At 40.1% G+C, this 57671-nt stretch carries 39 protein-coding genes and 1 CRISPR repeat array (1 of these 40 running past the window's edge); of the genes, 25 read left to right on the forward strand and 14 right to left on the reverse strand.

Annotated features, from left to right (window positions below; all coding sequences use genetic code 11):
• Nucleotides 1–61: 61 nt before the first annotated feature.
• Nucleotides 62–1708: a substrate-binding domain-containing protein gene (locus ACKTT2_RS19870; protein ID WP_407890066.1), complete on the reverse strand. Its 1647-nt coding sequence runs from the start codon at nt 1706–1708 to the stop codon at nt 62–64.
• 1036 nt (nt 1709–2744) lie between these two features.
• On the opposite strand from ACKTT2_RS19870, the gene ACKTT2_RS19875 reads away from it, so the two are divergent.
• Entirely contained in the window at nt 2745–3263 is a 519-nt protein-coding gene (locus tag ACKTT2_RS19875; RefSeq protein WP_407890068.1) for a LemA family protein, read from the forward strand.
• Between the two features lie 76 nt (nt 3264–3339).
• Entirely contained in the window at nt 3340–5022 is a 1683-nt protein-coding gene (locus ACKTT2_RS19880; RefSeq protein WP_407890070.1) for a DUF3137 domain-containing protein, read from the forward strand.
• Nucleotides 5023–5092: 70 nt separating this feature from the next.
• Here the strand turns inward: ACKTT2_RS19880 and ACKTT2_RS19885 are convergent, their stop codons facing one another.
• Nucleotides 5093–5632, reverse strand: a complete 540-nt coding sequence (locus tag ACKTT2_RS19885; protein ID WP_407890072.1) for a hypothetical protein — start codon at nt 5630–5632, stop codon at nt 5093–5095.
• Between ACKTT2_RS19885 and ACKTT2_RS19890 the strand changes: the two genes are divergently transcribed.
• Nucleotides 5603–6499, forward strand: coding sequence for an ATP-binding response regulator (locus ACKTT2_RS19890; protein ID WP_407890073.1), 897 nt, complete (start codon nt 5603–5605; stop codon nt 6497–6499). The genes ACKTT2_RS19885 and ACKTT2_RS19890 overlap by 30 nt on opposite strands.
• A 252-nt stretch (nt 6500–6751) precedes the next feature.
• Here ACKTT2_RS19890 and ligA read toward each other — a convergent pair whose 3' ends face one another.
• Nucleotides 6752–8827 carry an NAD-dependent DNA ligase LigA gene (gene ligA, locus ACKTT2_RS19895; protein ID WP_407890075.1) on the reverse strand — a complete coding sequence of 692 codons (2076 nt, stop codon included), beginning with the start codon at nt 8825–8827 and terminating at the stop codon, nt 6752–6754.
• An 821-nt stretch (nt 8828–9648) separates the two neighbouring features.
• Between ligA and ACKTT2_RS19900 the strand changes: the two genes are divergently transcribed.
• Entirely contained in the window at nt 9649–10698 is a 1050-nt protein-coding gene (locus tag ACKTT2_RS19900; protein WP_407890077.1) for a trypsin-like serine protease, read from the forward strand.
• 93 nt (nt 10699–10791) lie between these two features.
• Here the strand turns inward: ACKTT2_RS19900 and ACKTT2_RS19905 are convergent, their stop codons facing one another.
• Both ACKTT2_RS19905 and ACKTT2_RS19910 read right to left on the reverse strand, forming a co-directional pair.
• Nucleotides 10792–12159: a hybrid sensor histidine kinase/response regulator gene (locus ACKTT2_RS19905; protein WP_407890079.1), complete on the reverse strand. Its 1368-nt coding sequence runs from the start codon at nt 12157–12159 to the stop codon at nt 10792–10794.
• Nucleotides 12160–12644: 485 nt separating this feature from the next.
• Entirely contained in the window at nt 12645–14801 is a 2157-nt protein-coding gene (locus tag ACKTT2_RS19910; RefSeq protein WP_407890081.1) for a sensor histidine kinase, read from the reverse strand.
• A 433-nt stretch (nt 14802–15234) separates the two neighbouring features.
• Here ACKTT2_RS19910 and ACKTT2_RS19915 point away from each other — a divergent pair, with 433 nt between their 5' ends.
• The 9 genes from ACKTT2_RS19915 (at nt 15235) to ACKTT2_RS19955 (ending at nt 22629) form a co-directional block, all read left to right on the forward strand.
• The gene (locus tag ACKTT2_RS19915; RefSeq protein ID WP_407890083.1) at nt 15235–15438 is read left to right on the forward strand and encodes a hypothetical protein; all 204 of its coding nucleotides are present in this window, start codon (nt 15235–15237) and stop codon (nt 15436–15438) included.
• Between the two features lie 279 nt (nt 15439–15717).
• Nucleotides 15718–16959, forward strand: a complete 1242-nt coding sequence (locus tag ACKTT2_RS19920; protein ID WP_407890136.1) for a GNAT family N-acetyltransferase — start codon at nt 15718–15720, stop codon at nt 16957–16959.
• Nucleotides 16960–17011: 52 nt separating this feature from the next.
• The gene (ruvX, locus tag ACKTT2_RS19925) at nt 17012–17500 is read left to right on the forward strand and encodes a Holliday junction resolvase RuvX (RefSeq protein WP_407890137.1); all 489 of its coding nucleotides are present in this window, start codon (nt 17012–17014) and stop codon (nt 17498–17500) included.
• A gap of 124 nt (nt 17501–17624) precedes the next feature.
• Entirely contained in the window at nt 17625–18194 is a 570-nt protein-coding gene (locus ACKTT2_RS19930) for a DUF3727 domain-containing protein (RefSeq protein WP_407890085.1), read from the forward strand.
• 199 nt (nt 18195–18393) lie between these two features.
• Nucleotides 18394–18939 (forward strand): YqeG family HAD IIIA-type phosphatase, encoded by a 546-nt coding sequence (locus ACKTT2_RS19935; protein ID WP_407890086.1) that lies wholly within the window; start codon nt 18394–18396, stop codon nt 18937–18939.
• Nucleotides 18940–19175: 236 nt separating this feature from the next.
• A complete protein-coding gene (proB, locus tag ACKTT2_RS19940; protein ID WP_407890088.1) occupies nt 19176–20285 on the forward strand; it encodes a glutamate 5-kinase in 1110 nt (369 codons plus the stop codon).
• A 107-nt stretch (nt 20286–20392) separates the two neighbouring features.
• Nucleotides 20393–20830: a nucleotide-binding protein gene (locus ACKTT2_RS19945; protein WP_407890089.1), complete on the forward strand. Its 438-nt coding sequence runs from the start codon at nt 20393–20395 to the stop codon at nt 20828–20830.
• A 43-nt stretch (nt 20831–20873) separates the two neighbouring features.
• Nucleotides 20874–21497 (forward strand): Uma2 family endonuclease, encoded by a 624-nt coding sequence (locus tag ACKTT2_RS19950; RefSeq protein ID WP_407890091.1) that lies wholly within the window; start codon nt 20874–20876, stop codon nt 21495–21497.
• A gap of 280 nt (nt 21498–21777) precedes the next feature.
• Nucleotides 21778–22629 (forward strand): HEAT repeat domain-containing protein, encoded by an 852-nt coding sequence (locus ACKTT2_RS19955; RefSeq protein ID WP_407890093.1) that lies wholly within the window; start codon nt 21778–21780, stop codon nt 22627–22629.
• A gap of 59 nt (nt 22630–22688) precedes the next feature.
• Here the strand turns inward: ACKTT2_RS19955 and ACKTT2_RS19960 are convergent, their stop codons facing one another.
• The 4 genes from ACKTT2_RS19960 to ACKTT2_RS19975 form a co-directional block, all read right to left on the reverse strand.
• Nucleotides 22689–23366: a Uma2 family endonuclease gene (locus tag ACKTT2_RS19960; RefSeq protein ID WP_407890094.1), complete on the reverse strand. Its 678-nt coding sequence runs from the start codon at nt 23364–23366 to the stop codon at nt 22689–22691.
• A 62-nt stretch (nt 23367–23428) separates the two neighbouring features.
• The gene (locus ACKTT2_RS19965) at nt 23429–27220 is read right to left on the reverse strand and encodes an ATP-binding protein (protein ID WP_407890095.1); all 3792 of its coding nucleotides are present in this window, start codon (nt 27218–27220) and stop codon (nt 23429–23431) included.
• A 339-nt stretch (nt 27221–27559) separates the two neighbouring features.
• Nucleotides 27560–31243, reverse strand: coding sequence for a trifunctional serine/threonine-protein kinase/ATP-binding protein/sensor histidine kinase (locus tag ACKTT2_RS19970; protein ID WP_407890096.1), 3684 nt, complete (start codon nt 31241–31243; stop codon nt 27560–27562).
• A gap of 327 nt (nt 31244–31570) precedes the next feature.
• Nucleotides 31571–32434, reverse strand: a complete 864-nt coding sequence (locus tag ACKTT2_RS19975; protein ID WP_407890097.1) for a transposase family protein — start codon at nt 32432–32434, stop codon at nt 31571–31573.
• 506 nt (nt 32435–32940) lie between these two features.
• Between ACKTT2_RS19975 and ACKTT2_RS19980 the strand changes: the two genes are divergently transcribed.
• The 3 genes from ACKTT2_RS19980 (at nt 32941) to ACKTT2_RS19990 (ending at nt 35724) form a co-directional block, all read left to right on the forward strand.
• Nucleotides 32941–33444 (forward strand): helix-turn-helix domain-containing protein, encoded by a 504-nt coding sequence (locus ACKTT2_RS19980; protein ID WP_407890099.1) that lies wholly within the window; start codon nt 32941–32943, stop codon nt 33442–33444.
• Between the two features lie 2 nt (nt 33445–33446).
• Nucleotides 33447–33956: an IS630 family transposase gene (locus tag ACKTT2_RS19985; RefSeq protein WP_500691390.1), complete on the forward strand. Its 510-nt coding sequence runs from the start codon at nt 33447–33449 to the stop codon at nt 33954–33956.
• Between the two features lie 142 nt (nt 33957–34098).
• A CRISPR array of direct repeats spans nt 34099–34712; the repeat unit is 37 nt; unit sequence GTTGCAATTTCACTTACTCCCTAATAGGGATTGAAAC.
• Nucleotides 34713–35187: 475 nt separating this feature from the next.
• A complete protein-coding gene (locus ACKTT2_RS19990; protein WP_407890101.1) occupies nt 35188–35724 on the forward strand; it encodes a universal stress protein in 537 nt (178 codons plus the stop codon).
• Between the two features lie 267 nt (nt 35725–35991).
• Here ACKTT2_RS19990 and ACKTT2_RS19995 read toward each other — a convergent pair whose 3' ends face one another.
• Complete coding sequence (locus ACKTT2_RS19995; protein ID WP_407890102.1) at nt 35992–36816, reverse strand: uroporphyrinogen-III synthase; 825 nt, start codon at nt 36814–36816, stop codon at nt 35992–35994.
• Between the two features lie 251 nt (nt 36817–37067).
• Here ACKTT2_RS19995 and ACKTT2_RS20000 point away from each other — a divergent pair, with 251 nt between their 5' ends.
• Together ACKTT2_RS20000 and ACKTT2_RS20005 are read left to right on the forward strand one after the other, a co-directional pair.
• Entirely contained in the window at nt 37068–38483 is a 1416-nt protein-coding gene (locus tag ACKTT2_RS20000) for a 1-acyl-sn-glycerol-3-phosphate acyltransferase (protein WP_407890104.1), read from the forward strand.
• A 434-nt stretch (nt 38484–38917) separates the two neighbouring features.
• Complete coding sequence (locus ACKTT2_RS20005) at nt 38918–43609, forward strand: nSTAND1 domain-containing NTPase (protein WP_407890106.1); 4692 nt, start codon at nt 38918–38920, stop codon at nt 43607–43609.
• A gap of 12 nt (nt 43610–43621) precedes the next feature.
• On the opposite strand, the gene ACKTT2_RS20010 is transcribed toward ACKTT2_RS20005, so the two are convergent.
• Both ACKTT2_RS20010 and ACKTT2_RS20015 read right to left on the reverse strand, forming a co-directional pair.
• Nucleotides 43622–44701 (reverse strand): DUF1822 family protein, encoded by a 1080-nt coding sequence (locus ACKTT2_RS20010; protein ID WP_407890107.1) that lies wholly within the window; start codon nt 44699–44701, stop codon nt 43622–43624.
• A gap of 103 nt (nt 44702–44804) precedes the next feature.
• On the reverse strand, nt 44805–46301 hold the full coding sequence (locus tag ACKTT2_RS20015) for a hypothetical protein (RefSeq protein WP_407890109.1): 1497 nt from the start codon (nt 46299–46301) through the stop codon (nt 44805–44807).
• 719 nt (nt 46302–47020) lie between these two features.
• Here ACKTT2_RS20015 and ACKTT2_RS20020 point away from each other — a divergent pair.
• From ACKTT2_RS20020 to ACKTT2_RS20035, 4 genes are all read left to right on the forward strand, one after another.
• A complete protein-coding gene (locus tag ACKTT2_RS20020) occupies nt 47021–47554 on the forward strand; it encodes a helix-turn-helix domain-containing protein (protein ID WP_407890112.1) in 534 nt (177 codons plus the stop codon).
• Between the two features lie 413 nt (nt 47555–47967).
• Nucleotides 47968–48492 carry a hypothetical protein gene (locus ACKTT2_RS20025; RefSeq protein ID WP_407890114.1) on the forward strand — a complete coding sequence of 175 codons (525 nt, stop codon included), beginning with the start codon at nt 47968–47970 and terminating at the stop codon, nt 48490–48492.
• Between the two features lie 197 nt (nt 48493–48689).
• A complete protein-coding gene (locus ACKTT2_RS20030) occupies nt 48690–49229 on the forward strand; it encodes a hypothetical protein (protein WP_407890116.1) in 540 nt (179 codons plus the stop codon).
• Nucleotides 49230–49458: 229 nt separating this feature from the next.
• Nucleotides 49459–49899, forward strand: a complete 441-nt coding sequence (locus ACKTT2_RS20035; protein ID WP_407890118.1) for a hypothetical protein — start codon at nt 49459–49461, stop codon at nt 49897–49899.
• A gap of 603 nt (nt 49900–50502) precedes the next feature.
• On the opposite strand, the gene ACKTT2_RS20040 is transcribed toward ACKTT2_RS20035, so the two are convergent.
• Both ACKTT2_RS20040 and ACKTT2_RS20045 read right to left on the reverse strand, forming a co-directional pair.
• Complete coding sequence (locus ACKTT2_RS20040; protein ID WP_407890120.1) at nt 50503–51618, reverse strand: HigA family addiction module antitoxin; 1116 nt, start codon at nt 51616–51618, stop codon at nt 50503–50505.
• Nucleotides 51611–51937, reverse strand: a complete 327-nt coding sequence (locus ACKTT2_RS20045; RefSeq protein WP_407890122.1) for a type II toxin-antitoxin system RelE/ParE family toxin — start codon at nt 51935–51937, stop codon at nt 51611–51613. The genes ACKTT2_RS20040 and ACKTT2_RS20045 overlap by 8 nt, the downstream gene beginning before the upstream one ends.
• A gap of 183 nt (nt 51938–52120) precedes the next feature.
• On the opposite strand from ACKTT2_RS20045, the gene ACKTT2_RS20050 reads away from it, so the two are divergent.
• The 3 genes in view from ACKTT2_RS20050 to ACKTT2_RS20060 are tightly spaced (each overlapping or abutting the next) and all read left to right on the forward strand, a layout consistent with a single transcriptional unit that may run on beyond the window.
• Nucleotides 52121–53446 (forward strand): restriction endonuclease-related protein, encoded by a 1326-nt coding sequence (locus ACKTT2_RS20050; RefSeq protein WP_407890124.1) that lies wholly within the window; start codon nt 52121–52123, stop codon nt 53444–53446.
• Nucleotides 53439–56951: a pPIWI_RE_Z domain-containing protein gene (locus ACKTT2_RS20055; RefSeq protein ID WP_407890126.1), complete on the forward strand. Its 3513-nt coding sequence runs from the start codon at nt 53439–53441 to the stop codon at nt 56949–56951. Before ACKTT2_RS20050 ends, ACKTT2_RS20055 begins: the two co-directional genes overlap by 8 nt.
• Nucleotides 56938–57671 carry the start of a pPIWI_RE module domain-containing protein gene (locus tag ACKTT2_RS20060; protein WP_407890128.1) on the forward strand. 2062 nt of this gene lie beyond the right edge of the window, so only the first 734 of its 2796 coding nucleotides appear in the window; its start codon is at nt 56938–56940; its stop codon lies off the right edge, out of view. Before ACKTT2_RS20055 ends, ACKTT2_RS20060 begins: the two co-directional genes overlap by 14 nt.

A 57671-nucleotide genomic window follows, 5' to 3' on the forward strand; every position in this document is an offset into this window, starting at 1 on the left:
CTGGTGAGTCCAGCGCTGCAGGCGGGTCTCCCGCCGTAGGCGACTGGCGAACCCGTAAGGGTCACTGGTCACTGATTACTGATTCATCCGCAGAATTTGATACCATTGCAGCAATCTCTGAGAATTTAGGATACAAAGGAGTCACAACTGCCACTGGTGCTTCCCAATCTAAATCTAATGCTTTGTCATCCTCTAGTAGATCTTCATTTGGACTTGCTGGCTCAGTTTTAGTGCGCTCGGAGACACGAATATCTTCATCGTCAACAACTTTGGTACTATCAGAAACACGAACATCTCCATCACGAACAACCTCTGTTGATGGTTGCACGTTCTCTGCTGTAACTGCTTCCGATTCCTGCCACTCAACAGGTGTAGACGAAGTAGTGCCTTGAGTAGATTCTTCTTGTTCGTCAGTAGCTAGTTCATCCCAAACATCCGGCAAAGGAGGGTACACAGCCTTTTGTAATGAAGGTTGTTTTTGGAGTGAATTAGGAGACACCATTGGTATCGCTCGCAAATCCCGATCTTGCCGCGATCGTCTTTTATAGGAACGCCATAAAATTAATCCACCTAAACTAAGAGGTATCATTAACCAAAACAGAGAAGCTGTTTCTTGCGTATTTTCACGATTATCGGTAGGAGGTACAAACGCTCGATGACTGGGAGAAATCGATTCTGAAGTATCCTTCGGGGTAACAGCATTTGTGGACGGTTGTGTAGGTGTCGCCTCGGTGTTTGGTGAAAGATTGGGGTTATTCGTGACTGAAGTTAGGTTTGAGAGACTTGTGTTTTTGATAACCATTGCTTCTAAGCTTTGGTTAACAGTTACAATTCCACTATTCCTAGCATCTTCTATAACTTGCTTTCCTTCAGGCGTTTTGGCAAAAGCGAGAAAACGACTTGCAGGGGAGCTAGGGTTTTTCTTGTAAACGTAGACTAAAGGCAGTGAAAAAGGATACTTCGAGTCTGTTGGTAAAGTCCCGTGTATTGGCACAACTCGTACTCCGGGCAGTTGCGATACCCAATCTGCTTTGATATAACTAATACCATCTATCCCTAATTGCTTCACCAGTTCTGAAGTATCCTCTTCAGCTATCTCGATTGTGTTGGAACTTCTAGTAAAGCCCCTCGATCTAAAGATTGAATATCCGCTTAGAGCTTGGCGTATCTCGCTTGATTCAGGGCGATCGATAAAACGAATTTTACCTGAAGTGCGACCCAAGCGAGACCAGTTAGTCATTCTTCCGCGAATAATTCTGGCAAACTGCTTAATTGTCAGACTACCCTTAAAAGGATTATTTTTCCCTACGACAACGGCAATTTTGTCGCGCCGCAAGCGAACTAATTCCAATCCTTGCGCTTTTTCATCAGGTGTCAAACCGCGCCCAATTGCAGCTATATCAATATTTCCTGCTTCCAGCGCTTGGAGTGCAGCCTCCATTCCACTAGCAGCCACCTCTACTTCTGTACCAGAAACCCGTTTTTCAAAACCTTGTTTCAATTTTTGATTAATTGCTAACATTCCATCCGAACCATCAATCCGTACCTTAAGATCGCTCAGAGTTTCTGGAAGGGGGGAAGATAAAGCTTCAGAAGATTGCGCCCGTACAAAGTTCGACACGAAAAGAGTTGTTACTGGGGTAAGAATTAATGCCAGCAGTAAAGATAAACCAATTGTCGAACTATCTTTTTTTTCTTTTTGCCACATATGCCCCATCTTAAGGTAGCGGAATTCAAAGATATACCAGTCTTAAATACGATTTTCCGGATAAGATGCATTAAATAGACATCTCCAGAAATTAATTATGTATTACCCAAAAGTCTTGGTAGGGGCGCGGCGGCTTTGCGCCCTTACATCTTTTTCGGAGATATCTATTATACAACCCTGTCAATGTTTTTTCTCGGTAGGAGATTTACTCACTGTAAATCTTAACCCTAGTTCACTTTACACTCTCAAAGCCATAGAAATTGAATACTTATTTTTTCTTAATTGTTTTTTAGAAAATTTTTATAAATTCATACATAAAAATCATCAATAATTCGTGCGAATTTAAGTATTGTAGTATTGTAGAGTGGGCATTGCCCACCACCAAGTCTTTTGTGCGGCATAGCCCTACTTACAGTACCTAACATTGTTTATAAATGATTTAGGATTGCTATATACCAATTAATATCTAGGTTAAAATAAATTATTCTAACTATAAAACCTCCGGTTATAAGCCAGAGGAATTGGGTTTTGTCTTATGCTGTGGGTCTTTTTACAAGACCTTATCTGTTATAAACAATATTCTTTTTCTAAGCCCAATAGTTGCCAAATTGCCGAATTAACAGCGAATAGTGAATCTCTAAACTGAATGATTACCGAGCGCTGCTCCATTTTCTTACCAAAACAAAACCCTAGATTTATAATCTAGGGCATCTGGTGTTGCAAAAATGATGTGCATGACGATTTTCTTGTATTAATCTATCCTTGAAGTTCTATAGAAAATCGCCAAGTTGGCAAAAAAACTTATCTTCATCAAAACTTTAAATCCATTCGTTAATAGTTCTAATTTATTAAAATTTTTTTAAACCTAGTTACTCTTCCGTATTTTTTCTATTATAAAAATATTTTTTGCTGATAAAATATAAGGTGAAGAAACATAAATAATTTATAAAAAGTTTTATGTACATAAGGCATTATCCATCATATTAATATTCTCACTATAAATATCAAAAAAATTATAGTTAACAAATAAAACAATATGTCAAAAATGTTATTAGTTGGATTTTTTTTAACATTTTTACTAATATCTAGTATTGTTGTTTTGCTCTATAACAGACTAGTGTTTAGAAAAAATCAGGTTAAGAAAGCTTTTAGCAGTATTTATGTACTGTTGAAAAAAAGAAGCGATTTGATTCCTAAGTTAATAGTAATAGTTAAAAGTTATATGAAATACGAGCATGAAACTTTAACTGAAATTGCTAGTTCAAGATTGAAAGCAGCATCGAAACAAGTAATAGTAAATAATAAAATTGAATTAGAAAATCAGGTATCAAGAGCAATCAACAATATTTTGCTTGAGATCGAGGCATATCCAGATTTGAAAGCAAACTACCATTTTATCCGCTTGCAGGAATCTTTAAATGAGGTTGAAGAGCAGATATCAGCCGCAAGGCGTTTTTATAATAGTGCTGTTACTGACTACAATAATTCGTTAGAAATGTTTCCCACCAACTTAATAGCTTTATTTATAAATTATCGTAAAAAAGAGTACTTATAGCTATAGATTGAGAAAGATGCAATGTAGAATTTTGAATTTTTTTAATCTGTAAATAACTTTTTATCAAAGTATAGATATGTCAGAAGATATTCAATTACTAACACGCGGATATGAAGCATTAAAACTCAAACAATATGCAGAAGCAGTTTACGTCTTAGAGCAATTTTGCCAAAAGGTTGAACTAGAAACTCAACACTATTTTCAAGCCCAAAGATGTTTGGTGAAAGCCTATCTAGGTAACGGACAGTTAGAGAGTGCGATCGCATTATGCCAGCAAATGGCAAATAGCGAGCATAAGACAACACAAATTTGGGGACAACAATTTCTAACTACTTTACAGTTAAATAATCAAAAAGTAATATCAAAAGTATTTGAAAAATCAACTTCTCCGAGCGAAGATACATCTCAAGAAGAATCTTCTCTGGTATCCGAGAACCATATAGAAGCACGATTCAAATTAAGAAGCTTAACTGAATTTAAAAGATTTTGTCAGGAAAACTTATTAAATGATTTACGATTCTTTGAAGACAAGAGGATACAAGTTTTCAACTCGATCGCTATTGGAGGAGTTATCTTTTTAGGTACTCTATTTTGTTTTGTACTATTTTTTCCTGTTATATTGTCACATTTAAATTCACTAGAGTATTGGCTAGATATTAATATTTATAAATTGCAATTATCAATACCTACTGTATTTATCATACTTTTTTTTAATTATTTAGTTGTTTTATTTTTTGTTTGTTGGATTTGGATTGCTTTTTATAGCTCTGCAATGGAAACATATGGTAGTGGTTTTAAATCTCAAATCATTGAGAAAATTTTTAATTTTGTGAATATAAACAAAACTTTAGAATATTCCAATATTATACCAATTACAGAAATTGAACAAACAAAAGCTGCTTTGATACAAAGTCAAATTTTCCAAACTTTTATAAAACCTAATCAACTTTTAGAAAATAATCGTATCTTCGGTCACATTGATGAAACATTGATTTGTTTTTCAGAGATTTATGCTGAATTAGAAGTGAATCACTCCTGGACTAAATACATAGATATTAATTACTTTTTTGGTTTAAATGAAGAAAATCTAATAGTTATGGATTCATTAGAGTCTATAATTATATCTTGTGCGAGATTAATGTTATTTTTGATAATTTTTATTCCATTCACAATATATATATTATTTTTAGTATTAAGACTATTAAAAACTAGCTTATTTATAATAAATACAACCTTCCAAGGAAAAAAAATAGATTATAAACGTTTTGAAAAAGAAGTGTTAATCAATGAATTGTCTCGAAAAAAGATATTCACTGGTATATTTTTTAGAGCTGAGTTTAATAAAAGAATTAAAGGAAAGACAATTGTTTTACCAAATAAATTAAGCTCAAATCTTAAAACTTTAAACTTAGGGACAAGCGAGTTGATTAATCTAGAGGATTCTGAATTTTCTAAGCTGTTTACAGTTTATGGAGATGACCAAGTTGAAGCAAGATACATTCTATCAACAAACTTGATGGCAAAGTTAGTCAAGTTTCGGCAGAAAGCACAAAAGAACATTTATGTTTCTTTTGTTGAAAATACTATTTATATTGCTATAGAGTATCCCGAAGATATTTTTGAACCCAAGTTATTTCATAGTATGTTCAACTTTACTCCTTTGAAAGGATACTTCGAAAATATACAATTAATGTTAGGAATTGTTGAAGATTTAAATCTTAACAGATATATTTGGGGAAACCCTAAAAATAGAGGTTAGGGCGTGTTTTGAAGTTACTCATTTATCCTTCTAATTTTTTAAATTACCCTAAATCCCCTATCCAACATTTTTAACCAAGGCGATCGATACCAACGTGTTCTTCATAAGCATACCAATTGCTAGAAAAGCCTTTAATATCTAAACTTTGAAGAGAAAATCTAACATGATTCTTAACCATTGGAAACCTGACGGCACCACTACCATCAGGTCTGCCAGTTGTAAGGACAAGTTCAGTACCAGCCGGAATTATTTGTTTAAATTCATCTTTAAGAATAGATGAGTCAACAGGTTCGCGTTTGAAGACAGTTTCCGTATTAACAACAATTTTTAAAAAATTTCTTTGGTTACCAACAGAATCGCGATCGACAAAAATTTTGACCTCCTTATTGTTTTGTTGTTCGGCAGCAATATCACCTACCGTTTGTATAGGGAAAAATTCGTCAGAAAATATATCTACGTGTGGTGCAAATACGTACCAACTAGTAAAGCCTTTAAAGCGAAGGTTCTTGAGTGTAATTCTATGATGATCTTGAGTAATTTTGAAGTAGAAGACACGGGTATTGGTATTCCAGCAAAAGATTTGGATATCATTTTCAACGCCTTTGTTCAAGCGGAAGCTGGAAAAGGAGCAATAGAAGGAACCGGATTGGGATTAACCATTAGCCGTAACCTAGCCCGTTTGATGGGAGGTAACATTACAGTTAGTAGCATAGTTGGTCAAGGTACGACTTTCCAATTTACCCTTCCCGTTCTGCTTGCTACTCGTGTTGATATGCAACCAGAACAAATCAACCGCTTGGTTATCGGGCTGCTTCCCGCTCAACCGCAATACCGTATTCTTGTAGTTGATGACCAGCTAGAAAATCGCTTGCTATTGGTCAAACTGTTGACTGACTTGGGATTAGATGTGCGAGAAGCAACAAACGGGCAAGAAGCGATCGCACTTTGGCAAGTATGGCAGCCCCATCTTATTTTGATGGATATGCGAATGCCGGTTCTTGACGGTTACCAAGCAACAAAATGGATTCGAGAACAAGAAAAGGCAGCTAACGATCGCAACCAACCCTCGAAGATTATTGCTTTGACCGCTCATGTATCGGACAGCGATCGCGACCTTGCTCTAGTTTCAGGTTGCGATGATTATATCAGCAAACCCTTTCAAGAAGAAACCTTGTTTGACCAAATGGCGAAATATCTAGGAATTTCCTACTTATATGCCGAGTGCGAACCGCCATCAACAAATAGCGATTTATCTGTCAACAATGTACTAACCTCTGAAAGTTTGTCCGTTATGCCAGCAGCTTGGATTGCTCAGTTACAGCAGGCTGCATCTTTGTGTAATGAGGAGAAAGTTTGGCTTGTCATTGAGCAAATTCCACCAGAACACGAGTTTTTGGCAGCAGAACTACGTCAATTGTCAGAAAACTTTGAATTCCATCGAATTGTCCAGTTAGCACAAGTCGTTGTCAATAGTTAAGAAGGCAGAAGAAAGGGATTCCCAAAAAATAAATTCTGGAGCTTGTGGGATGGGCATCCTCGCCCGCCATTGACATAGGACGGGCGAGGACGCCCCGCAGTTGCTTCAACGGGGGGCTTTGGGGTCCCCTTTGGGGTTGGGGGGAAACCCCCGCAACGCACTGCTCTTCGCACCACAAAATTTTGGGAGATTTTTTTACTTAGAAGTTCCTAAGAAGTCAGAGGTAACTATCTTTCCATCCGCCATCTGCCCTCACCTCTCCAAAAGCGCCAACAACTGCTCCTCACTCAACTGAGCAACACCTAACTCCTGTACCTTCGTCAACTTAGAACCTGCATCTTCCCCCACAACCAAATAATCAGTTTTCTTACTTACAGAATCCGTAACTTTTCCCCCAGCTTTTTGAATCAACTCCTTCGCTTCGTCTCGCTTTAAAGTTGGTAGAGTTCCAGTAATGACAAAAGTTTTCCCTGCTAACTTTTGATTGCTATCGTTTTGTAAAACTTCATCTGGTAATATTTCCAATTGCAATCCAGCATTTCTAAGCCGAGAAATCAAAGTTTGATTTGCATCAATACGGAACCACTGATAAATAGACTGAGCAATTTCCGAACCAATACCGTGAATCGTTTCAATGTCCGCTTGTGTTGCGTTAGCCAACTGTTCCACAGTCGCAAACTTTTCTGTCAAAACTTGTGCGGTCACGTTTCCAACATGACGAATACCCAAACCATAAAGCACGCGAGACCAAGATTGGTTTTTAGATTGGGCTATGGCTTCCACCAATTTCTGTGCGGACTTTTTCCCCATCCGATCCAACTCACATAGCTGTTCTTCTGTCAAGTCATACAAATTAGCAACAGAATGCACAACTTCTTTATCCACAAGTTGATGCACTAGCTTTTCACCCATACCCCTAATATCCAAAGCATCGCGACTGACCCAATGCTCAATTGCTCCTTTCAAAATCGCAGGACACGAAGCATTGACACAGCGAGTCACCGCTTCATCCATTTCCCGGACTACGGGTTGACCGCAAACAGGACAATGGGTAGGCATGACAAAGGGTTTTGTACCTTCAGGACGAAGTTCTGGAAGAACTCGCAAAACTTCTGGGATAATTTCCCCTGCTTTACGCACGATCGCAGTATCCCCAATGCGGATATCTAATTGAGCAATGCGCGAGGCATTATGTAGAGTAGCACGAGAAACAGTAGTTCCTGCCAACTGCACGGGACGCATTTCTGCAAGAGGAGTCAACGCCCCAGTTCTACCTACATTTACAGAAATATTTTCTACACGAGTTGGTGCTTCTTCGGCAGCATATTTTAGCGCCACAGCCCAACGGGGGAACTTTTGCGTAAACCCAAGTTGTTCTTGAAGTTTGAAAGAATTCAGCTTTACGACTACCCCATCTGTCATGTAAGGTAAGTTTAGCCGTTCGGTGTCCCAGTGTTCGTAATACTGTGCAACTTCTTTTAAAGAAGAACACAAGCGCTTGTTGGGATTTACTCGAAATCCCAGTTTCTGCAACAATTCCAGTGCTTCCCACTGAGTGTTAGCAATGCTGGCATCATCTCTACCAGGAATATGCAACGTATAAGCAAAGAAATCTAAACGTCGTTGCGCGACAATTCGGGAATCTAATTGTCTGAGTGTTCCCGCCGCTGCATTCCGGGGATTAGCAAATACAGCTTCACCAGATTTTTGCCTTTCTTGGTTGATTTTTTGAAATACGTCTAGGGGTAAAAATGCTTCACCCCGCACTTCTATTCTTTCTGGTAAAGAAGCACTTGCTATGTCAGATGTTTCAGACGCGCTATGGCTTGTGTCTGCATTTAGGCGCAAGGGAATCGAGCGAATAGTCCGCACGTTTTGAGTAATATCTTCCCCCGTTGTGCCATCTCCTCTGGTTGCACCCCTGACAAGAACGCCATTCTCATAAGTCAATGCTAAAGCAGAACCATCTATTTTGAGTTCGCAGACGTAATCCACTGCGCCCGTATTGGTCGATTGTCTCCGCCAGCGTTGCTCCCAATTATTTAACTCATCTATATTAAAAGCATTCTCTAAACTATAGAGAGGAATGTTGTGACGCACTGAGATAAACTGAGTCGCCGGTTTTTCTCCAACCCGTTGAGTGGGACTATCCGGTAACACCAAGTCTGGGTGTTGATTTTCCAGTTGTTGTAATTCTCGATACAACTGGTCATAAACTGCATCCTCCATGATGGGAGAATCGAGGACGTAATAGGCATAACTCGCCTTTTGTAAGAGTTGTTGCAGTTCTTGTATGCGCTGTTTAGCTTCCGTCTCCATCGCTGTCATCGTCGTTCCCAAATTAGCAATCTGTCTTCACTATTAACAAATTTGTAACTAATAGCTTAATTAAATTTAACGAACTCTGTCCTCTACTTCAAAAAGAAGTTACTCCCTTCTCGCTTCTAAGATTACCTATGGAAGTAGGGTGGGCAATGCCAACCAAAAGTTTTATGTGTGGCATAGCCCTACCTACAGTACTGAGATTTTTTCATAAATCAGATAGGATTGCTACATGGCATGAATTTTTTTTAAGTTACCTATTGGTTACAGTTTCGGAAATTACTGTTGAACAGTAACTAGTGACTAGCGATCGACGAACAGTAATCCGTGAATTCCCCTATTTGCAATTAGGATATTTAAAGAAAGAAACAAAATATTATTTCTTCTATAGCACTCCTATTTGATTTTTTAATTATATGTAGGGTGGGCATTGCCAACTAAAAGCTATGTGGTGGGCTGTCTTCCCTACCTACAATACTTAAATTTCTTTCACAATTCAGATAGGATTGCTATATCTTACTTTTTTCATGAGTTTTCGGCTTAATAACACTTTAAATTTGAACGAGCAAATATGTTTTTATTGTAAAAATACAGATAATTATTTTCACAATTTTGAGTATTAAGAAAAAACATATAACCGTAAAAATACTATTTCATAAATTTATTAAGTCTGTTCATATCCGAGTATTTACTATTAGCTTTTTCTCAAACGAACAGCATAATATTTATTCAGTAATAATAGTTAGGTGTTGAACAACGATTTGAACGGGAAGGTTGAGTAAAGTTCTTTTCCAAATTGTTTACTGGTAAATTTTTGCCAAACATATATGAAAATATTTCAAAAAGCCCTTGTGCCAGTAGTTGTAGCTTTAGCAACTACTTTTGGGGGCTGTTTATTGAATGCAGAAGCAGCTACCTTTCGCAAACTCAGAACCTTAGAGAATGAAAAACGTCCGCGTTATGTCACGGCAGAGAATCCAGTACATGCTGTTATCAATCCAGGAATGGGCTTTGATGGTGTTGTAGATTTACTCATCAAATCTGATACAGAAAATTTTGGTTGTTCGGGTTCTTTATTAACTTCAGGAAGACATATTCTGACAGCCGCTCATTGTTTTACTGACGGCAATCAAAATATTATTACTAATAGTATTAAAGTTTTTTTCGATCTACCTACAGGTTCTACATCCAGAAAAAGCGCAAATCTCTTTATTCATCCAGACTGGACTGATGATTTTAGCATTATCAACGGCGATATTGCGATCGTAGAACTAGCATCGGAAGCGCCCATAACAGCAGAACGTTATGATATTTATCGCACAACAGATGAATTTGGAAAAATAGGCATCAAAGTAGGTTATGGTAATTCTGGTCATGGTAATGAAGGAGATGTTTCATGGGATGGATTGAAACGTCTTGGAAAAAACATTTACGATGCTCCAGGTGAAATGTTATCCACGCTACCCCAATTAGCAACTTTCCCAGTACCTAGTGCTGTTTTAGCCTATGATTTTGACAATGGGTTACCAGCTAACGACGCCTTTGGTATGTACTTCAACATTTCAGACACTGGGCTAGGATTAGATGAAGTCAATTCAGCACCAGGTGATTCTGGAGGACCAACATTTATCAATGGACTCATTGCTGGAATCACATCGTTTGGTACGTGTTATGCTTACCCGGAGTGTTCGGGTTCTGATATTGACAACATTTTAAATTCCAGCTTTGGAGAATTTAGTGGCGATACTAGAGTTTCAACATACGCAAACTGGATTGACAGTATCCTTAGCCGTCCTGCAACAGTCCCCGAACCTCGTACAATCGGTGCAGTCTTGCTAGCAGGATTCGTAGCCCTTCGTTACCGGAAAAAAATATGATTGGTTAGTGGTTAGTGGTTAGTGGTTAGTGGTTGGTGGTAGGCAATGCCCACCCTACTAACAACTAACTACTATCAACTAACCACTATCAACTTATTCATCATCAGCATCCAGTGGAATTTCAATAATAAATTCTGTTCCTTGACCGAAAGAAGAAATACATTGTAATATTCCATTGTGTTTCTGAGTGATAATTTGGTGACTGATTGAAAGACCTAATCCAGTTCCTTTGCCTTCTGCCTTTGTTGTAAAAAAGGGATTAAATATTTGATTTTGTACGGATTCGCTCATTCCTGGTCCATTGTCTGCAATCCGGATAAAAACTTTTGTGTCTTCAACAAGTTCAGTTGTAATACGAATTTTTGGACAATGGGAATTAGGAGTAGATTCTATTCCCCATGCCCTATTTCCCATTCCTTCTTCCAAAGCGTCTATAGCATTTGTTAATAAATTCATAAAAACTTGATTGAGTTGTCCGGGATAGCATTTAACAGGAGGCAAGTTTTCATACTCTTTAATTACCTCGATCGCAGGACGCTTAGGTCGAGCCTTGAGACGGTGTTGTAAAATCATGAGAGTTGTTTCTAATCCATCGTGAATATCAACAGCTATCTTTCGATCTCCGTCTGCACGCGAGAAGTTTCTTAGGGACTGCATGATTCCTTGAATGCGATCTGTACCAAGTTTCATTGAAGAAATAAGCTTGGGCAAATCCTCTAATATATGATTTAAGTCAATCGCGTCAATTTCTTCTTCTATCTCGCTGCCTGGATTGGGAAACTGTTTTTGATAAAGTTTCATGATCTGAACGAGGTCAGCAATATATTGGTCGGCATAATGTAAGTTACTAAAAATAAAGCCCAAAGGATTATTAACTTCATGGGCAATACCAGCAACAAGCTGTCCTAAAGAAGATATCTTTTCACTTTGTACTAGCTGCAATTGAGCTTTTTTGAGTTCGTCAAGAGCTTCTGAAAGTTCGGCAGTTCTACTTTTTACTCGATGTTCGAGTTGCTGTTTCTGCTGGTCTAACTCTAGATTCAATCGCCTAAGTTTTAAATGGACTTGTATTCTAGCTAATATTTCTTCTTCTTGAAATGGTTTAGTGATATAGTCCACGGCTCCTAAATTCAGTCCTTTGACTTTTTGTCCTGTCTCAGAAAGGGCAGTCATAAAAATAATAGGAATATCTTTTGTTGTTGGATTTGATTTAAGTATGCGGCACGTTTCAAATCCATCAATTTTTGGAATAATTATATCTAACAAAATTAAATCTATTGGTTTATTGTAAGCCTCTTCAATGCCATTTGTCCCATCCATTGCGATTAACACATTATAACCTGCATTACTTAAAGTAATATTTAAGTAATCTAAATTAACTTTACTATCATCAATAACTAAGATTGTTTCTTGTCTTTCTAAAGATTGAATATCGGTTTCATGTTGATGCCAAGCGTTCATGCTAGTTTACCCTTAATTTTTTTAAAACTGATGCAAATTTGAATTAGCTTTATTCTTACTTACTACAATAAGTATTTGTAAAATAGTAATTCTCAGTAAAAATACTGTAACAAAACCACATTTTTTTCAATGACATTATGGCACAAGCGAAATTCCTCCAGGGTAGCGCTCAAGTAGTAGTTCTCATACTTGTGTTAAGAGAATGGGTCGAGTTTATAGTTCCCAAATAGAAGTTGGAAATCTAAGTATATTGAAAATAATTCAAAGAAACTTGCTTACTGCGGGCAGACACTGACTACTCCCTTTGGGCTCTAAAATTACCGATCTTTGTAGGTGGGCAGTGCCAACCCTACTAACCATTAACTACTAATCACTCACCATGTAGGAGCGCAATGCCTTGCGCCCCTACTAACCACTAATATATTGTTGTAGCTACTTCCTTTCTACTCAAGTTGAATGGTAGGCAGTGCCCACCCTACTAACCACTAACCACTAACCACTAACATATTGTCAAATTGTACGAGCGGCAAAGTAATAATGAACGTTGTTCCTTCTCCCCAAGCAGAATCTACTTCAATTTTACCTTTATGCTTCTGAATAATTTGATAGGAAATCCACAACCCCAATCCAGTACCTTTTCCTACTTCTTTTGTTGTGAAAAAAGGATCGAATATTTTATCTTGTAACTTTGGTTCTATTCCAGAACCGTTATCTTTAATTTTAATACAAATTCCTTCAACAGAGTCATCAAAAGTCACATTTTCTGTACAAATTTCTATTCGACGGATTCTCCTTTGTTCTTTTTGTAGTAAAGACGAATTTTTAATAATAAATAATTCTTTTAAAGCATCTATAGCATTACTTAAAATATTGATAAATACTTGATTCAAGTGTGCGGGATAACATTCAATGGATGGTAAGTTACCATATTTTTTAATGACTTCAATTTCGTCTTTAAATTGATGATTGACAAATAATAAAGTGCTTTCAAGTCCTTCATGAATATCCACAGTTTTCATTTCAGCTTCATCCAACCGCGAGAAGTTTCTCAATGATAAAATAATGTCACGAATACGCTGAGCACCTATTTTTATTGAGGACATCAGTTTAGTCAAATCTTCATTAATAAAAATGAAATCAATTTCCTCAATAAGATTTTGAATTGCTGGAGTTGGTTGAGGATACTCTTTTTGATACAGTAATAGTAATCTTTGTAATTCTCCTATATAGTCCTTAGCGTAAGCTATATTGCCATAGATAAAGTTAATAGGATTATTAATTTCATGAGCAACTCCTGCTACCATATTACCGAGGGAGGACATTTTTTCTTTTTGAATTAATTGTGCTTGAGTTTGCTGTAGTTCGTTTAACGCTTCACTTAATTGCTCGTAAGCTAAATTTAATTCCTGATTTTTATGTAAGAGCTGTTGAGTCCTTTCTTGCACTCGTCTTTCTAAAGTTAATCTTGCTTGTTCTAACTGTTGGGTGTATTCTGCTACTTTACGAATTAGACTGTTGAGCGAAACTGCTAGTATCCCTACTTCATCTTGACTGGTGACAGGGGCTTGTAGCTCAAAGTTTGATTCTTTCGTGACTTTTTGTGCAATTTGAGTGACAACGAGCAAGGGATCGGAAATTCTTCGCGCAATCCTTTTCCCTACAAAAATTGTTATCAATGCGCCTAATATAAAAAAAACCCATAGCCTCAACCATAAAAACTGGAGAGTTTTGTTTAAGGGGGAAAGGGATTTTAAGACTGTAATTGTTAAAGATGTATTACTCAAGTCCGCGATCGCAACACTTTTCGCTAAGTAATCTTCTCCCGCAATCACAGAACGTTGAGGTGCATCAGTAACAGGAGGCGGTTGCCAATGCGTTTTGCAAGCAGGTGGTATTGTGGAGGCATAGACACATGAGAAAGATACTTTATCGGATACTGATAATTTAGTTGTATTGAAAGCAACTATGTGTTCGCCTTTCATGGGGTCGGCGTGTTGAAATAGTTGTTGCTTGATAACAGTACCTAGTTCAATAGCACCAATAATTTCTTCTTTATCTCTAATAGGTGCTAACCCAACTAATACTGATTTTATTTGACCTTCTTGTTGAGAGACATAAACGACATCAGAAGGAAATAAGCCACTCAGTGCGAGGGAAATACTTTTTCGATCTTCTAAAAATGACTCGTCTAATGCTGGTTGTTTCAAATTTAACAGGGCTTCACCGTTTTGGTTAACGACTTTCAGTAAATCTAAATTTAAAATCGTTTTTTCTGATACCAATAAATTCCTAAGTGCTTGCGTATCCGCTTGCTTAATTGCGGTACGCACATCTTCTCGCTCAGCTATCAGCTTTGTCCAAGATTGTAAAAATTGTTTTTCTTTGTGTATTGCTTGCAATACAGCTAAAGTAGAAGTCTCAAGATGACTGCTTATCTGCTGCTCCAGACTGCTACTGAACCAGTAAGCAAAGTTAATAATTGCAAGCACCATAATGCTAAAAAAAACCAGAAGAAATGGCATAACGATTCTCTGGCTTAGAGCTAGTTTTGAATAACTAGCTTGCAACTTCACGCCTCGCACAGCAGTTCCTGAATTGACTTGTCGGCTGATAATTTCTTTAGAGGAGTTGTGAATTGACATTTTTTTCAAGATAAATCAGCAACAGTTGTTACATTTTTTTGGTGTATGACACAAACCTTGCTTTTAGCAATTTTTTCAGTGGCTTTACCCCTAATGTCTGCTGCTTTTTTATTTCTAGCTTAGAGTAATCAATTATACTGCAAAAACTTGAGACCCCCTGTTTGTTAACTTTTCTTATAAAGCAAACGGTAGAAAGCAGAAGACAAAAGGCAAAAGTCAAGTTTTGTTAAAGCTCACACATCGATTTTCGACTTATTTCTGTCAAATCAGGAACAATGCGGATATTTTTCCTCTAAATTCCCTACACTCTACTCTCTACTCCCCAATTCATTAAAGTTCATTACGAAGTACGAAGTTTAGGCAAAACAACATGATAAGTATAAAGAATGTAAACAATCCAATGACATAAAAATGTAAGGAGAACAGAGTGGCAATGGAATCAAATTTTACTAAGAGCGCGATCGCCGTACAAGAACGTGAAGATTTTAGTGAATATGTTGCCCACCTACAACTTCACATGACTCTACAAGCTCGCAATCTGGTTCCATCTCTGAAGCAGACTATGGAAGATAGCCGGGAGCAACTCCTCCATCAGACTCAAGCACATTTTGAAAAGCTTGTTTCTCGTCAAAGTTAGTACATGAAGGCAGAAGTAAGGAGGCAGAAGGCAGAAGTGATTTATCCCTTCTGCCTTCTGCCCTCTGCCTTTCTTGTTAAATAAGGTAAAAATAAAATAAGATAGAAGCAGATTTTGTCGAAGTGACGATAAGTCATTCTCAACAAAGTCGGGTTTTTAAGTATTTTTGTTGTAAAATCAACCTTTTGGTTCACTAGAAACAAGTGGAAAGCCGCTAATATGATTGCAGCAGTTCCTTACTTTTCAGTGACTAAAAGCTGAATGGCGGCTTGAATGAAAATGACTTCCTTGCTTTCTCGAAATCTCAGCGTTGTTATCCGACCTGTCCAGCACCGGGATCTGGATGGTATTGAGCGTCTAATTCAAGAGTCATTCGCCGCTCAAACTCCCAAAGGCTCTGGCGATGCTATGCGGCAAATGCAGTCGATGCGCCGTTGGTATGGATTATTGAAGTTTTTGAGTTGGTTTCCCAACCCCCTACAGTATGGTCTTTGTGCTTATGTTGCGGAACAGGGACGCACGCTATTAGGCACGATCCAAGTCTCGCCCTTTAACCGTACCCACAGTACGTGGCGGGTTGAACGTGTGGTTTTAGAGCGAGCCACAGACAAGCAAGGAATAGGCTCTCAACTTCTGCGCCATTGCTTTGAGTCGATTTTAGAAGCTCGCACTTGGATTTTGGAAGTTAACGTCAATGACAAAGACGCATTGGCACTTTATCGGCGAAACGGATTTCAACGTTTAGCGCAAATGACTTACTGGGAAATTGAACCAGAGTTGCTTCAAGAATTGGCACAAGCAGAACCAGACTTACCTAACCTCTTACCTGTTAGCAATGCCGACGCGCAACTGCTGTATCAATTAGATACGGCATCCATGCCACCTATTGTGCGGCAAGTATTCGATCGCAATGCTGATGATTTTAAAACAAGTCTGTCGGGCGCTTTGACAGAAGCAGTGAAGCAATGGTTGACAAAAACAGAAGTTGTCAGTGGGTACGTGTTTGAACCCCAACGCAAAGCAGCAATCGGTTACTTTCAAGTAAGGCTCGATCGCAAAGGACAGCAGCCCCACGTAGGAACTCTAACCGTAAACCCCGCTTACACTTGGTTGTACCCAGAACTGCTGTCTCAACTGGCGCGAATAGCTCAAGATTTCCCTCCCCAATCTCTACAATTAACCTCAGCAGACTACCATCCAGAAAGGGAAGAATATCTCGAACGCATTGGAGCAACTCGTACAGAACATACCCTGATGATGTCTCGTTCGGTATGGCACAAGCAACGGGAATCAAAGTTTGTCTCCTTAGAGGGAATTCAATTACCAGAAATGCTACAGGGTTTGCAACCAGCACACAAACCAATACCAGGTGGAATGTCGTGGACGCCACCAAAACAAAAAAGGCAACCAGCACCAGAAAGAGTACAACCCAATCCCCCTCAAGACAATGTAAGTTTTTCATGTAACAACAGCATGGAAGCGTGTCAGCCCGAAACCACAGATTCTTCACAGCAGGAGTAGAAGAGTGAGTTTGGAAGGACTTGGGGATAAAGAAATACGGGGAGTAGAGGATATGGAGATACAGGAAATCCCAAAATCCCCTACTCCCCAAAGGTACGTGTATGCCCTAGGATTAGATGTAGGTAGCAAACGGATTGGTGTAGCAGGATGCGATCGCACAGGATTGATTGCCACAGGGTTAGTCACTGTTGAGCGCACCACCTTTGAGAAAGACGTAGAAAAGCTCCGCCAAATCGTTCGCGCTCGCGAAGTGCAAGTTTTGGTTATAGGATTGCCTTATTCAATGGACGGCTCTTTGGGGTTTCAGGCACGCCAAGTGCAAAAATTTGCCAAAAGACTTGCCAAAGCGCTCAACCTTCCTATGGAATATATAGATGAAAGGTTAACATCCTTTCAAGCAGAGCAAATGCTGATTGCAGAAAATCGCTCGCCTTCTCGGAATAAAGGCTCCATCGACCGCAAAGCAGCATCTATTATATTACAACAATGGCTGGATGCAAGGCGATCGAACTCCAAACATCAAGAGGTTGCCGTTGATTGATACAATTATTTAAGGTAATCTTTACAAGACTGATTATTCATCCTAATAGCTATTTGATTGATAATATCAGTTAAAAGAATAAAGATAAGAAAGTCCATTTTCAATATAAATCACCTATTCAGCTATGTTTTCCTCGCCATTTTCTGAAGAAGATAATGTTCAAGCCGGTTCCATCACTCTAACCGACGAAAAAGGACGAACCCTCGATTGTTATATCGAGCACTCCTTGGAAGTAGATGGGCAAGAATACGTCTTACTTCTTCCTGTTGACTCACCTGTAGAAATTTTTTCTTGGGAAGGCGACGATGAGGAAGAAGAAGCTATTTTGGTTGAAGATGAAGCAAGAATTGATGAAATTTTTGCAACAGCCCAAGTTGTTCTTGCAGAACAAAACTTGGCATTAAAAAATACTGCGTATGCTTTAACAGTTTCCGGTGAATTGCCACCCGTTGAGGAGTCAGAACTCTTTACTCTGGAAATTGAAGACGAAGGAACCGATCTAGAACCAGAGCAATTACAACTTCTTGCTAATTTTTATCATGAAGAGCAAGAGTATGCAATTTATACTCCTCTAGACCCCTTGCTGTTCTTTGCACGGATAACGAAAAATGGCAACCCCGAATTGTTGTCCCCAGAAGAGTTCCGCAAAGTTCAACCCTTATTGGAGGAACACTTATTTAATGAAGTCGAATGAAATTTAGAATCCAAAATTAAAAATTGAAAGAAATTTAAATTTTTAATAAGGATTTTAGACTATCATAGTTTAGGGAAAACGTTTGATAGTAAAGAGGGGCAGCGGTTACCTGTTTTGACTCAGCTGCCTTTAGGACTATGGCTTGACTTTTACAAGCTAGAAGAAGGTAGAGCGGGTAATCGCTGACTTGGAAATAATTATGCGCTGGAACAATTTCTTGCAGCCCGATTTGATTGTAGAGGGTTCAGTGTTAAACCTCACACCAGATATCATCAGGAAATACGACCTTCAGGGACTGGTGTTAGATGTGGATGAAACGCTAGTACCGATAAGAGTGGCGTCAGCTTCCCCTGAATTGCAACAGTGGGTAAAAGAAATTCGTGCTTGTGCAAAATTATGGTTGGTAAGCAACAACATCAGCGATGCTCGTATAGGAGGAATCGCTCGCTCTCTAGATTTACCTTACTTTACAAGTGCTGCTAAACCATCGCGTCGTAAGATTAGAGAAGCACTTAAGGCTATGGATTTACCCGTTAATCGAGTCGGAATGGTAGGCGATCGCTTATTTACTGATGTAATAGCAGGTAATCGCTTGGGAATGTTTACCATACTGGTTGAACCTATCGTACACACAGATGCAGCTTTGCGATCGCATCCGATACGAAACTTTGAAGTTTGGGCATCAGAAATTTTAGGAGCCTCAATTACTCCTAAGAAAAGAAGGGTTAAAAATCTTGACAAATAGTCAGGAAAGTAAATCTAAAGAAATAGTTATAAATACTAGGTTTTGTTTAGAAATCGGAGAATATAAGTAGATATCACAAAGGGGTCAGCAAAATAAAGACCTCAGCCATAATAAGTACAGATAAAACGTAAAGCGTCAGCCTTCACTAATAGAAGGGCTGACGCTTTATAATAGTGACCAGTAACCAGTGACCAGTGACCAGTGACCAGTAACCAGTGACCAGTGACCAGTGACCAATGACTCAAACAATTGTTGTTAAAATAGGCACTTCTAGCCTGACGCGACCAGAAACCGGACAACTGGCACTTTCCACAATAGCTACCTTAGCAGAAACCCTCTCACATTTGAGACGACAAAACTATCGCACGATCTTAGTGTCCTCGGGTGCTGTAGGCGTGGGTTGTGCGCGGTTGGGTTTAACCGAACGTCCCAAATCAATTGCTTTAAAACAGGCGGTAGCAGCTGTGGGACAAGGTAGGTTAATGCGGGTGTACGACGATTTATTTACAAGTTTGCAACAACCAATTGCTCAAGTTTTGCTTACCCGCAGTGACTTAGTGCAGCGCAGTCGGTATCTCAATGTATACAACACGTTTAAAGAATTACTAGAACTGGGTGTCATTCCTGTCGTTAATGAAAATGACACAGTTGCTGTCGAAGAGCTAAAATTTGGCGATAATGATACGCTTTCCGCTTTAGTTGCTAGCTTGGTAAAAGCTGATTGGCTCTTTTTGCTGACTGACGTAGATAGACTTTATTCAGCAGACCCTCGTTTTGTACCTGATGCACAGCCTATATCTTTAGTGAGTAATATAAAAGAATTAGCAGAATTACAAGTGCAAACAGGTGGTCAAGGTTCTCAATGGGGAACAGGTGGTATGGTGACCAAAATATCAGCAGCAAGAATTGCAACAGCAGCTGGTGTTCGTACCGTGATTACTGAAGGGCGACAACCTCGGAATATAGAAAAAATTTTACAAGGTGAATCTTTTGGAACTCACTTTGAAGCACACCCCGAACCAACTTCTGCTCGCAAACGCTGGATAGCATATGGTTTGGTTCCTACAGGAAAATTGTACCTAGATGAAGGGGCTGCGATCGCAATTTCTACCTCTGGAAAGTCATTGTTAGCCGCCGGGATTTTGGCAGTAGAAGGAGAGTTTGACACTCAAGAAGCAGTAGTGTTGTGCGATAAAAATGGTCATGAAATTGCCAGAGGACTTGTCAACTATACTAGTGGGGAACTGCAAAAGATTTGCGGGCGTCGTTCTAGTGAAATTCCCACTATTTTAGGTTATGTTGGAGCAGAAACTATAGTGCATCGGGATAATTTGGTTTTGACATAGTATGGAATTGGGTCAGAGCAACCGCTTCTAGTCAAGCTATAACTAACCTATAGCTTGACAAATAGAGGATAGAATATGGTTTACAATACCCGTACTAGTAAAACAATATGTTGAAATTAGTTATCAATTCACCTAAAGGAGGAGTTGGTAAAACAACCATAGCAACTAACGCTGCCTTACTTTTAGCATCCAGAGGTATGAAAGTTCTTGCCTTAGATCTTGCAGGTGGACTTAGAATGAGCAATTACATTAGAAAGAAACAAGCTGAAGCAGAACAATTTGGATACTTTAAAGATGCATTAGAACGAGAAGGTATTTTTGTTGGTATTATTATTACTATTTCAGGTTTATCACCCGATGTGAAACAGCGTATTAATGATATTAATAAGAAAGGAATATATTGTTTTTATCACATTCCTTTGAAAGATATTATTATGTGGAAATTACAGGAAACGGAAATTGAATTTCAATGTGGTGACATTTCAAAGAAAATTCGGGAGGAGCTAAATAATTTTCTTTCAAAATCTTCAAAGATTGAAGACTAAAAAAATAGTCATATAATCTATTAATCATAGACGAGATAAAAATATGATTCAATCTTTACCAAAATTAGTAACTTTTGATGAATTTATTGAATGGTATCCAGAGAATTCAGAGCAAAAATATGAATTCCATAATGGAATAATTGTTGAAATGCCAAAGCCAACCAGACCGCACTCAGATATAGCTGGATTCCTCTCAGGAAAACTGTTTATAGAAATTGAGCGTTTGCAATTACCTTACTCTATTCCAAAAGAATGTGTTATTAAACCAAGAGATAATGGTGGTTATGAACCAGACGTAATTGTTTTAGATAAGCAACAAGTTTCTAGTCATGAAACTCGTTGGAAGAAAGAATCTATCATTACACGAAGTGATTCTATTCGATTGATAGTTGAAGTTGTTTCAACCAATTGGGAAGATGATTATGCTTTGAAATTAGAGGAGTATGAGGCATTTGGTATTGGTGAATATTGGATTGTAGACTATCTCGCTCTTGGTGGTAGGCGATTTATTGGTAATCCCAAGCAAAGAACAATTTCAGTTTATTCATTGGTTAATGGTGTTTATCAACTGAGCCAGTTTAGAGGAGACGAGCGTATCCTGTCCCCAACATTTCCCGAATTGACTTTAACGGCACAACAAATTTTTGATGCGGGAAATGCCTTGTGACAAAATTCCCATTGAGATCCCCGACTTCTTGAAGGATACAGCTGGTCAATGGGGGGTGACACCCCTCACTCGATCGTCTCTCGTTCCCAGGCTCAGCCTGGGAACGCAGGCTGCGAGGCTCCGCCTCGCGTGCGAACTTAATCAGGAGGCGGAGCCTCCGGTAAGGCATTCCCAGGTAGAACCTGGGAACGAGGTGTGGGGTCTGACCCATCATTCGCCAACGGTATCCGCAGAAGTTGTCGGGGAGCTAGCAAATTACTGATATATACTTTTTCTACAAATGGTGACTAAATTGATACTGAGAGACTGTGCGATCGCAATAGTTTGTTTGGCAGCACCTTTATTAAACATTAATATCATTTGGGCGCAATCACAAAGTGATACACAAATTAGCTCTTATATCGAACAGTTAAAGAATCCCCAACAACGTCCTGCAGCAATAGGCGATTTGGTTACTATTGGTAAACCTGCTATTCCCGCTTTAATAACAGCGTTGCAGGACAGCGATCCTCAAGTGCGTGCTAGTGCAGCTATGATTCTCGGTCAAATGGGACCAAATGCTGGTGAAGCTGCGCCTGCTATATTGCGAGCAATAGACGATAAAGATCCAGCTGTTCGTTCTTCTGCAGTCCAAGCCATACAAAAAATTGGCAAACAAGCCTATGTTCCTCACTTAATAGCTGGTTTAGATAGCACAAAGTCATGGGAACGCTACAATGCTTCTCATGGTTTACGCGCTATGGGGAAAGACGCAGCACCTGCTGTACCTGCCTTAATCAGAAAGTTACAGGATGAAGAGGATCATTGGATGCGAGTCAGTGCTGCTTCTACTTTGGGTAGCATTGGTACAGCCTCTACACCTGCAGTACCGATCTTAGTCACTCGCTTGCAAGATACAGATATCACAGTCCGTCATAGTGCGGCTTATGCTTTGGGTACTATCAGTTCCAAATGGCAACAAGATCTCAAGCGATTACCGACAAAAGAATTAGACACAATTGTCTCAAACTTGGAAAAAGCTTTGAAAGTAGTGCAAAATCCCGCACTACAATTTCGCCCGGAAGCAGTGACTTCTGTGAGTGAACCTCTCGCTGCTTTAAAAAAGGAAAGATTGAGCAGGGAGAAAAGGTAAAATTTTTAGATTTGGCTTGTAGTTGCGATGCATACGTATGCATCGTAACTACAAACTAATTATTGACTCAATCGTTCTACAAAAGCTTGATGTTCTGTTGTTTGCAAACCAGACTGCAAAACTGCTACTATCTCCTTGCGATTTCCTTGGCGGAGTGCATTAACAGATAGCCATAATCCAGGAAACACCTCAGAACGAATTATGCCGCGTTCGTCTGGAATAGCAGAGACATATTTACCTTCAGAGAGAATAAACCAATCAACTCGATTCTCATACATTTGCCAGACAATATATTCCCGCACTCCATTACGACGATAAGCATTGAATTTATCATTTAGATCGTAACTAGCACTGCTTGCTGCTACTTCTACAATGAGTTCTGGCGCACCTTCAATATAATCATCTTCACTAATAGAAGAATTTCCCCCTACCTCCGGCTCAATTCTCAATAAAGCATCCGGTTGCGGTTCATTATCCGCATCTAATCGAACTGTGGCATTATCGTGCAGATCGACTCCAGGTGTTGCAATCCAATAAGTTCCCAGCCAAGCCATGATTATCCCATGAGATCTGCCGTGTCGAGTAGCGCGAACAGGAGAAGCCACATAAACAACTCCTTCAACGAGTTCTGCTTTATGAATGTGCTCTGCAGCTATATAGCGACGCTCAAATTCTTGACGAGTCAAGCGCTCGCCGCTTTCTAAAGGTGCTGTGCTAATTGCCAAATTTACAACCATAAGATTATAGCCATAATCGAGCTCTTAATTTTATATTTTAGATTAGGAAGCTAGAGGACAAACTAAAGTCGGCAACGTCCTGCAAGAGACACCACCACCGCAATGAGTTCTGCTGGCTCAATCGGCTTAGTAATGTGCGTTTGGTATCCCAAGCGCAAGGCACGAATTCGGTCTTCAAAACGAGCAAAAGCGGTGACTGCAGCTGCTGGAATATCACCTCCCATTTCTGATGGTAGCCCTCGTAGTTGGCGGATAAGCTCGTACCCATCTTTTCCTGGCATACCAATATCGCTAAGAACTACGTGAGGCTTATGGGTTTGTACAAACTCAAGCGCTTCATCTGCTGATGATGCAGTTAGGACATCAGCCCCGCACTCCTCCAAAATTCTCTTGACCAATTCTTGAGCATCAACTTCATCATCCACTACAAGAACCCTTGTACTATTAAGATGAGTTTCCCGATTTGCTATTGTCGTGAAACTTTGTAAATCGGTATCATCTGGAGATATGCTGTGGTATGCTTCTATACATACATCCAGATCGCTTTTTCGCTGAGGAAGCGGAAGCAGCACTGTAAATTGAGCACCTTGCCCTTCTCCTAGGCTTGTTCCTCGTACCGTTCCTCCATGAAGTTCCACGAGTTGCTTGACAATGGAAAGCCCCAAACCCAAACCCCCAAACTGCCGTGTGGTAGAACCATCTGCTTGCCGAAAGCGGTCAAAAACGTATGGTAGAAACTCGGGTTTTATACCTTGACCTGTATCGCTGACAGTTAGCTCGACATGAGAGTTTACCTGCTCGAGTGATATGCGTACTCTTCCCCCTTTGGGAGTAAATTTAATGGCATTGGAGAGGAGATTCCACACAACTTGTTGCAACCTGTTTGGGTCTCCAGCCATGGGATAGGGAAGGACATCAAAAAGTGTTTGCAGTCGAATCTCCTTTGCTTGCACGGTGGGAAGGAGAGATTCAATGGCAGATTGAATCACTGAAGTAAGATTCATTTCCTGAATGTCAAGTCGAACTTTGCCCGAAATGATTCGGCTCATATCAAGAAGATCTTCAATAATCTGTGCTTGCGATCGCGCATTTCTCTCTATAGTCTCTAGCCCTTTTTTCATATCCGCAGGTCCGATCCTGTCTTTACGCAAAAGCTGTGACCAACCGAGGATTGCGTTGAGCGGTGTCCTAAGCTCGTGGGAAAGGGTTGCTAAAAATTCATCCTTGAGGCGTCCAATGCGCTCGGCTTCTGCACGGGCTACCCGCTCGCTCTCTAAAAGTGCTTCCTGTCGCTCCTCTAACTCCTTTCGCTCAGTAATATCACGGAAGTTTACTGAAATCCCGTCCTGAGAAGGATAGACATGTACTTCCACCCACTGCATGGAAAAGGGAGAAAAAACTTCAAAATGCACTGCCACTTGCTCGCGCAAGGCTTTGTAGTATTGCTCCTCAAAAGCTGTACCTTTTGCTACAGGAAAAACATCCCAGACAACTTTTCCTAGCAACTCTTCACGTGTTTTCTTAAGGTACTTCTCACATTGCCGATTCACGTAGGTAAAGCGCCACTGGCGATCGAGACCATAAAAAGCATCCGTCACTCGTTCGATAACGATCGCCCTTTCCTTCGCTGCTTCAACCTCAATCCTGGAACGAGCCGTTTCCTGGCGCAACCGAGACATTTCTAACGTTGCCTTGACCCGTGCTAGGAGTTCTCTGGCACTAAACGGTTTTATCAAATAATCGTCTGCTCCCGCATCAAGTCCCTCAATACGCGATTCCTCACCTGCTCTTGCAGAAAGAAACAAAATTGGTACAGAACGGGTACGCTCATCTTCCCGCAGCCGCCTCAAAAGACCGAACCCATCAAGTTTCGGCATCATGACATCACTTAGCACCAAGTCTGGTAATTGTTCGGATGCCGCAGCAAGCGCAGCTTCGCCGTCAGCCACAGCGACCACTTCGTATTTTGTACTGAGAAGCTTTCGCACGTACTCCCGCATATCAGCGTTATCATCTGCTAGAAGAATACGGGCTGGGGGGGATTGAGAAGTTATGGTGAGATTCTGCCCCAGAGCTTCTTTGTCCCCTTTCTCTTCATCCGGCAACCATCTCAGTGCTTCTTCAACAAATACATCATTGCTTGTAGAGGTAATGTTGCGATCGCTACCAATCCTATCTGTAGGAAGATGTTGCTTGCCAATTGGAATTGAGACAGTGAAAGTACTCCTCGATCCGTAAAGACTTTGTACCCGCACATTGCCACCGTGAAGTTTCACCAACTCCTGTACCAGTGCAAGACCAATTCCAGTGCCCTCATGAGTTCGTCCTTGGGTTCCCTCAATCCGATGAAACCGCTTAAACACGTTTCCCAGTTCTGATTCAGGAATACCAATACCCGTGTCTTCAATATAAAGCTCTATATTTTGTCCGCGAACATACTGACGAACCGCGATTTGACCTTGTTGGGTGAATTTAAAAGCGTTTGAGAGTAAATTCAGGACAATTTTCTCCCACATATCCCGGTCTACATAGATCTCTTCAGGTAAAGGAGGGCAATCAACAACAAACTGTAACCCCGCCTTCTCAATTGCTGACCGAAACACGCTTGCAAGATTCGCAGTGAGTGTTGCCAAATCTGTACGTTCGTATACTGCTTGTATGCGCTCCGCTTCAATGCGCGAGAAATCAAGAAGCGTGTTGACAAGTTTTAGCAGTCTCTGACTGTTACGCTGAGCAACAGTAATCCTTTCTCGTTGACTTGTGGAAAGGTGCGGGTCTTGCAAAGCATCTTCCAAAGGTCCAAGCATGAGGGTGAGTGGAGTACGGAATTCATGACTCACGTTCGAGAAAAAGGTGGTCTTTGCCCGGTCAAGTTCGGCAAGCATTTCAGCCCTGCGCCGTTCTTCTTCGTATGCCTGGGCGTTACGCACGGCGATAGATACCTGTGCTGCTAAAAGTTCGTAGAATGAACTGTAACCCTCATCAAGTGCTCGGTTGGGGCTGACTCCAGCAACCAAAACCCCAAGAGGTGCGGCTTGACTTGAGGAAGCGATGGGCATTACAAGTGCAGTACGGGTTGGCTCGTTCCAAGGTCCTCCCGGTATTAAGCTATAGCTGTCTATTCCCTCAATCAGAACTGTTTCACCAAATGCGGCTTTTTTGAGATCTCGTGTATTATTATCATCAGATAGTGTCAAATCTACGGAGTTTGGGAAAAGAATCCCTTCCTCTGGCAACCCTACTTTTCCATGGAGAGTGAGGGTTTTTCCGTCTGCTTCACAAAGGTAGATCGCTGCAAACGGCACATCAAGGGGATGTTCGGCTATTGCTGCTGCTACATCGCGACAAGTCGTTTCCACACTCCGCGTCTCCCCTGCTTTGGACGCAAGATCGCGCAGCAACCTTAATCTCCGCTCACCCAATACTTGCTGAGTTACTTCGCTGCAAACGCAGAACATACCAACAATTTGTTCGTCATCGTCCTCAGCAGGAGCGTGAGATAAACTAAAATAAGATTCTTCACGATAACCAGACCGTTCCAGAACAAGCATTTGTGCTGACACCCAGTTTGCTACGCCAGTTGCCATCACCTCATCAATCATCGGACCGAGAGTGTCCCATGCTTCTGCTAGGGTAATTCTAATATCAGTACCTAAAGCAGATGGGTGTTTGTCCCCAATTAGTTTGGAATAAGCGTCATTGTAGAACTGAATAAAATGGGAACCCCAAATAAGCACCATTGGATACCGTGATGCCAGGAGAGTTTTAACATTACTTTTTAAGCTTTGCGACCATTTTTCAATGGGACCAACAGGTGTACTTGCCCAATCAAATGCACGCATAAGTGCTCTCATTTCTCCCTGTCCTGGCAAGAGACACCCTCGATTCCCATCTTTCATATAAATTGCTGTTTACCTCATCCCAAACTTTATTTTGACACAAACTGCAAGAGAAATTTATACATTATAAAAAAAATGGTATTTTTACTTATTTGACTGTAGAATTCAACCCTAATAAGAAGAATTCATTTAATTGTAATTATGAGGGGCTGTTATAGGACTCCTCCGCAGATTTTTGAAATACACGTAGGTAGGGCTATGCCGCACATATGATATTACCGGTGGGCAATGCCCACCCTACAGTACTGAGATTTGTTCACAAATCAGATAGGATTGCTATAGATCCCCGACTTCTTAAGAAATCGGTAAATTGAGTAAACTTACTGATATAGGAAGAGTAATGATAAATTCTGAACCCTCTCCTGGGATTGAATTGACTTCCAAAACTCCCTGGTGCTTTTCAACAACAATTTGATGAGCAATTGATAATCCCAATCCCGTACCTTTACCTACAGTTTTTGTAGTAAATAGATGCTCGAAAATTTTTGATTTTAATTCTTCTGGTATTCCCACACCATTATCTTTAATACGAACGATCGCACTTTTATTATCTGTACTTAGTGAAGTACAAATTTCAAGCAATCCTTTTCTTTCCGATAACTCTTCTATCGCATCAATAGCATTTGCTAATATATTCATAAAAACTTGATTGAGTTGTCCGGGAAAACAACTTAATAATGGTAAATTACCATATTTTTTAATAATATTAATTTCTGGTCGATTTTCATTAGCTTTTAAACGATGTTTGAGAATCAAAAGAGTAGAATCAATTCCTTCATGAAGATTGAAGAGAACTTTTGTATCTGTATCGGCGCGAGAAAAAACTCTCAAGCTGTTACTAATATTACGAATGCGGCTAGCACCTAGTTTGAATGAATCGATTAGTTTGGGAAAATCAGAGCGGAGATATTCTAAATCAATAGCTTCAATTTCTTCTAAAAGATCGGTATCTGGAATAGGAACTTTTTGCTGGTAAAGATCGATTATGTGAAATAAATCGCGGATATATTCTTGTGTTGGTTGTAAATTACTAAAAATAAATCCTAGAGGATTGTTAATTTCGTGTGCTACACCTGCCACTAAATTACCCAAAGCAGACATTTTCTCACTTTGTATCAGTTGGAGTTGCATTTGCTTGAGGTCAGCAAGAGAATGTTCTAGCTGTTGGGCATAGGTTTGCATTTGTTGATAGAGTTCTTGCGATTTTTGATAGAGACGAGCGTTTTCTAAAGAGATCGCTACTTGAGCAATGAGAAGGTTTAGTACTTGCAAGCGCTCGTTGGTGAATGCTCCAGCAGTCAGAGAATTTTCTACGTACAAAATACCAATTAACTTTCCTTGGTGGAGAATAGGCGTACACAGTACACTCTTGGGCTGGTATTGATTTAAGTAGGAATCTGTAATAGAATAAGTTTCAGATACAGCATCATCAATGACTAAAGTTTTGAAAGTATTTTTGACATAGTAAATGAGGTTACGAGGAACTTCTAAAGAAGACTCTACAGGAATGGATTGTAGAATAATGGGGGATTCTGAGATAGTCGCGATCGCCTCGATTGCTAACTTATCTTCATAAGGTAAAATGAGAGCACATTTTTTTGCACCTGCATTTTCCATCACTACTTGCATTAATTTATCAAGTAACTTGTCCAGTTCAATTTCGCTAGAAAGAGTTTGTGACGCTTTGATAACACTTGTCAAATCTAGTATTTCTGAAACACTGGTGCTAGATATAGATACAAGTGAAGTAGTCCCACCAGAAACTGCCACTGTATTGCTAGGACTTAGAAGAATTTTTTCCGGTTGTAGAATAGCATTAAGTAAATGAGGATAGCGTTTTTCTAAGTCACCAACTTTTGCTTTTGCACTCCAGCGAGTGTAGCAGTAATAAGCATTGATAATATAGTCTTGGGCAATTTTTTGTTTTCCCCAATCTAGATAAAACTTAGCAGCCAATTCCCAAGCAAGTGCTTCTTCATTCAGGTATTCATTTTCCTTTGCTAGAGAGATAGCGCGATCGTACATCTCTATAGCTTCAGATTTTTGATCGAGCACTCGATATATTTCTGCTTCAACTAGATAGAATTTGTGCAAATAATTCATTGGGGCATGATACGCCCATTGTTGCAATTTTTCTTGAGCAATCCGCACCTTGTCAAGAATAATCTTTTGTTCCTGTTCTAAAGATTTTGAGTATACTGCAAGCCGAGACAGAGAATCATAAAAATAAATGAGCACAGTGACTATTTGTCCTATCCCGCCATCTAAAGACTTTTCTGCTAACGTTGCATATTCTAAGGCTTGCTGGAACTCTCCAAATAAATAACACAGATGAAGTTTGCTGAAAAATAAGAATAAAAGTCCAACGCGATCGTTAGCTTTTTGGAGAAGCGGCAGCATTTTTTCCTCATCATAAGCTTCACCAAGCAAGTCACATGGATTGTCAACTTTCCCAAGTAAATTTAGGACAATCTGTCGAAAGATGGAAGTCCAAGCTAATGGCATTTCTTGTTTAAGTTGACTAATGGCATGACTGTAAGTTGCTATTTCTGTTTCTAGTAGAGTGAGTTCTTTACCAATGAAATATGAAGAGTAAGAATAAACTTTAAGAGAAAGGGCTGCAAATTCTAAGTCACCTGTTTCTAATGCAGCAGAATAAGCTTCTAACAAAGGTGATAATATTTCCTTAGTATGCTCTTTCCAATGCCTGATGAGTGCATTAAATGTTTGAAGAACCTTGCCTTTCACTTCTTTTGCATTAAACTTAACCAATAAATTTAAAGCAAGTTTGCCAAATTGATATCCTTGCTCAATATCTCCCATAACACCGCAAAGTGTCAACCCATAAGCAACATATGCGAAAGCTGATAAAGGAGCATTGCCATATTGCAGTGATAAATTGACTTGTTTAAACAAAATAAGTGGAAACAATTCAGGCACAGCTTGATAGGAAAATGTAATGACAAGCGATAGAATCCGCATAGCTGCTAAGAGATTAGCATTTGTCATTTCTGGCAGAGCTATTAAATCTTCAACACGCCTTCCACTCAGATTTAATGTTGTTTCTGACATTGCTTGCTGGATATCAGACGTGTTGGGATTTAATGGCAATTCTTGTCCTAGCATTTTGAGAACAATTAATGCCGTGTTAACGGCTTCCCTAGCTTTATTTTGCGCTCCCAAAGCCAGTATTTTTACTTCATATACTTTGACTCGATCTAGCAGTAAAGAAGCTTTTTTTAAGACAACATCTACTAATTGCATCATTTGTTCAAAGTCGCCAGCTAAATATGCTGTCTCTCCTGCTTCCTGATACAACATAAGTGTTAGGTCGTAATTATTTTCCCAACGATCGCTTGCTAGAAGTTGTTTTGCAGTCGTCAAGTATTTTAAAGCCGTTGTGTAAGCAGTGGCAGTTTTTGCTTTTCGCCCAGCTATCAGATTTAATGACGCTAAATTATCTCGTTCGGTTTGCTGAAGAATTAATTCTACACCATAATTTAATTGATTAACAATTTCAAAAATTTTCTCCTCTTGTTGAGATTTTGGTATATTGCTTAACAACAGTTGTCCAATTTTTAAGTGAGTCGCTTGCTTTTCGTCTTCAGGAATTAAAGAATATGCTGCTTGCTGTACGCGATCGTGAAGGAATTTGTATGTTGGCGATTGGGTACTGGGGATTGGCGAATGGAAAGCCTCCTCAATTCCAAATCCCCAGTCCCCAGTCCCCAATCCCTCTTCTTGATAAAACTTATAAACTTCAGTTGTGGGAATCACCAATCCTTCCTGCAAAGCCTTCCATAAATCGGTTGCAGCCTCAGCTTGCAATTTCTCATATACAATTGCTAGAGTTGCTAAATCAAAAGAGTTACCAATGCATGCTGCTAGTTTCAAAACCGTCTGAGTGGTCATTGGCAGTTTCTGCAATTGCCTTGCCATAAACTCCACAACATCTTCGGTAATTGCTAATATCTTCACCCTAGCAAGATCGCATTGCCAAGAACCTATTTGAAAATCAAAACTAATTAAACCTTCATCATATAGAGATTAGACATCTCCGAAAAATGCTAATACCCTTCTATCACTGGCTTTCAATCAGCGATCGCCAATTGCAAATATCAGCCACTCTCAACGCTAAAATCAGGGTTTGAGACAGTTTCTGTTGATAATAAGGTGAAAATAAGTATCCATGCACACTAATTTTGATGAGGGAAAAATCCCGCTATCTTATATTTATAAAACTAAGGCTCCTATTCGGAATCTTACCAGTCCACATATCGTCATAATTATTTTTTCGTATTTACTTTAATTTAATCTAAATCTTTCTGAAGCAATTCTAAATATCTTAATTACACGAATCAAATGTTCGACAAATATTCGTTCAGACGCTAGTTCTTTGTTTTGCTCTTTTTGTGACGGTGTTAACTCTCCTTTTTTCGCGAAGTCTTCCGGATAGAGTACTCTATCCGGAGAGCTTCGCGGCTTTTTCATGGAAGTATTAATTGATGGTTCTCCTTCATAACCTTTATCTCCTTTAAATTTTTGATGAGGATTAAATCCATTATTACTTGAGCGAAATAAAGTTATATCACTTTTTGGTCCAGGTTCTCCCGCGATTACATCAACAATATCTTGACCCTCAGGCAAAACAATAATTTGGTTTTTAAAAGTATGGTTTTTCTTCTTACCTGAATAATACTTTTTCTGCTCTTTATACTCCCCAGGTCTTTCCCTAGCCTGTTCACAGCTATCTACTATTAGTTCATACTCGGTTAAAACTTCTTGAACTATCTCATAATCACTTGCGTTTTTTTTTACCTGTTCAATTAAACTTGATGGCAAGAGTTCTTGTAGGACTGGAAACCAGTAGTTAAATGTATCATTTGCGGTTGATTCACTAACTCCAAACTGGATACCTAATAATTGAAATGTTGTGAAGTGTCTTAGGTATATCAAAGTTAAGAGAATTTGCTCCTCAATTGGTAACTTTACCTTACGACCACCCCCTTTATTTATGATTCTAACTTTCGAGGCTTCGATGTCCTGTTGCTTTTTATTATGTAAGGCGATCGCTTCGGAGATGAGTTGTTCTAACTGCTCATATTTTAGACCAACCAATCGTTGTGTTTCTTGAGGGTTGCTTTTAATGTAATCTAATACGTCACTCATGTTTTTTTGGTAAAAAGCTTATTTTATATTCTTTTATCATAGAAAGCTTCTATTGTGGAGATGTCTATTGTATACGGGCGGGGACGCCCGTACCACAAGAACCAAGAACTTTTACAAGAATATAGTATGGTTCAGAATATAGGATGGTTCAGAATATAGTATGGTTCTAGACCTTCTTGGAAACTTTTGTAAACATTGCAGCACCACCCAGTAAAGCAAAAACCAGTAACCCGAAGATGGAACTTGATTCAGGAACACTGGCAAATATGAGCTCTGCCGTAAACCTAACCCGACTACCAGGTGGATTGGTTGTCCTAAATGGATAAACTGTTTCACCAGGACGAATTACGCCTCCACTTTGGAACAACTTTTTGCGATCGCTGGATATTACAAGGCTGCTGAAAATATCAGAAAATGCGCTATCCCATATAGCATCCTCATCATACCAATTTAATATGAAGCTGCATATAATAGAGGAGTTGCAAACTTCATAAATTTAAGTCTTTATGAGCCGCCCGTTTAGGATTGAGATTACACAGAGCGAAGAGGAACTGAAAAAACGCCTACAGACAGCCACCGTGGGAAGCCAAAAAGAAAAACTACAGATGTTGTGGTGGTTAAAGAGTGGGCAGGTAAAGGAACAACAGGAAATAGGGAAACGCTTGGCTAGAGATACTTCAACAGTCACAAGATGGTTACAGCAATACCGTTTGGGCGGACTTTCGAGCTTATTGGAAATCAAGAAGGCACCAGGGGCAAGTCGAAAAATCAGTGATGATGCGATCGCCGCGCTTAAACACAAGTTGGAAACAGGAGAAGGATTTAGTAGTTACGGTGCCATCGTAGAATGGTTAAAACAAGAACATGGGCTTGATATTGAATATGGAACAGTTTATGCATGGGTTCGATATAGATTTGGTGCAAAACTAAAAGTACCACGCCCACAAAGCTACAAGCAGGACGAAAAACTGATATCTGAGTTTAAAAAAAACTCGGTGCAATTCTACTAAGTCTGGAAACACTTTTAGCACAAGGTTCGTGTGTCCACTACCTATGTCAGGATGAAACTAGGGTTGGGCTGAAAACTCTAACAGGAAAAGTGATTACGGCTTCAGGAATCAAACCCACTGTCGAGGTTAAATGGGAACGGGAAAATTTTTGGATTTATGGTGCAATTGAACCTTTAACAGGAAAGCATTTCCAGCATGAATATCCAAAACTTAATGGCGAATATTTTCAACAGTTCTTGGACTGGTTATCCCAGCAGTTAGGCTCTGATTATGCAATTTTACAGATTGACCAAGCCTCTGCTCATACTAGTTCTGCGATTCGTTGGCCGGAAAATATTATCCCTCTGCTTCAACCACCCCATTCACCCGAACTCAATCCAATCGAAAGGCTTTGGCAATTTCTGAAAAAACCACTCAAAAATGAACTGTTCTCTTCAATACAAAATTTACGCGATACGGCTTCAGCCGTTAGCGCTTACGCTATCGCATCCAGGAAATATTCAATCAACTGACACTTGAGCAGGTAATGTCTGTTTCCTCCTATAACTTTATTTTAGAAGCTCTTTTCTATGCAGCTTCATATTAAATTGGTATTACTCCCTAATAGGGATTGAAACCAGAGGCAGCATAGCGCGATCGCAGAACTGCAATGTCGTTGCAATTTCACTTACTCCCTAATAGGGATTGAAACCTGTCATCCACGGTTCTAAATATCTATTTACAACTGTTGCAATTTCACTTACTCCCTAATAGGGATTGAAACACAGATCCCAAGAAATACGCTCAACAGGAGCAAAAGTTGCAATTTCACTTACTCCCTAATAGGGATTGAAACCACCAAGCTGCCAACTTTCGCAAAGGCTAAATTAGGTTGCAATTTCACTTACTCCCTAATAGGGATTGAAACTTGCTCAAACGCTAAACCTCCCAGCGCTTGCAAGTTGCAATTTCACTTACTCCCTAATAGGGATTGAAACATAAGCATAAGTTAGCAAACTTAGTCTCCAAATACGTTGCAATTTCACTTACTCCCTAATAGGGATTGAAACTTCTGATGATAAGCCTGTAACAGAAATAAAAAAAACTGGTTGCAATTTCACTTACTCCCTAATAGGGATTGAAACGTGTAACGTTATGTTGTAAAGAACAGCCTATTAAACTTGCAATTTCACTTACTCCCTATTAGGGATTGAAAGCTTGCTGTTTTAGTTTTTGTTGCTCTGTGTAAACTATTGCAATTTCACTTACTCCCTATTAGGGATTGAAACAGTGCGACTCGTTTTAGAGTAAAAATACATAAGTATATATGAGGTAGAAATTTATCTGCGTCCATCAGCTACAGGCTGCGGTTAGTTCAATATCCTGTACCTTACAAAAGTGGGAATTGCTATAAAGGTAATTCCAATATTATTTAGGAGAATTAGCTTTTAATTTGCTTTTCGAGAACGGGCGAGGACGCCCGTCCCACAAGAGTTGGTTTGACTGAGGCGGTGCAAGTTAAAGAATTCTTATCTTACTGAACCATATTGGCTCACAAGTTCCTCACAAGTTTTGATTAAACTCAAAAATATAAATCATAGCCTTCGTTTTTAACAATCATTCGTTATTGGCGATTAGCTATTACCTTCACTCGTACAAAAGTTTAACTCTCCATCTGTTAAAATGTGATTTTTTCATGAGTTTTAACATACCTAACAATTTTGGAGATAGTATAATTTCCTAATTGAATTCCTGGGGGTTGATATGTTTAAAAAGATTTTAGTTGCATTAGATCGTTCTGAAAGTCACAAACAAATTTTTGAACGAGGGTTAACCCTAGCACAGTTGACTGGTGCTAGTTTAATGCTGCTGCATGTTTTATCGGCAGAAGAAAAGGACAGCCCAGAACTGCCCATGTTTTCCACTTTTGATTACTCGTCAGGAGTATCAGTTCGAGCTTTAGAATTTTACCAACAGCAGTGGAATGAGTTTGAACAAGATAGTATAAAAATGTTGCGCTCGCTCTGCGCTCAAGCAAATACAGTAAGTATCAACACTGAATTTACACAAAATTTTGGCAGTCCAGGTCGAGTCATTTGCAATTTAGCTCGTAATTGGAATGCTGACTTAATCGTCCTTGGTCGTCGAGGTCGTTCTGGTTTAACGGAATTCTTTCTTGGTAGCGTCAGTAATTATGTTCTTCACCATGCTCCTTGTTCAGTTCATGTCGTACATCTTCCACTAAATATTCAAGCAACAGAAGTTGTACAAGAAACCAACAGTGTTTCTAGTGCTAGTTAATATATAGCAATCCTAAATTATTTATAAACAATTTTAAGTACTGTAGGTAGGGCTATGCCGCACAAAAGCTTCAGTGGTGCGCAATGCCCACCCTACGGGTATTTTATAAATCAAATAGGATTGCTATACTAGTCCGCGTAGGCGGACTTTCTTTGTATAGTAGCGAATTATATTCGCCCAGGACTTTTAAAACTGGATAAAAAACTTGGTGGTGGGCATTGCCCACCCTACTAGTTATTTATAAATTAGATAGGATTGCTGTAGACTTTATATTTTATTTTCTCGATTCAAAAACAATGCGATCGCATCCGTAAACCCTGCAAAAGAACTATAATCTTGAGAAACGATAGACACCTCCAATCCTAATTTTTTGGCATTAGCTGCTGTGTAAGGTCCAAAACAAGCTATAACACAATTTTCATAATCACTTTTTGAAGGAAACATTTTTAAAAAACCCATAATTTCAGCAGTACTGCTAAAAGCGATCGCGTCTATTTTACCCTGCCGAATCAAACCTAATTCAACCTCATAAACAGTTTTTTCCAGACAGCGAGTCATGTAAGTTGGAACGCGAGTCACATTCATTCCCAACTGTTTCAACCCTGCAATAAAATTGGGAACTACATTCGGTTCTGGTACGTCCAAAACTTCAGGAACAGGTACAAGGACGGTTTGTTTAGCAATATTAGGAATTTGAGCTAACTCAGCAACAATTCCTGCTGGACTGGGTTCTTTTGGAACTATATCAACCTTAACCCCGAAAGCAGCTAATTTTTCCGAATCTATGCCTATGGCACACAAACGGCACTTTGCCAATACCAAAGGGTTGATTTGTAACTCATCCAAACGTTGGAAAAATGCCTCAATTCCATTTCTACTAGTAAAAGCAATCCAATCAAATTGCTCGATTTTTTGTAATGCTATATCTAATTGAGTAAAATTTTCTAAGGGACAAGTTTCTATAGTTGGCATGAGCAATGGTAAAGCACCTTGGTTCACAAGCTGGTTAGATAATCTCAAAGCGTAGTTCCGAGGTGCAGTGACGAGAATTCGCTTCCCGTGTAAGGGAAGTTGAGTAGATGATGTTAGCAAGATAACCTCTAAAAAATATGAAGTATAAAGGATAAATAATTTCTACTAGATAAAGATGGTCTATTTCGGATACAGTGTAGAGACCCACTTCATCCTTCACACTTTATCTTTTATCCTTCTTCTGTTTTAGCACTAATTTTTTGATACAGTATGAAGTATAAAGGATAAAAGATTTTACTAAATAAAGCAGATCTAATTTAAAACTATATCCTTATATTTATATCTTTTGGAAGATAACCAGGAGAGCTATTTTGCCCCATCCCATTCAACTTGCTCAACCACCACTAAAGTTTATTCCACCGCACTACAATCCACTTGTACGCTCTATGATGCAAGTGATTTTACCCGTTGTGCTGCGCTTAAGGTTGCGACCCTGGTTACCAACTGGTATCGCCCAAGTTGAAACTGCAAATGTTGAGGTGTTAACCAAACTGTACCAACAATTTCAAGCTGGGACAATCCGCTTTTTAATTGCCTTTCGCCATCCTGAAGTGGACGATCCTTTATGTATGTTTCATCTAGTATCCAAAGCCGTACCGGAAATTGCTCGTCAAAAAGGGATTTCGCTGCAATATCCAATCCACTCTCACTTTATTTACGAGAGGGGAATGACTTTATGGGCGGGGAATTGGTTGGGTTGGCTGTTTTCCGGATTGGGAGGCTTACCAATCCATAGAGGTAAGCGATTGGATAGAGTTGGGATGAAGACAGCACGAGATTTATTTGCTAATGGTAAAATTCCCATTTCTGTCGCACCTGAAGGAGGAACTAACGGACACAGTGAAATTGTCAGCCCTCTAGAACCAGGTGTCGCTCATATGGGCTTTTGGTGCGTGGAAGACTTGCTCAAAGCCAATCGGACTGAAGAGGTTTTTATAGTACCAGTTTACAATCAATATAGCTACATCAATCCGTCTTGGAAAAAACTAGATTGGCTTTTAGGAAAGTTGGAAGCCGATTGCGGTTTACCAGTGCAGCACATGAGCCAAGAAAATCTTGTTGACCGAGAAAAGTTTTTCTATGAAAGACTGTTTCATCTCGGCGAACATATTCTTTCACAAATGGAAAAGTTTTACGATCGCTTTTACCACCAAGACAGGACTGTCTCAACACCGAGCGATCCATCTGTTAGCCGCAATCAGATTCTCGCAGATCGTCTTCAAACATTATTAGATAGATCCCTAAAAGCAGCCGAGCAGTTTTTTGGTCTTGACAGCGAAGGAACCATAATTGACCGATGTCGTCGATTGGAAGCAGCATCTTGGGATGACATTTACCGCAAAGATTTGCCCGATTTACAGACACTATCACCCTTAGAACAGGGTTTAGCAGACTGGATTGCGGAAGAAGCATCTCTGCGAGTCCTGCATATGCGTTTGGCAGAAAGTTTTATTGCTGTTACGGGAAGTTATGTTTTGGAAAAGCCTTCTTTTGAGAGATTTGCAGAAACTTCTCTCATCTTATTTGACTTAATCGCTCGCATAAAAGGAGAGAAAAGCCCCGCACGCCCTCGACTAGGTTGGAGAAAATCTCGGATAACAGTGGGCGAACCGATTTCTGTTACAGAACGTTGGTCTAGTTATCAGAAAAGCCGTCAAGCAGCTAGACAAGCAGTTATTGATTTGACCCAAGATTTACAAACGGCGTTGGAGAAAATGATTGCTTGAGTTTTTTACTCGATTGGTTTTTCGACTCATGGTGGGTATAGCAAGATACAGGTTTCTGCCAGGAACCATGAGGTGTGGTGGATGTATCAGTTGTGAGGACTATAGCGGTTTTCACTCTTATTGAAGTACAGATTTATCCGCGTTCGTCTGCTACAGGCTGCGGTTCCATAACTTTTTATATGTATTGCACCAATTGAAAACCGCTATATACGTTCCTCCGGGGTTGGGGGGATCTGCAAAGCGTGAAATCCCTAAAATATCGTTGAGGTTGCGTAAGTCCTGAAAGTGTATTTACTTTTCAAATAGTATTTTCTACGAAATTAAGATTTTTGTAGTTGTAGCTATGTATGAGATTGGATAAAAGAGTGAGATCGCCGCACTAAGCTTTTTTTCAAACGTGATGGTGTAGGTGAACTAATCTAAGGTGGTGATTTATGGAAATATGGGTAAATTTGGAGTTTAGTGATGGGAACTTTGAGTGCGGATTTAGTAAAATTAAACTTAAGGTGATGGTAGCAAATGTACAGGATAATATCACACAACTAGAAGTACAATTACCCTCAGATACAGAAATTGTAGTTTTTTATCAACGTTGGAAAGAGCAATACTACTCGTTACTAAACTATTCTAGAAGCAAGTTTAAAAATAACCAAGTCACTCATATATCCAAACAGAATTGTTATGATTCGGCTCAACGTTTGTGCCATCAACTTCATCAGTGGCTTTACCCCATTCAGTTAAAATTAGAGCAAACATTGCCACAAAATTCTCAGACGGAAATTCGTCTGGTTATCCACACTGAGAAAATTACATCCCTAGCAATCAAGGACATTTTACATCGACTCCCTTGGCAAGAATGGAATTTTTTGGCTCAAAAGTTTTTCTGTGAAGCGGCTGTTTGTTTTCACTCTTCTGTTGCAAGTACTGCGACATTGGAAGAATCATCGACTTCTGGTAAAATTAGAAGAGCTAGGATTATCAGTATTTTTGGAGACAGCACAAATATTGATACGAGTGTAGATAAAGAATTACTTGAAAAATTGAAGAAACGGTCGGTAGAACTCATCGTTCTTGTAGAACCAAATCGTTCCAATTTTAATACGCTTTGGGAAGAATCATGCGATATTCTGTTTTTTGCCGGTCATAGCGAAACAAAAGGTGATGGTCAAACAGGCGTAATAAATATTAATCCTAATGATAGTTTAAGTTTGGCAGAAATTAAAAGAACATTGAGGGCAGCTATTAACAAAGGTTTAAAATTAGCCATCTTCAATTCCTGCAATGGTCTAGGTTTGGCAAGACAATTAGCAGATTTAAATTTACCTTATATTATTGTCTGGCGCGAAGAAGTCCCAGATAAGTTAGCACAAAAGTTCCTCCAATATTTTTTAAGTTCTTTTTCACAAGGTGAATCTTTGTTTAATTCAGTTCGACAAGCAAGAGATAAGCTGAAAGAACTTGCAGACGACAAAGATATTGAGAAGCGGTTACCGGGGGTAAGCTGGTTACCAATTATCTGTCAAAATACAACCGATCTGCCACCGAGTTGGGAAGATTTGGGAGGGCTTTCTGGTGAACTTCCTGATTGTCCCTATCAAGGCTTATCGGCGTTTCAGAAGGAACATGCAGATTTCTTTTTTGGTAGGGAGAAGTTTATTGCTTCTTTAGTGGAAACCGTCAACAGAAATCCGCTAGTTCCTGTGGTTGGCGCTTCTGGAAGTGGGAAGTCGTCTGTGGTGTTTGCAGGGTTGATTAACCGTTTACAAGCTGCTGGCAATGTAGAGATAATTAGTTTTCGTCCGGGGAAAAATCCGTTTGATGCTTTGGCTGTAGCGTTGAGCAAATATTGCAAGTCTGTGGTACGAGGACAAACAGAAGTATCAGGAGAAACTGCTAGTAGGTTAGCGGAACTAGAACTTGAGGTAAACCTGCGACAGGATGAGACAGTATTACATCATTTTCTTGAAAATATTATTGACTCCTTAGGATATCGGCGTTTAGTGTTAGTGGCAGACCAGTTTGAAGAACTTTACACTCTTGCTGACCGGGAAGAACGCCACAGTTTTTTAAAGTCACTGCTTTTGCCTGTAAGATATGCTCGGGCGTTTTCGCTGGTGTTGACGCTGCGTGCGGATTTTTTGGGAATTGTGCTTGACGATCGCTCAATGGGAAAGGCTTTGCAACAATATACCCCATTGTTACTGACGGCGATGGACGCAGAAGAATTACGAGATGCGATTGAAAAACCAGCTTTAAAGATGAAGGTGGAACTAGAGGAGGGGTTAACAAGTAAACTCATTAATGATGTGGGCGATCGCCCAGGTCGTTTACCAATGCTGGAGTTTGCTTTAACTCAGCTTTGGTCAAAACAGGAAAATTGGTATTTGACTCATAAGGCTTATGAAGAAATTGGCGGGTTAGAAAAAGCTTTAGCAAAACACGCTTCGTTCGTATTAAAAAACCTATCTGAGGAAGAGAAACAACAAGCACAAAGAGTATTTATTCAGTTAGTGCGTCCAGGGGAAGGAACAGAAGACACCAAGTGTGTAGCAACTCGCAACGAAGTGGGAAAGGAAAATTGGGGTTTAGTCAAACGTTTAGCTGATGAACGTTTAGTGGTGACTGGGTGGGATGAAACTGAGAAAATAGAAACAGTAGAAATCGTCCATGAAGCATTAATTCGGGAATGGAGAACTCTGCGGGAATGGATAACAACTAACCGTGAGTTTCGCATTTGGCAAGAAAGACTCAAGCAAGAAATGCGTGACTGGGAAAATAGCGATCGCAATCCAGAAGCCTTATTGCAAAAAACGCGGCTAGCAGTAGCAGAAGATTGGTACAAACAACGCAAAGATGAACTAACACCACAAGGGCGAAGTTTTATTATCGCTAGCATTAAATGGCGCAAACAAGAGCAGCAAAAACAGAGACACAGACGACAGCTAACTATTTTGGGGCTTACTGGTGTTTCGCTGGTAGCTTTGATACTAGCTGGGGCAGCTTGGTGGCAATGGCAGAATTCAGTTCGTAGCGAAATCAAAGCGATTAGTGAATCCTCAGCAGCATTGTTTGCTTCAAATCAAAAGTTGGACGCGCTGAGAGAAGCAATTAGGGCGAGACGAAAACTGCAAAATTTAGGAAGTGTGGATGCCGACACTGAGAATAAAGTTAAATTAGTGCTACAGCGAGCAGTTTATGGGGCAGTTGAGTCCAATCGTTTGGAAGGACATAGCGGTGAAGTTAAGAGCGTAGTTTTCAGCCCAGATGGTAATACGCTTGCCTCGACGAGTAACGATAAAACCGTCAGACTTTGGAAGCGTGACGGCACGTTGCTGACTATCCTTAAGGGGCATCGCGCCGGGGTTTCAGATGTTGCTTTCAGCCCTGACGGTCAAACTCTAGCTTCAGCTAGTGAAGATAAGACAGTGAAACTCTGGAAGCGCGACGGTACGTTGCTGGCTACTCTTGAGGGGCATAGCGCTGTCGTTTTAAATGTTGCTTTCAGCCCTGATGGTAAGACTTTAGCTTCAACAAGTGACGATCGGACTGTCAAACTTTGGAGAGTGTCGCGTAAGACAGCTATTTTATTGACTACCCTTAAGGGACATGAAGCTCCGGTTAACGCAGTTGCTTTCAGTCCCGACGGGAATACTATTGCCTCGGCGAGTGCAGACAAAACCGTCAAACTCTGGAAGCGGGACGGTACGTTCTTGACCACGGTTACTCGGCATAACGATACAGTTTGGGATGTTGCAATCAGCCCTGATGGGAACACAATTGCCTCGGCGAGTGCAGACAATACTGTCAAGCTCTCCAATAAGGAGGGCAAGTTGCTGAAAACTCTGGAGGGGCATCAAGCTTCCGTTTCGGGAGTTGCTTTCAGCCCTGACGGTAAAACTCTAGCTTCGGCAAGTTGGGACAACACTGTCAAGCTCTGGAACAAGGAAGGCACCTTGTTGACTACGCTTAACGGACATAGCGACAGGGTTTGGAAAGTCACTTTTAGCCCCGACAGCAAGATTTTAGCCTCGGCAAGTGGAGATGAAACGATTAAATTCTGGAAACTAGACAATGCGTTGCTAACTACCCTTCAAGGTCACAGCGCTCCAGTTATTGGAGTTGCGATCGGTCCTGACGGTAAGACGGTTGCCTCAGCAAGTGACGATGGAACCGTCAAACTCTGGACTCAGGATCGCACGTTACCCCTTACGCTTAACCATAAACCAGCAGTTTACCGAGTCGCTTTCAGTCCCGACAGTAGTACGATCGCTTCGGTGGGTATGGACAAAACGGTCAAATTATGGAACAAAAATGGCACATTACTAAATACTCTTAAAGGACACACAGCAGGAAATTGGGGAGTTGTTTTTAGTCCCGACGGGAACACGATCGCCTCGGCGGGTTGGGACAAAACAGTCAAACTGTGGAACAAAAACGGTACGGAACTTAGGACTCTTAAGGGGCATCAAGAGCCTATTTGGGATGTTGCCATAAGCCCTGACAGCAATACAATCGCCTCAGCTAGTGGAGACATGACAGTCAAGCTCTGGAAGCGAGACGGCACGTTACTGGATACTCTTAAAGGACACAAAGCTGGGATTTGGGGAGTTGCTTTCAGCCCTGACGGTAATATAATCGCCTCAGCTAGTGAAGATAAGACGATAAAACTTTGGAAGCGAGACGGTGAGTCAGAGTCACGGGCGGGTATCTCTCCTTCGGGTAGCGTCTCCGTCAGGGGAAGGATGACTTTGCTAAGCACTCTTGTGGGACATCAATCTATAGTCTTTGGAGTGGCTTTTAGCCCTGACGGTAAGATTCTAGCTTCGGCAAGTGCAGACATGACTGTTAAACTGTGGAACGTGGAGACAGGTAAATTACCCGTTTTACTGGCTACTCTCAATGGGCATAACAGTAGAGTTTGGGATGTTGCTTTCAGCCCTGATGGCAAAACTCTCGCCTCAGCTGGCGAGGACAAGACAGTCATTTTATGGAATTTAGATCGTGTTGTCGATCCAAATAAGATACTAGCGTATGGTTGTGACTGGGCGCGAGATTATCTGAAAACTAATGCCAATGTGAGTGAGAGCGATCGCACTTTGTGTGATGGTATCGCAATTCAAAGGTAAGTTATAAAAAATTTACAACAAAAAATTTTCAGTAATTACAGCATTCTTGTAGCTGACTTCAACCTTAAATTGTTTACCTGGAGCTTCACTAAATTCTAACTGAATGGCATTATCAGCTTTCCTCGCAGTGACTTCCTGACTTTCTGACTCAGAAGTGTTAGGATTAAGAGTCACTTTCAGCTTCAACGCCGACGGTAGATATTCCTCATTTCTAAGTAACTCGTTGTAAGGAATAACCTGTACGAGCACATCGATTTCATTATCTTTCAACCCTTTTATATTGATAATTAAAGCTAATTTTTGCCCGTTTATTAATAGTCCAAAATCGATTTGTTTCACCCCACAACATATATACATTGACTGACTTCTTACAGAACCCCAAGCATAGTTACTATCGAGCGTATTCAGAATATCTTTGGTGGATTGCCAACCTTCTTCAAAAACTCCAAACCACCAATTCCTCACGTTTACTATCGCTTTATTAACGATGCTTTTAGTCTGGCTTAGACTTTGTATATCTGTACGAACGACCTCATTGACTGATGGTAAATGAATAGCATTTGGTGACAAGAAACACGAGTATAACAATAGGTTATTTACCTCAAAATCAAAATAAGAAAGCGGTATATGATAACAACAATCGCATCGATTCTCACAATTCATTGAGTGGCAATATTTCACGATTTTGTCGTAACGAAAAAAACCATGTATAGTTAATTTTTCCTCCTCTTCTAACACCTCAATTAATACATAAAAATGAGCAATTTTTTCTGGAGAATTTATGACTTCTTTTGGTACAGAAACAAACTCATCAATTAGGCGATCGACACTAATTAAGCAAAGCTTAAATCCACTTAAACTTAGATGATAAACAACATCGATCGCATGAGTGCTGTCCGAGCTAAATATCGAATAGTTGTCTCGATTAATTTTGACATCTGGAATTCGTTCTCTCAACCATTCTTCAAAACCAAGTAGTGCTAATGCATTTAAATAAATTGTCCACTGGTATGTTTCGCTCAAGTTGCGATCGCTAATTTCTTTCGCTAACTCAAAATGTTCCGGTTCCAGCCAAATAACTTTTGGTGACAATTCTTGTTTCCTAGACCTTGAATAAACAGAAGTGTTAATCATATATTAGCTCATTGTTCCTATAGTAAACTACAAAAAAAGTCTTTTTTGGGAAATAATTGGTTCAGGCTGCTTCTTTAATTGAATTATTAAGATAGCGGCGTATTATTTGAGCAAATAAACTGTTTTTTTTCTGTTTTTTACCGCTTATAATTTCAGCGCGTGCAGCCGTGAATGTTTTATTCAAAGCATAATTTCTAATTTCTTCAGCAACATTTTTTAGATAGTCTGGGCTAGTACAAATTGTTGTTACTCGATATCTGTTTGGCAATTTGGAAATTTTATCAAGAAATTTTTTTTCGGTTCTATACTGAACATTATCTAGTAAATTTTCTAATTTAAATATCCGTCTAGCTTGACACCAATGTATACCCCACAATTTAGCAATATCCCCTAAAGATTTATCTTCTTGATAGTAAAGTAACAAGCCTTTATGGAATTGTTGAGCAAAACTTTTGTAACCTTTGCTTTTTCTTAAATCTTCAATTTTTTGGCGAATCACTTCTGAGAGCGCTTCATATAAGACTTCTTCAAATAAAACATGACAATCCTCTTTCAATTGCTCTAATTCAATCTCCTCTAGTGCGGTATCAGTGTAATAACCTAATTCTAAATTGGGAACAGAATCATTACTAGAGTTATCATACATTTCTATAGATATTGTTTTAGGACTACCTGTTTTCTTATAAAACGTGTCCTGACGTAAGATTTCTGCGATTCTTTTGAGATGGCAAATTAGTTTTCTCTGAGAATGAATGATATTTCGTCGCCGCAACAAATCGCACATCTCCTGCAGTTGATTTAGCGTAGGTTCAGAACAACGTCCTTTTTCACGTGAGTTGCGTCTGTCTCGGCGATAGACTGCATGAAATGCCTCTAAAATTTCTCGGTCACCTTTTTCAAGATGCGATTCCAAAGAACGGGGAATATGTTTACATAATAATGCCCAGTCACTAGGACTTCCTACCCCCAACTCCCACAACAGAAATAACCTTAAATTTTGATTTTGTTGGGTCAGTCTCCAAGTCCAATTATCTAAACTTTCACTAAAACTTAAGGTTGGATTAAATTTCCGCAAAATTTCAACGCTAAAAAACTCTCCTCCTCTAGCTATTGGTCGAGTTGTGTCATTATGATTCAAGATAAGTTGAGTTTGCTCTTCACTATCCCACAGCACCAGTTCTCTACCATCGTCATTTAAAACGAATGGAAGCAAATCAATATAGCTGAAAGGCTTCTCAACTTCGGGTCTACAGGTGTGAGGAATTTTTTTACAGCTCATGAGAATTATCTGAGATACATAGCATCTCAGACAAAGCCCAGCAAAAGCGCGATCGCGGATATCGGAAGCTGAGCGAAAAAGTTTCCACACAACAGCTTGAACATGCCTGTTTTCTTCTGACGATAGTGTGCGTTGGCTGGTTAAGTTGGGAAATTGTATCCTAAAAAACTCCTGTGCTAAGTGGATTATTTTGGGTTTGTAGCCGTCTTTTAGCTGATTATTTTCCACTTTAGGAGAATCAATAATCCACATTATCCAGTATCTTGACGGTGCTACCATAGGTTTTAAAATTACCTTGTTTCTCATCAAACACGAAATCAACAGCGAACTTATTTCACCAGAAACCATTTTTTACCAATGTTCTGGAGAGGTACATATATATATATGGTTTGGTTTTGTGAACTTATACAGATGACTCAGGAACTGTATCACTTCGGGGCTACCACGCTCCCGTTTCAGGACTTTTACGGCTGTTGGTGACACCGGGTGCTATTGGACGATATTCGGTTAACACGACCTATCAAGTGTATAAGTCGATTGAACTTGAATGTATCTAAAAATAGAAGCAGGAAAAACAAGCAATTACCTAAAGCTTCTCCCTGTGCTCAAAACAACAGATCCAATTCTAGTTTTTCTGTCAAACTGGCTGATTTTATAATCCAGCACCTGATGCTGTAAGCCAGTCGTAGTGTCATCTTGCCAATTTTCGGATAGATCTAATCTTTTTCAGGAATGATTACCTAGCCTTCAGACCAATGACTAGCTTAATCAATCCTAGAATTTCTTAACTTAAGAGGATGTTTGAAAAGTTCTTTTATCAGTAGCAAAACATTCAAGATCCCCCTAAATCCCCCTTAATAAGGGGGACTTTAAGAATATTTTCCCCCCTTTTTAAGGGGGGCTAGGGGGGATCGATGAGTGCCTAAAATCACAGCCTACCACTTTTCAAACAACCTCTAAAAGGTTCTTGAGTCTATTAAATATTAGTAGGAGGGCAAATGACAGATATTTTAATGACAGATATTTTAGTAACCGATGCTAATCTTGAAACTAAAAAACTATTAATGGAATGTTTAGAGACAGCAGGATTTGAAGTGATTTTTACAGATAAGAGTCTTGTTCGCGTTCATCTTGCACTGGAAAATTCTTCTATTACTGAGTCTAGTAAAAAATCAAATACTCAAGAGTTCATATTTCCATCCATTCCCAAATTACGTGAAGTCTTTGAGTTCATTGAATTGAATTATTGTCAGAGTATTAGCCTGAAAGAAGTAGCTCAAGCAGTTGGCTATTCCTCAGCTTACTTAACAGACTTAGTGCGAAGACTAACTGGAAAAACTGTCAATGATTGGATTATTGAGCGTCGGATAGCTCAAGCATGCATCTTATTGTTAGAAACTAATGGCTCCGTTAATCAGATTGCTTTAGAAGTCGGCTATCAAAATATCAATCATTTCTATTCTCAGTTTCGTAATTATCATAAAACTACCCCTCATGCTTGGAGAGAAGCACAACGCTGTAAAAAGCAGTAAGCGATCGCTTACTGCTTTTGATTTACATATAGGAATCCTATTTGATTTTTGCAACATACGTAGGGTGGGCAATGCCCACCGAAAGCTATATTTGGTGGGCATTGCCCACCCTACAGTACTTATAAATCATTTATGATTCCTATAGTGCTGAATATCTAAAAATAGTTAAATACCTGTTTTGTTAATACCTAAAAATAGTTAATTAGCAATCAAATAAATTAAGAATACTATTGATATTAGGAAAGAACGAAAGGAATTGCTCTCAAAGCAAAGTCTTTTTTTTCAATTAAATTAGTTAGAAATAAATGCAAAAACAAAATTTTTTAACGCATATTTTTTCAACTAATTTAATGATAACTTTCCGCAAACGAAACCTTCTAAACAAGAAAACTCAAATTCTGAAAGGAGAAATCATGGCAACTCGTACAGTAACAACAAATGGTGTAAATGAACAGATGGAATTATTATCAGAGGCAGATGTAGAATTATTTTCCGAGGCAGATGTAGAAAGCATTGAAACTGAGTCTTTAGAAGCAGAGATTGAATCTCAGCTAGAGGAAACTCTTGAGAGTGTATCTTTTGAAACTGTAGCTGAAGATGTAGAGGCTTACATGGAGGGAGACCTAGAACGTTTTACTCCCAGCAGATATGCGAATCGACAGCAGACAAAAGTGTTTGCAGCCTTAATCAAAAATGCAGTGAAAAAAATCGCTAGCAACCCGAGAACTCGTGCCAAACTGCAAGCGGCTTGTCGCAAAGGTCCTAATGCTGTTACCCAACTGTTGACTCCAATCGTTACTAAGAGATTACCAACCTATTTTAGATGGATGCCTACCACCTACGTTCGTCCAATTGTAACTCGCCTTTTCCCTGCTATTTGTAAACAAGCTGGGTTGAAATCAGGAGAAATGCCAGCAGCATTTGTAGGGTGGAATTAATCTTTTTAGTCTTGTCTCAATCAACTGGTAAGGGGTGACAAATGCTAAGTGAAGCTAGTTAGTCTGACTAATCAAAATTTTAGTTAGACCAACTACGCTTACACTGACTCAACCTCATTCCTCCGTTATAAGGAGACGAAGACAAATACCCGTTCATTCAACTTGCAAAAAAACTCATCTTTTCACAGGAGATAATCATGGCAACATTCACAGCCGCAAATTCACTCGAACAACTAGAAATGTTCTCTGAGGCAGACATAGAAAGTATTGAAACTGAGTCATTAGAAGCCGAGATTGAATCTCAGCTAGAGGAAAACTTAGAAAGTGTATCTTTCGAGAGTGTAGCTGAAGATGTAGAGGCTGAGATGGAGGGAGACCTCGAACGTCGTACTCCTAGCAGTTATGTAAATCGACAACTAACAAAAGTGTTCGCAGTTTTAATCAAAAAGGCAGTGAAAAAAATCACCAGCAACCCGAGAACTCGTGCCAAACTGCAAGCGGCTTGTCGCAAAGGTCCCAATGCCGTCACTCAACTGTTGACTCCAATCATTACTAAGACATTGCCAACCCATTTTAGATGGATGTCTGCCATTTTTGTTCCTCCAATTGTGGCTCGCCTTTTCTCTGCTATTTGCAAGCAAGCTGGGTTAAAGCCAGAAGAAATTCCAGCAGGAGCAGAATTTTGGTGGCTTGTCCCATTTATCGGTGGGTCTTTGTTTGCTAGACGCAGAAGATAAAATCACAAAGATGGTAAAAGGTGCTATTTAGTCTGAACGTAATTTTCATTCGGATGTAATACACAGTAGGGGCAGTACGTAACCCTGTCCCTACAAAAATTATTACTCCAATACAATGCATTCTTTGTGGATGAGAAAGGTTTAGGTCAATAACACGCTTGTTAAGGTCAAATATTTGGCATATTTCGCAGATGCTAACAGACAAACTCAACTTCTTTAGGAGTAAATTATGACAACACAGAAAGTCGAAAACTTGGAATTGTTCTCAGAAGCAGAACTAGAAGCCCTAGAATTGTTACCAGAGGAATTAGAGGGCATTGAATCTGAACTACATCCCAACTTGGAAAGTATATCTTTAAAGGAAATAGCCAAAGATTTAGAAGCTTATTTCGAGGGAGATATTGAACAAGCGGGGTTGGAACGAGGAGGTAGAGGTGGTGGTCGCGGAGGTAGAGGTGGCGGTCGCGGAGGTGGCGGTGGCGATCGCGGAGGTAGAGGTGGCGATCGCAGAGGTCAAGGTGGTGGTCGCCAAGATAGAACTAAAGGGACTTGCTATACGGGCAGAGGTTGTGACGGAAGGAGCATAGGCTCTTTTCAGCACTGTCACAACTGCAAGCAAAGAGGTGGGAAATCTATTAGGAGAAACTCTGGTGGGTGCGAGAGGTGTTAATGATAGCCGCATCTCATGGGCTGTAGACGCACCAAAAGCTCTGAGTCATACCATTTCACGAAATGATTGCTACACACGATCCCCCTTAGCCCGCCTTTTATATTGGTTTCGCTTACCCCACCTAAATTAAAATTATGGGTGGGGACACAGCGAGACATTTCTGTTCAATTCTTGCTCTATCTTGCTCAATCGCTGGGCAATATCTGCTAAGGTTACTTCATTATTGCTGGCTTGTATCATAAGTATAAATTTATTACTACCTATAATATATAGCAGTAGGTAAGGCTAAAGCCCACCAAAAACTCTAATGGTGGGCTTTAGCCCTACCTACTTGTATTCATAAATCAAATAAGATTGCTATAGCAATTCTAAATCATTCATTAGGAGTTAGATTCCCGACAACTTCTGCAAAGTCGGGATTCTGGAAGAGTCCCATCTCATTACTTTAGTCATTAATGATTCTTCTATCACTCAAGATATACTATGTACAAACGAAAACGCTGTTGTTACTATGGTTGAGCCTCGCTCTATTTTGGTAATGTGTGCTATGTCTGGAGCAATCGCCACTGGTAAACTTCGCTCTGCCGATCCAGCAGATGTGTTTTAACTCTCCCGTTCATTAAACACCCACTCAAACTTTTGTTTCAAGTCATTGTAATAATTGGGCGGTAAAACTCCATCATGCTGAAGTCTCCCAACCACAATTCCTGGTGCTATACCTATTTCAGTTGCAAACTGCAAGATGTCTGCTTTATTCCTTTGTTGGTTTGTTGTCAAAAAACGCTTCAACTCAGCAGGGGGAATGAGAATATCCGCAGCGAATTTATTTGCTTCCTGCTCATGTTCTTCTTCTTCGATACCTTGAACGCTTTTGCCCTCAAGGAAAATATCGCGCTTGCCATGTAGCAAAATGTGTCCTGCCTCATGGAAAAACGAAAACCACAAATGGTCGTTAGTCTTGTAGCGCGGGCTAAGCTGAATCAGCGCCTTATTAGGATTCAACCAACGAGTCGCGGCATAGGTTCGTGTCTTGGGAAGTTGCGGTACAAAAACTACAGCCACTCCAGCTTCAGCACATAACTGCACGATTTCTTGTTGAAAAATTTTCAGTGGTTTCGCAGTTAGAGAGCGGATTTGCTGTAGTGCCTTTCTAAACTTGTTGGCATCGTAGATAGCACAAGGAATCTCAGCTGCTTCAATTTCTCCGCGACGCAACCAAGCAGTAACGGCACTCAAGTCACTTTGGAATGCTTGTGATTTGCGGAAAAATACGTCAGTGCTGCACCATATTGCCTCCCATTGTTCAGGGGAGGCGACGGCGAAAAAATTGAGCAATTCTCCTAGTTGTTCAACCTTATCTTGATAGCACTGAATCCAGCCCAGCTGAATCATGGTTTTAACAGGAAATGCATTGAGCCAAGCAACTTGCTTTTGTAGGCGATCTTGTTCTTCTATCCTTGCTAAAGCTTCCCGATATCGTCTTTCGCGATTATTCCAAAAACTAGCTGGAATTCCTAAAACTCGCTCCAACTGTAATGCTGTCTCCGGAGTAATTGCTGCTTTTCCATTAATAATTTCGTTAATCGTTTTTTTTGGTCTACCTGTTCTTTCTGCCAGCTCTGCCTGGGACATCCCACGTTCTTCAAGAACTTCTTGAAGAGTCTCCCCAGGTAGAGAAACGTAGTTTGGCATATACTGATTTTGAATTTTGTTACTCATGTGTATCTTCTACTCCGAGTATTCTCACGGCAGTGATTTTAGTCCAGTCGATACCACCATCAGATGTTGTAGGAATTGGTTCATTTGCTGGTTCAAATATCAGCCGATATGGATGGTCTAAATCCAACGATAACTGACCTGTACGATCGTAAAGTAATTCGTGGCAACGTCCTGGAAGATTTCGCATATCTTCAAGTACATTAGCATCGCGTAAAGCATCTAGCCTTAGCCGAATCCGCTTTGCTCTAACACTACCGTGGTTTTTTTCGAGAAGCCTCTGGTCATTGCACTCTTTTTCAAATTTTTTGTTTTTAAACATTATGTCCATCTTACCACAAATTCTAAAAACTTGTTAACCCTAGAGGTTAACATATTTTTGACCATCAAGTTAATATATGATTTGAAACATTGGAAACATTATGGAAACATCGAAAAATTTTGTTGACCTATCAGTAAGGGGGTGTCAGTATTGGTCACACAAAGGCGAATAAAAGGGAAACCGATGAAAAAAGTTACTAGAAATAGAGACAAAATTCTGCAAGCACTCCGAGAATGGTTTCGTATCCACGAACAGGCACCCACTCTAGAAGAGTTGTGTGTTGAATTGGAAATGCAACCCCGTCAAAGAGCAACGCTTCAACGTTGGTTGCAGACAATGCGAGGCATTGATGTGGATTGGGATGATAATGTTGCCCGTAGTCTTCGTTTGCTCAACCCTGACCCGAAAATTGAAACTGGACTACAAATACCCGTAACGGAAACATTGCGGTATCTCGCAACTGGATTAGCAGAGTGGGAAAAACGAGAATTTATGAACAGAGCGCATATCCCAAAAGCCCTTCGTCTCGGAATGTCCCAAATGTATTTAACATCTTTACTACAAGGAGATGAACAAGCTCCTGCGAATATTCCAGAATTTTTTAACTGGGCAAAAAATCCAGTTGCTGAGTGGAAACCCGCAACAGAGATTAAACATCTTTCGTCGGAAGTCACCTTGATAGAAGACGGCTCAGTTTCCGACTTTGCCTTGCAATGGCAGGTTACAGGTTCTGAAGTAGAAATGCAGGTACAGGAAAAAGTTCTGCAAGATGTTTGGGAATACTGCCGCGCAAACCAGCTAGAAGAGCAATACGTAGCTCTGCGGAAGCTGATTATCGAGTGTCCTGTTCTTCCTTACCCTGAATTTCGTCGCATCCTATCGTCAACTGAACTGAGACCCCTGCGCGATTTTTTACTGCAAATTTATGTCGATCTAGTTGATTTTGTAGAAGACAAAACCTATTACTTTTGTCCGCGTTGTAAGTACGTTATGTACCGATACAAAAATAGTTATATTTGCCGGAGTCATACGTGTGAACAAATAAGTGCTCGATGCCATCTTGCTTGGTTACCGACTATTTCTAGAGATAATGCAGAAACTTTAAAAGTTGTCAACCCTGGCGTACATCGTTATGGAACTCTTCCTGGACTTTGGGAACTAGAATTAGCACAAGCACTGACTCAGCGGGGCGGGCGCGTAACGCTTTGGCCAGAAATTGATGAATTTGATTTACTTGTCGAGTTCAGTAAAAAAGTCTGTTGGGCAATTGATGTCAAAGATTGGTCATATCTGGATGAGGGGCGTTTGGAGAAAGTCAAGCAGAAATTACAGTATCGCTCTGATTTTACAGAAACCTTTGTCGTTTTTCCGAATGAGCGAGAACAAGTGTTGCGGGTTAGAGTGCGACGCGAACAACTTGAGCCTACATTAGGTGGTTTGCGCCTACGGTTAATTAGCGAAATCATCGAACAAGCTGATAAGATTCTGAACAAGAACCAATATGCGTGATATTTCCAATTGGAGCAACGAATTGTGTAAAGCTCTGCATCAATCAGAGGACTTAAAACATCATGTGCAATTTAATTTACGCGATGCTAACACCAAAGTACAGCAGCGAGAGATATCACGTTTGGCTCGATTGATTGCTGATGTGGAATTGGGGATAACTTTACTAAGGGAGGTAGCTCCAGAAGAGTCAGCGGCTTCTGTATCAGCTTTACTTTCGGGATATCGCTTTCCAGTCCCTGCACTTGAAAGTAGCGATGAAAACTGGCTACTGGTACAAAAAGCCCGCTTTTATCTTGTACGTCGTAAGGGTAAGCAATGGGAACGCTGTCTTTCTGAATACATTAACATCCCAGTAATGATTAGAATCTTCAGATTAACAGACAGTAGCAATGTTCCGCAATTGATTCCATGTAGCACCTATCCCAATCGCTTACAACTGTATTGTCGAACCCTTTCCACAACTCCACAGCATCAAACACGAAAAGTTAAACTAGCCACTGCTGGGCATTGGTATGCCAAGATTTTTCATAAGGGAAAATCCCCTATAGAGGTTCCTATCAATATTTCTGAAACTATTGCAAATCTTGCTCTTTCACCACAAATATCTTTTCAAAGTACACGCTCTCAGAGGAATCGTCCTCACACAGTTAACTTAGAGGAGTTGCGACAAGATGCTCGGGAAATGGATGCAAAACTTCTCCAAGCAGGGTACAACTCAGAAAATTATGATGAACGCCTCCGAGGAATTGCCCTACAACTCTACAATAACTTGACAAATGACTTCAAACCTAGTAATGAGTTTCAACTAGAGCGACTACTCCACATTGTTGGTTTATTGAACGTGGGCAAATCCACACTGCTGGAAGTTCTCATTTATCACTTTACTAAGCAGGGGTATCGCTGTGCATTGATTGTTAATGATGTTGTCACCGCCGTGCGCCTCGCCTCTCTATTTCAAGAAGGTTTGGGAATTCCTGCGGCTCCTGTATTGGGAAGCGATCGCTTTCAACAATTGGAAAAAGTCTACAAATCAATTTTAGTAACCAAAGGTGAGGAAATTGAAAAAGGAGCCAACCATCCAGCATGGCGTTGGTTTAGCCCTGTTTGTCCCATACTCGCTTTGGTACAATCTGAGGAGAAATGGGAGTTTGGCAACGAACCATGTCACAATCTTTACCAAAAATCTAATTTTCCCCAACAACGTGAAGACGAAGATTTATATGAGTGGGCAGAGGATGACGCCGAAGATAAACATACATGTCCTTTATATTACAAATGTCCGCGTCACGAACTAGAACGGGATATTGCTACAGCTAAGTTATGGGTATTAACCCCAGCTAGTCTCATTCATACCCGCGTTCCCCGTCAATTACTTGCTGAAAAATTGACTTTTGCTGAAGTTATTTACCGAGAGTGTAATTTTCTCTTTGTTGATGAAGCCGCTCGGGTACAGGTACAGTTAGATGAAGCTTTTGCGCCTGATGAAGTGTTGTTAGACAACTCAGAAAACTCATTTTTGAATAAGTTGGGACTGAATCTTGCACCTATTTACAATTCAAACCGTGTCAGTATGACGGCGTCGTGGTTTGAAGCGTGGACAAACGCTCAATATGATGCTCAAAAAGCGATTAACAGGATTTGTCCCCTTCTTTATAAACAAGCAAAACTGGTTGAATGGCTGGGAAACGATCCTTTTACTGGTCATTCTCTGTTTGCTCGCATTATCAGTGAACTTGATAACCAACTGCAAGAAGAAACCCAGATAAAAAAATCTAAGCATACTCGCAGTCAACGCAACAAAGCCCGACAATCAAAAGTTTTAGCTGGGTTAACTTCTGTTGAAAAACGGAAACAGCAACAACAATACGTCGAGGAGTTTAGGGAATTTCTGCAAGCACCTCTCAATCGCAGTCGGGGAAAAGAACTGGCAAATATAGCTTTAAGTTTACTCAGCACGGAAAGTGAAAGCTGGGTGTTACAAGAAGTTGGCGAATGGTGGTTGCGATGGCTGCAAACACACAATTTACCAACACCAGATGAGATTAGGTTTGAGGAACTCAAACTCAAGACTCACTTTGCGATTCTTGTCACAGTATTGGACAATAGATTGGTCTTTTTAGTCGATAACTTAAGTACAATCTATCGCTTTATCGACTTACATGACACAAGCCTCGCGCTTATATATCGCCCATCTCGGGATTACTTACCTGTTATACCATCTGCTCCTATTGGTAATATTTTGGGCTTCAGGTATACACGCGATCGTGCTAACAAAGGTGGTAAATTAGAGTACTTTCGCTACGTCGGTGTAGGTCGCTACTTGCTCCTTAATTTTCCCACGCTTTTTGTAGTTGACGATTGGGATGGACCGCATACAGTGCTTATTTCTGGCACCAGTTACGCTCCAGGAAGCCCAGCTTATCATATTCGGGAACAACCGAAGATATTGCTAGAAACTGCTGCCAACAATCACACTACAGATAATGCAGGGATAGGCAAAAGCGAGTTTTTCTTCAGTCCTCAACGGAATCTAGTAGAAGAGTATATCGCTTTGTCTGGACTGCTACCTACTGCTAGAAAAAAAGCAGTTGAGGAGATGGTGAAAGCTATTTGTTACAAACCCGGACAAGCAAAAAGCTTTCTTGATGAGTTATTCGAGACGTTAGAAACAAAAGAACAGGAAGACTGGGAAAAATGGGGAAACAGAAAACGCCTTTTGCTCCTTACGAACAGTTACGATGAAGCAGAGTTAGTTGAAACCATTTTAAAACCGCTTTACTACCGCGTCGAAAACATTGATGACATTGCTGTCCTGCGTCGTGACAATGCTCCGGCTGAGTGGAGAGGTATTCGTCGGAGTCAAATTCGGGAACTCAAAGAACTCCCAACAAGGATTGTTGTTGCACCATTGATGGCATTGGAACGGGGTCACAATATTCTCAACGATCGACGGATAGCAGCATTTGGGGCGGCGGTATTCCTCTGCCGACCTATGCCTGTTCCTGATGATTGGCAAACGACTGTTCAGCAACTCAATGATTGGGCGTTGCAAAATGCTTCCAATCCCAGTCTTTACGATTCGCTTCTAACCTCTGGTGAATTTCTAACTTTAACAAAAGTTGAAGACAAATTTTACCAAGCAGCGATCGCGGAAATGATTGAATTGAACTGTCGGGGAATGTCTTTTAAGCAATTGACTCCAAAAGAACGTTCTGTTCTTTGCTGGACTCAACTGGTAAGTATTTGGCAAGTTATCGGTCGCTTGGTACGTGGTAATGTTCCCTGCATAGTCCATTTTCTGGATAAAAAATTTGCACCACAATCAGCCGAAGATGAACAAGACCGCGAATACACCTCCCTTTTGGTTGGCATTCTTAGTGAATTGCAAAACGCGCTGAACCCACAAGGAAAAGCTCCTTGGGAAACAACTTTGGCAACATCGCTCTACGGAGCATTTTTCAATGCACTTAAACAAACAAAAAAATTAGATTATGAGCAAAGTTAACAATATTCTCCCTGGAGCTTGGGAACCAAAGCAGGATGATGTGAAGTACGAAATTTTTTCTCTCCACGTTCCTACCGCATGGCAGCAAGTCGCTCAATCTTTAGCTTCCAAGCGTGCTAATGGGGGCTTTTCAAAATATTCGTCTGTTCCAGTTTCCTCTGTTGACCCCATTATTACCGCTAGTTTCCCCCAAATTATCAAAACCCAACGTTTTGGTTGGCAACGTCCTGGCATTCCTTGGTTGTTTGCAACCGAAGTTGTGAATATCGCCTTGTTGCCAATATTTGTTAAAGATTGGTTGCGAGAGGAATTTAGTTGGTGCTTGGGGGAAGAAGAGGTTGATTCTCGTCTTGAAAATCTCAACGATGATGATTGGTGTTGGGAAGAAGAACCAATTACCAATCCATTCTGGTATCAACAAGACAGTGAATATAAAATTGATTTTCGTTTTCAGGTTTTACCAAATTATCTTGCTAAAGAATTCCTCAAAAATCCAACTATCTGCTTCGATGGAAATGCTCCATATCAACTCACATTTTACCAAGTCGTTAGGCTCGACCAAGGAGCCGAACTTATGTCATGGCCTCCTCATCGGGTTCCACTCATTAAGGTTGTTAAAGAAGAAGATATCAAGCAAGAACAAGTAATAGGCGAAGCATACATCTCGTTTGTTATTCAATTCAAACTACACACAGTTCCTTGGCGGAGTCAGCCGATGAT

The sequence above is a fragment of the Scytonema hankhaensis NUACC26 genome (assembly GCF_045865695.1).
Taxonomy (GTDB): Bacteria; Cyanobacteriota; Cyanobacteriia; order Cyanobacteriales; family Nostocaceae; genus Scytonema.

Excerpts from the sequence above, each read along its gene's own strand:
- ACKTT2_RS19955 (WP_407890093.1), top strand. The coding sequence starts at position 21,778 with ATGGTGACTAAATTGATACTGAGAGACTGTGCGATCGCAATAGTTTGT.
- ACKTT2_RS19975 (WP_407890097.1), bottom strand. The coding sequence starts at position 32,434 with ATGAGTGACGTATTAGATTACATTAAAAGCAACCCTCAAGAAACACAA.
- ACKTT2_RS20025 (WP_407890114.1), top strand. The coding sequence starts at position 47,968 with ATGGCAACTCGTACAGTAACAACAAATGGTGTAAATGAACAGATGGAA.
- ACKTT2_RS19960 (WP_407890094.1), bottom strand. The coding sequence starts at position 23,366 with ATGGTTGTAAATTTGGCAATTAGCACAGCACCTTTAGAAAGCGGCGAG.
- ACKTT2_RS19875 (WP_407890068.1), top strand. The coding sequence starts at position 2,745 with ATGTCAAAAATGTTATTAGTTGGATTTTTTTTAACATTTTTACTAATA.
- ACKTT2_RS19935 (WP_407890086.1), top strand. The coding sequence starts at position 18,394 with ATGCGCTGGAACAATTTCTTGCAGCCCGATTTGATTGTAGAGGGTTCA.
- ACKTT2_RS20020 (WP_407890112.1), top strand. The coding sequence starts at position 47,021 with ATGACAGATATTTTAATGACAGATATTTTAGTAACCGATGCTAATCTT.
- proB (WP_407890088.1), top strand. The coding sequence starts at position 19,176 with ATGACTCAAACAATTGTTGTTAAAATAGGCACTTCTAGCCTGACGCGA.
- ACKTT2_RS19900 (WP_407890077.1), top strand. The coding sequence starts at position 9,649 with ATGAAAATATTTCAAAAAGCCCTTGTGCCAGTAGTTGTAGCTTTAGCA.
- ligA (WP_407890075.1), bottom strand. The coding sequence starts at position 8,827 with ATGACAGCGATGGAGACGGAAGCTAAACAGCGCATACAAGAACTGCAA.
- ACKTT2_RS20055 (WP_407890126.1), top strand. The coding sequence starts at position 53,439 with ATGCGTGATATTTCCAATTGGAGCAACGAATTGTGTAAAGCTCTGCAT.
- ACKTT2_RS19910 (WP_407890081.1), bottom strand. The coding sequence starts at position 14,801 with ATGTCAATTCACAACTCCTCTAAAGAAATTATCAGCCGACAAGTCAAT.
- ACKTT2_RS19905 (WP_407890079.1), bottom strand. The coding sequence starts at position 12,159 with ATGAACGCTTGGCATCAACATGAAACCGATATTCAATCTTTAGAAAGA.
- ACKTT2_RS20015 (WP_407890109.1), bottom strand. The coding sequence starts at position 46,301 with ATGGTAGCACCGTCAAGATACTGGATAATGTGGATTATTGATTCTCCT.
- ACKTT2_RS19915 (WP_407890083.1), top strand. The coding sequence starts at position 15,235 with ATGGAATCAAATTTTACTAAGAGCGCGATCGCCGTACAAGAACGTGAA.
- ACKTT2_RS19990 (WP_407890101.1), top strand. The coding sequence starts at position 35,188 with ATGTTTAAAAAGATTTTAGTTGCATTAGATCGTTCTGAAAGTCACAAA.
- ACKTT2_RS19930 (WP_407890085.1), top strand. The coding sequence starts at position 17,625 with ATGTTTTCCTCGCCATTTTCTGAAGAAGATAATGTTCAAGCCGGTTCC.
- ruvX (WP_407890137.1), top strand. The coding sequence starts at position 17,012 with ATGGAGATACAGGAAATCCCAAAATCCCCTACTCCCCAAAGGTACGTG.
- ACKTT2_RS20035 (WP_407890118.1), top strand. The coding sequence starts at position 49,459 with ATGACAACACAGAAAGTCGAAAACTTGGAATTGTTCTCAGAAGCAGAA.
- ACKTT2_RS19920 (WP_407890136.1), top strand. The coding sequence starts at position 15,718 with ATGACTTCCTTGCTTTCTCGAAATCTCAGCGTTGTTATCCGACCTGTC.
- ACKTT2_RS20040 (WP_407890120.1), bottom strand. The coding sequence starts at position 51,618 with ATGAGTAACAAAATTCAAAATCAGTATATGCCAAACTACGTTTCTCTA.
- ACKTT2_RS19965 (WP_407890095.1), bottom strand. The coding sequence starts at position 27,220 with ATGAGAGCACTTATGCGTGCATTTGATTGGGCAAGTACACCTGTTGGT.
- ACKTT2_RS19980 (WP_407890099.1), top strand. The coding sequence starts at position 32,941 with ATGAGCCGCCCGTTTAGGATTGAGATTACACAGAGCGAAGAGGAACTG.
- ACKTT2_RS20005 (WP_407890106.1), top strand. The coding sequence starts at position 38,918 with ATGGAAATATGGGTAAATTTGGAGTTTAGTGATGGGAACTTTGAGTGC.
- ACKTT2_RS20045 (WP_407890122.1), bottom strand. The coding sequence starts at position 51,937 with ATGTTTAAAAACAAAAAATTTGAAAAAGAGTGCAATGACCAGAGGCTT.
- ACKTT2_RS20050 (WP_407890124.1), top strand. The coding sequence starts at position 52,121 with ATGAAAAAAGTTACTAGAAATAGAGACAAAATTCTGCAAGCACTCCGA.
- ACKTT2_RS19945 (WP_407890089.1), top strand. The coding sequence starts at position 20,393 with ATGTTGAAATTAGTTATCAATTCACCTAAAGGAGGAGTTGGTAAAACA.
- ACKTT2_RS19870 (WP_407890066.1), bottom strand. The coding sequence starts at position 1,708 with ATGTGGCAAAAAGAAAAAAAAGATAGTTCGACAATTGGTTTATCTTTA.
- ACKTT2_RS19880 (WP_407890070.1), top strand. The coding sequence starts at position 3,340 with ATGTCAGAAGATATTCAATTACTAACACGCGGATATGAAGCATTAAAA.
- ACKTT2_RS20030 (WP_407890116.1), top strand. The coding sequence starts at position 48,690 with ATGGCAACATTCACAGCCGCAAATTCACTCGAACAACTAGAAATGTTC.
- ACKTT2_RS19950 (WP_407890091.1), top strand. The coding sequence starts at position 20,874 with ATGATTCAATCTTTACCAAAATTAGTAACTTTTGATGAATTTATTGAA.